The sequence below is a fragment of the Micromonospora sp. NPDC049204 genome (assembly GCF_040647935.1).
GTDB lineage: Bacteria > Actinomycetota > Actinomycetes > Mycobacteriales > Micromonosporaceae > Micromonospora.
On the sequence record NZ_JBEZDC010000001.1, the window covers coordinates 568695 to 626365 of the forward strand.

The following is a 57671-nucleotide window of genomic DNA, read 5'->3' on the forward strand; positions in this document are numbered from 1 at the left end:
ACCGGCCCGGGCTGCCCGTCGCGTTCGCGCTGGTAGTCGAGCAGGGAACGGACGAAGGTCGCCGGTACGTGCGCCGACAACTGCTGGGCGTACCTCTGCGGGTCGATCTCGCGTACCTCGATCGGCCTATTGGTGGCCGCCGCGATGGCCCGGACCTGTTCGCGTGCCGACAGCGACTGCGGGCCGGTGATCCGGTGCACTGCACCGGCCCGGCCGTCGTCGAACGCACGCACCGCGACCTCCGCCAGATCATCCGGGTGCACCGGCTCGCTGTAGGTGCCCGGGTACGGTAACGCCACCCGCCCCTCGGCCCGGATCTGCGCGGCCCACTGCAGCGCGTTGCTGGCGAAGGCCCCGGGACGCAGCACGGTCGCGCCGATCCCGGCGGCCTCGATGGCCCGCTCGACCAGCAGGTGCTGGAGCGCGATCGGCCCGGGCTGGTCGGCGTCGTGGTCGATGGCCAGCGACGACAGCAGCACGATGTGCCGCAGGCCGGCGTCGGCGGCCGCTTTCAGAAGCTGCTCAGCGCCCTCGGGTCGGGCGTAGAGGAAGATTTGCTCGACTCCGGCCACCGCCCGTGCCGCCGACGTGGGCGCAGCCAGATCAAGGTCGACCCACTCCACACCGCCGGGCAGGTCCGCCGGCTGCGTCCGGCCGGCCGCCCGGACCGGCCGGCCCTGTTCGTACAGCTGCCGCAGAACTGTGGCGCCGATGCGTCCGCCGGCTCCGGTCACCAGAATGGTCATGGCTGGTTCTCCTTGATTCGGGTCGGGCCGAGGCTGCGGAACAGGTGGTAGCGCTGGAAACCGATCGGCCGCACTCCGGGGGTCGCGGCGGTGGCCCGCAGTGTCGCCCGCCGGGTGGCGCCCGCGAGGAATGCCTCGTGGGCCGCGTCGTCGGTCCACCGCGCCAGGTTGAGCACCCGGGTGCCGTCCACGCTGAGGTGGAAACGGGCACTGAGCATGCCGCGGTGGTGCTCCGGGGGTGTCTGCTCCAGCGCCCGCACCACGGACGTGACGATCTGCTCCTGCCGGGGCGGGTCGTCGACGTCGAAATCGGCGACGACCGCGCATCCGGCGGTCGGAGCGCCGTCGAGCACGATGGCCCTGTGCGGCCGGTACTCGACGGCGGTGCGCCGGGCCACGCCGGGCAGAGTGCTGACGTGCCGGGCGTAGGCGTCCGGGTCGGCGGCGCGCACGTACAGCAGTGCGGTCTCGGCGGTGACCCCGGCATAGGCGTCCAGGGACAGCAGACCCGGCGGCCACGGGGCCGCGGTCCAGGCCGCGGTCACCTCCCGGAGCACCGCGGCGGTCGCCGCCGGGGTGTGCCAGCGGGTCACGAAGACCGCCGCGACGTCCGGCTCCGGGGAGTCCGGGTCAGCCATACGGGTGCTCCGCGCGGGCGGCACGCAGCGGGCGGGCCCACCAGACGAGCTGGTCGAACAGTGTCTTCGCCGCCGCCGCGGCACCCGCGTCGGTCACCGTCGCGCCGACGGGGAACTGTTGCCATGCGTGGTGGAAGCTGACCGTCTCCCGCACGGTGACGGTGTGCAGCTCGGCGAAGACCAGCCGTAGCTGCTCGACCGCGCGCAGCCCTCCCGCGTGGCCGCCGTAGGAGACGAAGCCGACCGGCTTGCCGGCCCACTCGCTGAGGAACCAGTCGAGGACGTTCTTCAGCGATGCCGGGAAGCTGTGGTTGTACTCCGGCGTGACGATGACGAAGGCGTCGGCCTCGGCCAGCTGTCTGCTCAGCCGGTCACGGATCGCGGCCACCTCGGGTTCCGGGGACCGCCCGGGTGCCGGCAGCACCAGCGGCAGCGGATGGTCGAGCAGGTCGATGAGATTGACGTCGAGCTCGGGCCGGGCGGCCGTCTGGGCCAGCACCCACTCGCTGACGGCCGGGCCGAGCCGAGTGTCCCGGACGCTGGCGATGATCACCGCGAGTCGTAGCGGCGAGATGTCGGTCAAGGAACTGCCTTCCTGTGCGGGGACGAGACGCCGACGGCGGCCAGCAGGCCAACCGCCGCCGCCAGGGAGAGGATCAGCCAGGCGGCACGCCGTTCGCCGGCAGCGGTGACGGTCGCGGCGACGGGCAGCAGCGCCACGGTTCCGGCCTGGACCGCCGCCTGGTAGAACGCGATCGCCGCAGGCCCTCGGCCGGGTGGCGCCGCCGTCGTCGCACGCATGTTGAGCGCGGCGAACGACAGCACCAACCCGAGACCAACCAGGGACAGCGCCGGCAGTACGCCGGTGACGTACCGGGCGGGGTGGGGGTGCCACAGCAGGCTCAGGTAGCCCAGCAGCGCGGCGGCAGCTCCCAGGGCGATCAGGCGGTCCCCGCCGAACCGGGCTACCAGGGCAGCGCCCCACGGTGCGGCGAGTGCGAGCGGCAGGCACGCCGGCAGCAGAGCGAAGGCGTTCTGCCAGCCGGTCCACCCGAACCGGCCTTGCAGGTCGAAGGTGAGCAGCAGCAGCAGGGTCTGGTAGCCCCCGTTGAGAGCCGATGCCGTCACCGCCGCCCCGAGCAGCGCGCCGGTGATCCGCAGTCCGGCTGAAGGGACGTCCGAGTGTGCCGACTCCGGCGAGTCCGGTGGCAGCAGACGACGGCTAAGCAGCATCAACGCGATGGCCACCGGTGCCGGGAAGACGAAGGTCCACCGCCATCCGGTTTCGGCCAGCGCACCGGACAGCAGCAGGCCGGTGGTGAACCCGGCCGCTCCGAACAGCGAGTACACGCCGACAGCGCGCCGCCGCATGGCCTCGTCGGGATAGGCGGTCGCGATGATGGCCAGCCCGGCGGGCGCGGTCAGGGCCGCGCACATGCCCTTGACCACGCGGATGCCGATCAGCACCGCACCGCTGTCGGCGAGGCCGCCGGCAAGGGACGCCACGGCGAAGCCGGCCATCGCCGTCAGATAGGTGCGGCGGCGGCCGAAACGGCGGGCCAGCCACGGTCCGAACGGCAGCAGTACGGCGAACCCGGCGGCGAACCCGCTGACCAGCCACTGCGCCGAGGCGAGGGGCAGGTCCAGGCCGGCCGCGACGTGCGGCACCGCGACCAGCACCACCGACACCTCGACCGCGTCGAGGACCATGGTGGCGGACAGGACGAGCAGCAGGGCTGACGAGCGGCGCGAGGTGAGCGCCGTCATGACGCCGCGGCCAGCAGCGCCGGAAGACGGCCGGTGACCAGGGCGATGTTGTCGGCGACCAGATCGTCGGGCATGCCGGCGATGTCCGCCCAGAAGATCAGGTGGCGGACCGGCAGCCCGGCGGTCAGCTCCTTGATCTCCACTGCCGCCTCCTCCGCGGTGAGGATCCGCAGCAGGCCGCGGGTGTCGCGGGCGTGCGGGTCGCGGAGGTCGTCGAGCGTCAGCGGCGGAGAGGTCTGGCCGGTGCCCTCCAGCGCGCCCTGCCGGTAGGAGTTGACCTGGTGCACCAGGTGCGGGCCGACCCGGGCCCACGCCCGCTCCGGGTCCCGGGCCAGCAGGATGGGCAGCAGATCCGCGACCCTTGCGACCGAGGGATCGTGGCCACCCTCGGCCAGGCCCCGCTGGTACTCCAGGAACGACTCGCGCGACAGGTGCAGCAGGCCGATGCCGAGCCGGCCCGCCAGGCGGGCACCACGCGGCCCGTAGAAGCCACCCCACAGCGGAGGAAGATCCTGCACCGGCGCCGGGGTGATGCCACGCTCGCGCCACAGCTCCCGCACCCGCTCGATGTGCTCGCCGGCGCGGGAGATGCGGCGGCCGAAGTCGACGTCGTACAGCTGGTACTCGGGACGGCGGTAGCCGGCACCGAGCCCGAGTTCCAGGCGCCCTCCACTGATCAGGTCCACCACGGCCGCCTGCTCGGCGATCTCGACAGGATGGTGCAGCGGGGCCACCACCACCGCGGTGCCGATGCGGGCCCGCCGGGTCCGGGCGGCGGCCGCCGCCGCGAAGGTCAGTGGCTGCGGAAGATAGCCGTCGGCGAACAGGTGATGCTCGGTGAACCAGAGGCCACCGACACCCCGCTGGTCAGCCTCGGCGCAAAAGTCGAGAATGCGGCCGTAGTGGCGGTCGCGGGGCCGCTGCCATTGCTGGGGGTTGCGCAGGTCGAAGAGCAGTCCGACATCCACGGTGCGTCCTTTCAGAACGGAGGGTTACCGTGCTTGCGGTGCGGGATGTCGCCGTGTTTGCTGGCGAGCATGGCCAGCGCGCGGCACAGCACCGGCCGGGTTTGCCGCGGGTCCACCACGTCGTCGATCAGCCCTCGCTCGGCCGCGTGATACGGGTGGACCAGTTCCGCGCGGTACTCGGCGATCTTCTCGGCGCGCGCCGCCTCCGGGTCGGGCGCCGCGGCGATCTCCCGGCGGAAGATCACATTGGCGGCGCCCTCCGGCCCCATCACGGCGATCTCGTTGGTCGGCCAGGCCAGTGCGAGGTCCGCGCCGATCGACCGGGAGTCCATCACGATGTACGCCCCGCCGTAGGCCTTGCGCAGGATCAGTGAGATCCGCGGGACGGTGGCGGCACAGTAGGCGTACAGCAGCTTCGCGCCGTGGCGGATGATGCCGTTGTGCTCCTGCACCACTCCGGGCAGGAAGCCGGGCACGTCGACAAGCGTGATCAGGGGAATGTTGAAGGCGTCGCAGAACTGCACGAAGCGGCTGCCCTTCTCGCTGGCCGGTATGTCCAGGACACCGGCCAGCACGGCGGGCTGGTTGGCCACGATGCCGACCACCTGCCCGTCGAGGCGGGCGAGGGCACAGACCAGATTCCGGGCGTACGTCTCGTGCACCTCCAGCAGTTCGCCGTCGTCGACGATCTCGGCGAGCACGGCGCGCATGTCGTACGCCCGGCTGCCGTCGGCCGGCACCAGGTCGAGCAGCGCGTCGCTGGGCCGCTGTGCGGGATCACCGCTGACGACGTTGGGTGGCAGTTCGCGGTTGTTGGCCGGCAGGAGCGAGAGTAGGTACCGCACGTCGGCCAGGCAGCTCTCCTCGTCGTCGTGGACGAAATGGGCCACCCCGGAGATGCCGGCGTGCACGTCGGCGCCGCCGAGGTCGTTCTGGCTGATCTGCTCGCCGGTGACCGCCCGCACCACGTCCGGCCCGGTGAGGAACATCTGCGCGGTGTCGCGGACCATGAACACGAAATCGGTCAGGGCCGGGCTGTACGCCGCGCCGCCCGCGCACGGACCCAGCATCACGCTGATTTGCGGGATGACGCCGGACGCACGGGTGTTGCGCTGGAAGATGCCGCCGTAACCGGCGAGAGCGGTCACCCCCTCCTGGATACGAGCGCCGGCGCCGTCGTTGAGCGACACCAGCGGAGCCCCGGCGGAGATCGCCAGATCCATCACCTTGTGGATCTTCTGGGCGTGGGCTTCCCCGAGCGCCCCGCCGAAGATCCGGAAGTCGTGGGCGTAGACGAACACGGTGCGGCCCTCGACCGTGCCCCAGCCGGTCACGACACCGTCGGTGTACGGGCGCCGGTGGTGCAGGCCGAACTCGGTGGCGCGGTGCCGGCGCAGAGCCTCCACCTCGGTGAAGCTGTCCTTGTCGAGTAGCAGGTCGATGCGTTCCCGGGCGGTCAGCTTGCCGCGAGCATGCTGGCGTTCGGTGGCCGCGGGGTCCGGGCCGAGCCGGACCGTCTCCTTGAGGTCGGCGAGTTGCGCCGTGCTCTGCCGGATGCTCATCCCAGCAACGTCCCGCCGGTGGCGTCGAGGAAGGCGCCGGTGATCCAGCGCGCCTCGTCGGTGGCCAGGAAGGTGATCACATCGGCGACGTCGCCGGTCTGACCGACCCGGTTGAAGGCGGACAGGCTCGCCATCTGCTCCACGGCCTCCGGGATGTCGAACACCGGCCCGCCGTTGTCGGTGATGCCGGGTGCGACCGTGTTGACGGTGATGCCGCGCGACGCGAGCAGCCGCGCCAGGTGCAGGGTGAGCTGCTCAATGGCCCCCTTGGTCATCGCGTATGGGATCTGGTCGGGGTTGGCGACCCGGGTGAGCCCCGAGGAGATGTTGATGATGCGGCCGCCGGCCGGCAGGTGCGCCATCGCCCGCTGGACGAGGAAGAACGGGGCCCGGGCGTTGACGGCGAAGAACCTGTCGAAGACCGCGCCGGTGACCTCCTCGAACGGGATGCCGGTTGCGGTGGTCTCCCCCGCGTTGTTCACCAGGATGTCGAGTGTCGTCTCCCCGGTGCGGTCCTTGAGCTGCTGCTCCAGGCCCAGGAACAGGGTGTGGACGTCGCCCGGGACGCCGAGTTCGGCCTGCACGGCGAAGGCCTGGCCACCGTCCTTCTCGATCAGCGCCACGGTCTCCTCTGCGGCACCGGTGTTGGCGGCGTAGTGGACGGCCACCAGTGCCCCCTCGCGGCCCAGCCGGATCGCGGTCGCCCGGCCGATGCCACGGCTGGATCCGGTGACGAGTGCGGTCTTGCCGGTGAGTCGGCTCATGCTGGAACACCTTTCTTCTCGGAGTCGTCGGAGAGCGCCGTGAGGTCGAGGCCGCCGACAGCACGGGCCAGATGGTCGCGGGCCGCGTCGAGCTGGATCAGTTCGGTGAACACCGAGCGCAGGCCCTCCACGCCCGGGTCGCCGAGCAGCAGGTCGGCCTGGACGCGGATGTGGGTGAGCGTGCGGGCGCCGGCTGCACGCCGGATTCGGTCGTAGCCGGCGAGCACGCTGTCGCCGGCATCACCCCTGGCTCGAGCGGCGAGCCGCGGGCCGAGCTCGGCGGCGTCGTGCAGGCCGAGATTCAGCGCCTGACCGCCGGCCGGGAGCTGCTGGTGGGCGGCGTCGCCGGCCAGCACCACCCGGCCGCGGACGTACTCGGCGGCCTGCCGGCCGACGTCGTCGAAGGCGTTCACCCAGCGGGGCGTGCCGTGCCCGATGTCCTCGCCGGTGACCTCAGCCCAGGTCTCGGCCAGTTCGGTGTACAGCACCGGCCCGGTGCGCCACCGGGATGCGGCACCGAAGCGGTGCACCATGATCCGGGTCGCGCCGTCCGGCCACCGCACGGCCGTGGCCATGCCGCGCGGCGTGCGTTCGAAGCGCCGGCCCGGCACGTCGATGCCGTCCACGTCGGCGCGGAGCAGCTCCCGTCCGGTTCCGGTGGTCGGCCCGGTCAGACTGAACCCGCCAAGCTGGCGTACGGTGCTGCGTTCGCCGTCGCAGCCGGCCAGGTGACCGGCGGCGATCCGGGCCGGACCGGTGCGCGTGTCGAAGTAGTCGATCTCGACGCCCTCGTCGTGTTCCCGCAGCCCGGTGACGACCGCGCCGCGCCGGATGTCGACGCCCGCCGCGACCGCCCAGGTGGCGAGGACCGACTCCAGGTGGGTCTGCGGGCACTTCCACTGCCCGGCGTACGGGTGCCCCGCCTCCCCCGCGGCGAGATCGAGCCGGATGCCACCGAAGTGACCAGGCCCGCCCTCGGGCAGGTCGCCGAGCAGGGGAAGCACCTCACGCCCGGCCAGCAGTTCCATGGTGTGCGCGTGCAGGGTGGAGGCGCGTGACTCGGTGTGCGGCGCGGTCCGCTGTTCGAGCACGGTGACCGTGACGCCGTGCCGGGCGAGGTCGCCGGCGAGGAACAGGCCGACCGGACCTGCTCCGGCGACCACCACGTCGCGGCGTCCCGGATCGCCGGTGGTGGTCATCGCCGGGATTCCGCGTACTCCTTGGCGTGGCGCAGGGTGGTCAGGCTGTTGCCACCGAGGGCCTCGCGCAGGAACCGCCGGGCCTCCGGCAGGCCGGCATCGGCGCCGAGGATGCCGGTGATGCGGTCCGGGTTGATCGCCACGGTGTGTTCCGCGGTCGCCGTGGTACGGCCGTTGGTGTCCTCGTCCAGCTGCCAGTAGCCGGTGTGCAGGGTGAGCAGGGCCGGCAGGGTGGTCTGCTTGTAGACGATGCGGTGGTGCGGGAAGGCCACCCGGACCGACTCGGTGACGTGCGAGGAACCGTCCTTGGTCAGCGTCGTCAACCGCAGGGTCTGCAGGCCGGGAATGGACTCGCTGAACTCCACGGCGGACACGTGCGGCAGCCGGTCGGCCCAGTGCTGGGCCTCGTTGAGGAAGTCGAAGACGTCCTTGGCGGAGCCTTCGATCTCGACGCTGTCGGTGAACGACAGGGTGAGCTCACCGGCCGCCGTCAGTTCCAGGCTGTCGCGCAGCCCGGGCAGTTCGGCGCGGCTGTTGTCGTCGACGGCCCGGTCGATCCAGGCGAGCTTCTCCGGGTCGTCGTCGATCGCGGAGTATTCGTGCAGCAGGCGGACCCTCGTGCGGCGTTCGGCGAGGGGCTCGATGATCCAGGTCCCGGTCATCTCGCGTACCGGTGGGGCGGGCACCTCCTGCCAGAACTGGATGCGCAAGCCGGCCTCGTCGAGCACGCGGCGTGACGTCCAGTTCTTCGCCTCGCCGTTGGCGGTGGCCCAGATGCGGATGCGTTCCTGGGTGCCGTCGCGTTCCAGGTAGTCGACGTGGATCGAGGGCGGGAACAGTTGGGGCCAGTTCTCCACCTCCGCGAGCAGGCGGTAGACGTCGTGGGCGGACGCCTCGACGACGATCTCGTGTTCGACCTGGCGGTCGGCCATGACAGGTCCTTTCGGGAGGGTCAGAAGTTGCCGAGGCCGCCGCAGACGTTCAGTGCCTGGGCGGTGATCGAGGCGGCGGGGTCGGAGGCGAGGTAGCCGACCAGACCGGCGACCTCTTCGGGGGTCGAGTACCGGCCGAGGGGGATCTTGGCCTGGAACCTTTCGAGAATCGCTTCCTCGCTGGTCTCGTACGCCGCCGCGTAGCCCTGCCGGACCCGCTGGGCCATGGGCGTCTCGACGTAGCCGGGGCAGACGGCGTTGACGGTGATGCCGGTGGGTGCCAGCTCGTTGCCGAGCGCCTTGGTGAAGCCGACGACACCATGTTTGGACGCCGAGTACGGGGCGCCGAGCACGACGCCCTGCTTGCCGGCGGTGGAAGCGATGTTGATGATGCGGCCACGCTCCTTGCCTCGCAGGCCGCCGGTGTTGAGCACCTCCCGGGTGACCCGGAAGACGCTTGTCAGGTTCGTCTCCAGCACGTCGGCCCAGAGTTCGTCGTCGAGGTCGGCGGTGACCCCGCCGCCACTGCGGCCAGCGTTGTTGACCAGGATGTCGATCGGGCCGTACCGGTTGACGGCGCTCTGCACGAAGGCGTGGACCTGCGCGCCGTCGCGCACGTCCACGGCGGCGCCGTCGACGTCGAGACCCTCGCCGGTCAACTGCTTCACGGTGTCGGTGACCGCGGCGGCGGTTCGCGCGCCGAGGAACACCCGGTGTCCCTGGGTGGCCAGCAGGCGGACCACGGCCAGGCCGATCCCGCTGGTGCCGCCGGTGACCAGCGCCGTCCGGCCGGCGCTCACGTCGGGCTCCCGGCGGCGAGCTGGGTGTTGACGGCGTCGATGACTTCGCGGGGGCGGGTGTCGCCGACGAGCAGTTCGTCGTCGAGGCCGACGGCGAACTCGCGCGCGATGCGGCTGCCGGTCTCCAGCAGGGCCAGCGAGTCGTAGCCCAGGTCGGCGAAGGCGGTGTCCAGGATGTCGCCGGCGAGGTTGACGTTCTCGCTGGTGCCGGCGCCGTCGCGCAGGATGCGACGGAGGTCGTCGAGGGTGAAGGGGGCGGATCCGGGCATGGTGTGGCCTTTCCGGTCAGGAGGGGCGGGAGGTGCTGACGAGCACGGGCTGTGGCGCGCGGACCACCAGGGCGGAGTTGAAGCCGCCGTGGCCGCGGGCGAGCACCAGGGCGGTACGCACCCGGGCGGGTCGTGGCGCTCCGGTGACCAGGTCGAGTTCGTACTCCGGGGCCGGGTCGCTGTTCACCGTCGGCGGGATGACACCGTCGCGGATGCTGAGCAGGGCAGCGGCCACGTCCAGCGGGGCAGCGCCCGAGTACAGCCGGCCGGTCATCGTCTTGGGGGCGGTCACCGGCACTCCGCGCGGGCCGAACACGGTGCTGATCGCGGCGGCTTCGACCTGGTCGAGCTCGGGAACCGCGGCCGCGTCGGCGAAGACCACGTCGATGTCGGTGGGGTCTGCGCCGGCCTCGGCCAGGGCGAGGGTGACGGCACGGACCAGGCCGGAGGGGCGGCCGGTGCCCGGGGCCGGGTCGGTGGTCGCGGCGTGCCCGGCGATCTCGCCGTAGACGTGCGGGGCCTGCCGTCGCCGTGCGTGGTCGGCGTCCTCGACGATCAACAGGGCACCGCCCTCACCGGGTACGTGCCCGGCCGCGCGCGGGTCGAACGGCAGGTAGGCGTGTTGCGGGTCGCGGCTGTTGCTGAGCCGCCCTCCGGCCAACTGGGCGACCCAGCCCCACGAACACAGGGACGCGTCGACGGCGCCGGCGACGACCACGGGTGTTCCCTTGCGGACCTGCCGGCGGGCGTGGGCCAGTGCGTCGAGCCCTCCGGCCTGGTCGCTGACGACGACGGCGCTGGGGCCGCGCAGCTCGTTGCGGATGGAGATCTGGCCGCTGTTGACGGCGTAGAACCAGGCGAACGACTGGTAGGCGGAGACGAACTGCCCGCCCTGGCTCCACAGCGCCCGCAGCTCCCTCTCACCGAATTCGAACCCACCGGAGTGACTCGCGGTGATCACGCCGACGTCGTAGGGCCCGAGGTCGGCGGGGGTCAGCGCCGCGTCGGCCAGGGCCCGGTCGGCGCTGACCAGGGCCAGTCGTGTCATCCGGTCGGTTTGCGGCAACAGCCGGTCGGGCAGCTCCTGCTCGGGGGCGAACCCGGTGATCTCGCCGGCCAGCGTGGCGGGGTACCCGGTCGCGTCGAACCTGGTGATCGGGACGATGGCGGTGCGCCCGCGCAGGGTGGCCTGCCAGTATGGGTCGACGCCGACGCCGGTGGGGCTGGCGATGCCGAGTCCGGTCACGACGGTGCGGGTGGTCATCGTGGGCTCCTGTCGGGCCGGGCCAGCACCACGGCGCTCTGGAAGCCGCCGAAGCCGCTGCCGACCGAGAGCACGGCGTCGGTACGGTGGTTGCGGGCCGTCAGTGGTACGTAGTCGAGGTCGCAGTCGGGGTCTGGGTGGTGCAGGTTGGCGGTGGGCGGCACGACGTGGTGCTCCATGGCCAGTGCGCAGGCGGCGACCTCGATGGAGCCGATCGCTCCCAGGGAGTGGCCGACCATCGATTTGATCGAGCTCATCGGGACGCGGTAGGCGTGGTCGCCGAGGCTGTCCTTGACGGCGGCGGTCTCGTGCCGGTCGTTCTGTTTGGTGCCGGAGCCGTGCGCGTTGACGTAGTCGACGTCGGAGGGGTTGAGCCGCGCCTCGGCGAGGGCCGTGCGGATCGCCTCGGCCATCTCCCGGCCGTCGGGGCGCAGCCCGGTCATGTGGAAGGCGTTGGACCGGGTGGCGTAACCAGCCACCTCGGCGTAGACGTGCGCCCCGCGGCGGCGGGCGGCGTCCAGTTCCTCGAGAACGAACACGGCGGCCCCCTCGCCGAGTACGAAGCCGTTGCGGGTCGCGTCGAAAGGACGGGAGGCGGTTTCCGGGTCGTCGTTGCGGTCGGTGGTCGCCTTGATGGCGTCGAAGCAGGCGACGGTGATCGGCGAGATCGGTGCGTCGGTGGCACCGGCGATCATGGTGTCGGCGAGCCCGTCCCGGATGACGTCGGAGGCGTAGCCGATCGCGTCGAGACCGGACGTGCAGCCGGTGGAGATCACGGTGCTGGGGCCTTCGGCGCCGGTGGCCCACGCCACCTCGGTGGCGAAGGAGCTGGGCACCAGATAGTCGTAGAGGTGCGGGACCGCGTACCGGTGGTCGACCGTGGTCAGCCGGCCGCCGTCGCTGACCGCGCGGTACTCCTGGTCCAGGCTCATCGTGGCACCGACCGCGCTGCCAATGGTGACGCCGAGGCGGGCCGGGTCGAGGGTGTGGAGTTCCAGACCGCTGTCCTGCACCGCTTCCCGGGCGGTGACCACGGCGAACTGCGCCGCCCGGTCCATCCGGCGGATCTCCTGCGGGCGCAGGCCCGCGCTCTCCGGGTTGAAGTCGACCTCGGCGGCGACGTGTGAGCGGAACGGCGCGGGGTCGAAGAACGAGATGCGCCGGGTCGCGGTACGGCCGTCGGAGATGAGCTGCCAGAAGTTCTTGGCACCCGGCGTGCCCGGCGCGGTGACCCCGATTCCGGTGATGACCACGCGGCGGGGGGCGGTCATCGGGCTTCCCAGTGGTAGAAGCGCTGTGCCAGGGCGTCGGCCGGGGAGCGCCAGGTGGCCGGGTCGTAGGCCTCGATGTAGGGCTTGAGATCGGCGCTGATCCGAACGAAACGCTCGTCGGTACGGGCTTCGTGGATGCGTTCGGCGCCGTCGGGCTGGTCGAAGTCCTGCAGGTGGAAGTAGAGGCCACGGTAGGCGAACAGCTCCCGGCGGCGGGTGCCCATCCGGTGCGGCACGTCGGTGTCGTCGAATTGGGAGAACAGCTCCGACACCGCGTCGGCGGAGCCCGGCTGCATGCGGGCGACGATCAGGGAACTGTGCGTCATCATTTCTCCTCGGAGCGGGCGCGGGCCGGTCCGAACCACCGGTTCAGCGCAGTGGGCAGGTCGTATCGGGTGCCCGGGGCGGCCCAGGCGACGTAGCCGTCGGGCCGCACCAGGACCGCGGTGGCGCCGGCGAGCGCCGCAAGGGACTGCGGGTCGCGCGGACTCGTCGTGACGATGTCGACGCGGTCGCGCCAGCCGGCGGCCCGCCGGCGCAGCCACGGGTTGTCGTTGAGGTCGAGCAGCACGCCGCGGCCGGGACGGAGCAGCGCGGCGGTGTCGGCCGGGCGGTCGCGGGCCAGCACGCTGAGCCGGGGCAGCCGGGCACCGAGCAGCGGATGGGTGCCGCCGCCGACGTCGTAGCGGATGTCGAGGCCGCTGACCTTGGCCGCCAGGTGCCGCCGCACCGGTTCGTGCGCCATCAGTTCGGTCAGGACGTCGCGAAACGGCTGCGCCTCGTCTCCGCCGAGGATGAGGCGGGCCTGCGCCTGGGTGTTGGCCAGCAACTGCCGACCGACCTCGTGGCGTTCGGTGTGGTACGTGTCCAGCAGGCTTTCGGGGGCGGTGCCGCGCAGGACCGCGGCCAGTTTCCAGCCCAGGTTGACGGCGTCCTGAATGGAGGTGTTCATGCCCTGCCCGCCGGCGGGCAGGTGCACGTGGGCGGCGTCTCCGGTGAGCAGCACCCGGCCGCGTCGGTACTGTTCGGCCAGGCGCGCCGTGTCGGTGAAGGCGCTGACCCAGATCGCCTCGGCGTGCGAGATGTCGGTGCCGGTGAGCCGTTTCCAGGCTTCGGCGACCTCGCTGAACAAGGGTGGAGCGGTGCGGCGGCGGGGTTCCGCACCCCGCTCGCAGATGATCACCCGATCGATGCCGTCGCCGAGGGGTGCTGCCATCACCATGCCGGTGGCGAGCACCTCTCCGGTCATCCGCGGTGTGATGTCGGCGCCACGGATGTCGGCGAGCAGCAGCTCGGTGGTGGGTTCGGTGCCGGGGAACGCGATGCCGGCGCGCTCACGCACCCGGCTGCGGCCGCCGTCGGCGCCGATCAGATAGCGGGCACGCAGGTGCTGCTCCCCGCCGGCCGTGCGGACCCGAACCTGTACCGCGTCCTCGTCCTGCTCGAGGTCGAGCATCTCGTGTCCGAAACGGATGTCGCCACCCAGGTCGCGTACCCACTCCTCGAGGACCTTCTCGGTCACCGACTGCGGTACGCCCTGCACGGCGCTGGCCTGCCCGCCGAGGACGGCCAGGTCGAGCGGGATGCCGCCGAAGTGACCACGGGTGGTGGTCGGCAGCTGAGGGAAGCGGGGCAGCAGTCCTCTCTGGTCGAAGGTCTCCAGCGTGCGGACGGTGAATCCGAGGCCCCGGGATTCGCCGGAGCGGGCGGTGAGCCGGTCCAGCACGACGACGTCCGCACCAGCCAGCCGAAGTTCTCCGGCCAGTGCGAGACCGGCCGGGCCGGCGCCGACGACGATCACCGAAGCATCCATGGTTTTCCTCCCGACTGATGGCCGCGGCGCACCATTCGAATTGATGGACGTCACCATCGGAGTGGACGCCGACAATCGTCAATCGTTCGCCGCCCTGAATTCAACCCATGCATTCACAGTTTCACCGCAGAGCTGGGTCAAGCGGTTGTCAAATCCCCCCTCAGCAACCCCAGCGGGACGTCGGCCGGACGGTCGCCGCAGCGCTGCCACTCGGCCGGGGAGCTCGTGAAGATACAGAAGAACTACAGAGAATTGTCAATTCATCGACGGCGCTCGGCCCCGACCTCGGCGTGATCGCCGGACGTGACGTCACTCACTTCCGTTGGGCAAACCCAAGACCCTAGCCTAAGCACCGGCGGCGACGAGGCGGCTCTGCATGGTGCAAAACCTATCAAACCTATAGGTTATGTATGCATGCATGACGACACGGGCAGATCCGCCGGAGATCACGGCGTAGCAACGAGGGAGCAGTGCGAATGAGGGCCCTGGTGGTCGATTCCGACAATTCCCGGCGCGCAGATCTCAGCGCACAGTTGAAAAGGCACGGCTTCGACGTCACAGAATGCGGCACCGGAGCTGAGGCAATCGGCACGCTCGACCGTTCCGACCTCATGCTGATAGACCTGTGCCTGCGTGACATGGACGGCGTGGAAGCATGCCGGCGGGTGCGCGCCACCAGCGACGTCCCGCTGATCGCGTTCACCGAGCAGCACATGGCCGTCGAACGGGTCCTGAGCCTGCAGGCCGGCTGCGACGACTGCGTGACCAAGCCGTACGGCGTCCGCGAACTCCTCGCCCGGATCGAGGCCATCATGCGCCGCGTCCGGGCCGGAGCGGGGCGCACCAGATCCGGAGCCGTGATCATCCGCGGCGACCTGCACATCGACCCGCGCGTCCGCGAGGTCCGCGTGCACGGGAACCCCGTCCAGCTCACCCGCAAGGAGTTCGACCTGCTGCACCACCTCGCCGGCGAACCGGACGTCGTCCACTCCCGGACCCGCCTCGCCACCGAGGTCTGGGGCTTCCCCGCCGACACCTACACACCGAGCCTGACCACCAGCCGGACCATCGACACGCACGTGAGCGCCCTGCGCACCAAACTCGGGGACCGCGACGTGATCGTCACGGTACGCGGCGTCGGCTTCCGGCTCGGCCGGTCGATGCCGTCCCGGCTGTCTCGGGCCGGCTGAGCTTCCCCGCCGCCCACCACCCCCCTCACCATCACGGAGTATCCCCATGCCAATACCACGCGGGCTCACCACGGTCGCCGCCATGCTCCCAGTCCTGCTCGTCGCCTGCGGCACCGCAGCCGAGAGCCGGTCCAGCGGCGGGACGCCACGATCCGGCGGTGAGCTGAAGTTCGCCCTGCCCGCCGACCCGACCTGCCTCGACCCGCACCAGGCGGCGACCAGCGAGGGCCTCTACGTCGCCCGCGGCCTGGTCGACTCGCTCACCGACCAAAACCCGGCCACCGGTGAGATCGTGCCCTGGCTGGCGACGTCCTGGAGCGTCACCAAGGACGCCTCCGAGTTCACCTTCCACCTGCGCGAGGACGCCACCTTCGCCGACGGCACCCCGGTCGACGCCGAAGCGGTCAAACGCAACCTGGACGACGTCGCCGCGCTGGGCGCCAAGTCCATCCTCGGCAGTGGGTTCGTCCAGGGCTACAAGGCCACAAGGGTGACCGGACCGCACACCGCCGTGGTCACCTTCGGCGGCCCCAACGCCCAGTTCCTCCAGGCCACCTCCACACCAACGCTGGGCCTGCTCGCGCCCACCAGCCTCGGCAAGGGCGCGGAGCAGCGCTGCACCGGCGGGCTGGTCGGCTCCGGACCGTTCCAGCTCGGAGGCTACGAGACCAACCGCAGCACCACCCTCACCCGCCGGACCGGCTACGCCTGGCCCTCTCCACTGAGCCTGCACCAGGGCGACGCCCGCCTGGAGAAAGTGACCTTCCTGGTGATGCCCGAATCCGGTGTACGGACCGGCAGCCTCACCTCCGGGCAGGTCGACGGCATCGCCGGTGTCGCACCCCAGGACGAGCCTGCCCTGCGTGGCGGACGCGTCAGTCTGCTCAGCCGGGCCAATCCGGGCGTCCCCGTCGCCTTCAGCGTCAATACGGCCCGGCCGATCGCCGCCAACCTGGCCGTACGTCAGGCGGTGCAGGCCGCCGTCAACCGCACCGAGGTCGTCGACACCGTCCTGAGCCCCAGCTACCGCCCGGCCACCAGCGCGCTGTCCAGCAGCACCGCGAATTTCACCGACAACAGCCCTCTGCTGCGGCACGACCCGCAGACCGCACGCCGGTTACTCGACGGCGCCGGCTGGCAGCCCGGACCGGACGGCATCCGGTCGCACGACGGCCAGCGGCTCACCCTCGAAGCCATCCTGGCCACCAACTTCGGACCCAACAAGGCCGCTGTCGAGCTCATCCAGCAACAACTGCGCGACGTCGGCATCGAACTCGACCTGCGGATCCTCTCCATCGCCGACTACCAGCAGGCGCGCGGCAGCGGCGACTACGACCTCGCCTGGGGCAGCGGGACACGCGCCGACCCGGACATCCTGCGTACCGCCTTCTCCGACAAGCTGCTCAACCTGTCCCGGATCAACGACCCCGACCTGCAGCGAGACCTGGACGCGCAGGCCGCCGCCGGCGACGCGAAGCGGCGTGCCGAGCTCGTCGCCACCGCACAGCGGCGGGTGCTCGATCAGGCGTACCAGATCCCGGTGTTCGAAATGACCACCGTCTTCGCCCTCACCGGCAAGGTGCACGACATCGCGTTCACCTCCTCCTCCGGCCTGCAGTACTACGACGCATGGCTGTCCTGACCGCCGGCCGCCGGATGCTGCACGCCGTGCTTGTGCTCTGGGCCGCCTACACCCTCTCCTTCGTGCTGCTCTACGTGCTGCCCGGCGACCCGGTGGCCGTGATGGCCGCCGGCGGTGGTGACGCCACCACAGTGGCCGCGGGGCAGCTCGACGCGCTCCGGGCCGAACACGGCCTGGACCGCCCGCTGCCCGAGCAGTACCTGGACCGACTCACGGGCACGGTACGCGGGGACCTGGGCACGTCGGTGCAGACCGGGGAACCGGTCGCGCGGATGCTGCTGGACGCGCTGCCACCGACCCTGCAACTGGCCGCCGGAGCACTCGGCCTCGGCGTGCCGCTGGGCGCCGCCGTCGCCCTGCTCGCCGCATACGTCCGCCGCCGTGGGCTACGGAGGCTGCTGCTCTCGCTGCCCGGCGCCGGCATCTCGGTGCCCACCTTCTGGGTCGGCCTGGTACTGCTGCAGGTCTTCTCGTTCCGGTGGGCGCTGCTGCCGGCGTTCGGCGACGGCTCTGCCGCGGCCGTACTGCCAGCGATCACGCTGGCTCTGCCGGTCGCCGCACTCGTCGGCCAGACCTTCGCCCGCGGCCTGGGCGACGCCCTGGCCCAGCCCTACCTGGACACCGCGGCCGCCAAGGGCGCCGGACGGGCCCGGCTGCTGCTGCGGCACGCCGCCCGCAACGCCGCGCTCACCCCGCTGGCCGTGACCGGCGTGCTGGCCGGCAACATCCTTGCCGGCGCGGTGGTGGTCGAGACGGTGTTCTCCCGCCACGGCATCGGGCGGCTGACCGCGACGGCAGTCGCCGCCCAGGACATCCCCGTGGTGCAGGGCGCGGTGATCCTCGGCGCGGCCTGCTTCGTGCTGGTCAGCCTGGCCACCGAGCTGCTGATGCCGGTGCTCGATCCGCGGCTACGCACCGCCACCGGGGCCCGGGAGGTGGTCCATGGTTGACACTCGACTGCCCCTTCCCGGCCGCCTGCTCGACCGGGTCGGCCGCCGGACCGCCCGACCGGCACTCGTCGCGTCCGGCGCCATGATCCTGGTCGTCGTGCTCGCGGCCACCGCACCGCGGCTCCTGACCAGCCGCGACCCGCTGGCCGCGGCGCCCGCCAGCCGGCTGCTCCCACCGTCGGCGACCCACCTGTTCGGCACCGATCTGCTGGGCCGCGACCTGTTCGCCCGGGTCGTGCACGGCAGCGCACTCACCCTGCAGGCCGCGCTGATCGCCGTGGCCGTGGGCCTGGTGGCCGGAACAGTGCTCGGACTGCTCGCCGGCTGTCTGGGCGGACGCGCCGAGGAACTGCTCATGCGCGGGGTCGACGTGCTGCTCGCCATACCTGGGCTGCTGCTGTCGCTGGCACTCATCACCGCGCTCGGCTTCGGCACCGTCAAGGTCGCCCTCGCCGTCGGACTGACCAGTATCGCGATGTTCGCGCGGGTCGTCCGCGCGGAGGCGGCCCGGATCGTGCGGATGCCGTACGTGGAGGCCGCCCGCGCCGGCGGCACCCGGTGGCCGCTCGTGATCCTCCAGCACGTGCTGCCCAACGTGGCAGGCACCGTCCTGCTCTACGCCGCCGTCGACTTCGGTGCCGTCGTCCTGCAGGTGTCCGCCCTGTCCTTCCTCGGCTACGGCGCCCCGCCCCCCGAACCCGAATGGGGATCTCTGATCGCCGAAGGCCGCGACTACCTGGGCACTGCCTGGTGGCTGACCACCCTGCCGGGGCTGGTCATCACCGCCACCGTCCTGGCCGCCAACCGCATCGCACAGGCCGCCGGCACGGCGCAGGAGAGTCGATGAGCATGCCCGACACATCACCGCTGCTGAAGGTCGAGAACCTCGCGGTCGACTACACGAGCGGGCGGCGGGTCGTACCTGCCGTACGGGATGCTTCCTTCCACGTCGCCGCCGGTGAGACCGTCGCCCTCGTCGGCGGCTCCGGATCCGGCAAGACCACCACAGCTCGGGCGGTGATCGGCTTGTTGCCGGCGTCGGCGCGCCTCACGGGTGGCCGGATCCTGTTCACCGGCCCGGGCGACCCAGCCGCCGCTGACCTCGCCCGAGCCCCGGAACCGGTGCTGCGCCAACGGCGTGGTCGGCACATCGGCCTGGTCCCGCAGGACCCGATGGTGTCGCTCAACCCGGTACGCACCATCGGCTGGCAGGTCGCCGAGGTGCTCGCCATCCACCGGCTCGCGCCCGACCGACGCACCGCCCGCGCCCGAGCCGCCGACCTGCTGGACCAGGCCGGGCTGCCGAACGCGCACACCCTGCTCGACCAATTCCCGCACGAACTCTCCGGCGGCATGTGCCAGCGCGTTCTCATCGCGATCGCCCTGGCCGCCGGACCCGCCCTGCTGATCGCCGACGAGCCGACCAGCGCCCTCGACGTCACCGTGCAGCGGCGAATCCTCGACCACATCGCCACCCTGACCCGCGACAGTGGGACGGCCCTACTGCTGGTGACCCACGACCTGGCCGTCGCCGCCGACCGAGCCGACCGGGTCGTCGTGATGGCCGACGGCATGGTCCGCGAGACGGGTAGCGTCGGCTCGGTGCTCGGCGCGCCCCGCGACCGGGCCACCCGGGACCTCGTTGACGCACTGGCCCGGCCAGCCCCTCGGACCAATCCACCACCCGCGACACCCGGCGTCACCCCGCTGATCAGCGGTGACGGCCTGGTAAAACGGTTTGGCAGTGGGACCGCCGTCGACCACGTCAGCATCCGGCTGGACCGCGGCGAGACCGTCGCCCTGGTCGGCGAATCCGGCTCCGGCAAGACCACCACGGCGCGGCTGCTGTTGCGCCTGACCGCCGTCTCCGCCGGAAAAGTTCGCTTCGACGGCGCCGATATCACCGCGGCGCGGGGACGCGACCTGCGCCAGCTGCGCCGCCGCATGCAGATGGTCTATCAGAGCCCCTATGCCTCTCTGGACCCCCGGCTCACGATCGCCGACGCCGTCACCGCACCGCTGCGGGCCTACCGGGTGGGCAACCGTGCCGACCGCGCCGCACGGGCCGCAGACCTGTTGGACCGAGTACGGCTACCGACGACCGTGCTCGACCGGCGACCGGGTGAGCTGTCCGGCGGGCAGTGCCAACGGGTCGCCATCGCCAGGGCCCTCGCCCTTGAGCCGGACCTGGTGGTGCTCGACGAACCGGTGTCCGCGCTGGACGCGTCGAACCGCAACCGGATCCTCGAACTGCTGCACCAGCTGCGCACCGAACTGGGCCTCAGCTACCTGATCATCTCCCATGACCTGGGCGTGGTCCGCGAGATCGCCGACCGGGTCGCGGTGATGCGGGCCGGGCGGGTGGTGGAGACCGGCCCGGTCGCCGATGTGCTCGGTGAGCCGGTCGACCCGTACACCCGGGAGTTGGTCGACGCGGCCCCCGGTGCCGCCGCCGGTGATCTGTTCACGCGGCTGGCATGACCTCACGCTCGACCATCGGCAGCGTCCGCCAGCTGTGCGCCACCACGACGTCGGGATACCGGTGGGGCCGTCCCCAGACCGCGGACCGCCGGTTGGGCCCTCGCTTGGCGTCCGGCGACGACGCGACCGCGGCGGCACGGGCCAGCAGCACGGCGACGACCGCGGCCAGCTCGACCGGGTCCAGGTCACCGGACTCGACAACGATTGTCATAAATCCTCCCCACGGTGGTCGCCAGCGCCGCGAACGGCTGCCGGCGCAGTCCGGCCAAGGCCAGTCAGCAGGACGGAGAAGCCGGCGACGCGGATCGGGCCACCAGCCATGTCAGTCGACGATCCCGCAGACCACGCCGCCCCCGGCGATGGCCGTTCCGACCTCGGCGGCAAGGCCGCTGACCCGGCCGGCGCGGTGGGCGTGCAACGGCTGCTCCATCTTCATGGCCTCGATCACCACGACCAGGTCACCGGCCGCGACCTGTTGGCCGTCGGTGACCGCGACCTTGACGACCGTGCCCTGCATCGGCGACACCAGATCCCAGCCGGCCGCCTTCACCGGGCCGTGGGTCCGCTTCCCCCGACGTGGTGCAGCGACCGCCGTGGGAGAAGGTGCGCTCAGCGACCACGGGACGCTCACCTCGACCCGCCGGCCGGCCACCTCCAGCACCACCGTCTCGCGCGATTGCTCCGGCCCACCCACGGCGATCGGATCGTGAGGTGCGATGTCGTTGACGAACTCGGTCTCGATCCACCGGGTGTGGACCCGGAACGGCTCCCCGGTGAACGCCGAATCGGCCACCACCCGGCGGTGGAACGGAATCACCGTCGGAAGGCCGCCCACCTCGAACTCGTACAACGCCCGCCGTGCCCGTCGCAGCGCCTGCCCGCGGTCCGCGCCGGTGACGATGAGCTTGGCGAGCAACGAGTCCCAGGCCGGGCCGACCACGGTGCCCGGCACCACACCGCTGTCGAGCCGCACACCCGGCCCGCCCGGTGGCGCGAAGGTGGTCACCGTCCCCGGTGCCGGCAGGAATCCCCGGCCCGGATCCTCAGCGTTGATCCGGAACTCGAAACTGTGGCCCCTCGGCTCCGGGTCGCCAAAGCCGAGCGCCTCACCGTCGGCGATCCGGAACATCTCGCGAACCAGGTCGATGCCGGTCACCTCCTCGCTGACCGGATGCTCCACCTGCAGCCGGGTGTTCACCTCGAGGAAGGACACCGTGCCGTCGGCGCCGACGAGGAACTCGACGGTGCCGGCCCCGACATACCCGGCCTCCCGCAGGATCGCCTTGGACGCGTCGTACAACTGGGCGTTCTGCTCATCGCTCAGAAAGGGCGCCGGCGCCTCCTCGACCAGCTTCTGGTGCCGGCGTTGCAGCGAGCAGTCACGCGTGGAGACGACCACCACCGTGCCGTACGCATCGGCCAGGCACTGTGTCTCCACGTGGCGGGGCCGGTCCAGGTAGCGCTCCACGAAGCACTCCCCCCGGCCGAAGGCCGCGGTGGCCTCGCGCACCGCCGAGGCGTACAACTCCGGTATTTCCTCGATCGTGCGCGCCACCTTCAGGCCGCGGCCCCCGCCGCCGTGCGCCGCCTTGATGGCGATCGGCAGGCCGTACTCCCGGGCGAAGCCCACCACCTCGTCCGGACCTCGCACCGGCTCGGCGGTGCCGGCCACCAGCGGCGCCCCGGCGCGACGTGCAATGTGCCGGGCCGCGACCTTGTCACCGAGATCGCGGATCGCGGCCGGTGGCGGACCGATCCACGTCAGACCGGCGTCGAGGACGGCCTGCGCGAACGCCGCGTTCTCGGAGAGGAACCCATAACCCGGATGGACGGCGTCGGCTCCGGCCCGCTGGGCGGCGGCGAGCAGAGCGCCCGCGTCCAGGTAGCTGTCGGCAGGGGTGTCGCCTCCGAGCGCGTACGCCTCGTCGGCGAGCCGAACATGCGGCGCGTCCCGATCCGGATTCGCGTAGACCGCCACACTGACCAGCCCGGCGTCCCGGCAGGCCCGCACGACCCGCACGGCGATCTCTCCCCGATTGGCGATGAGCACCTTACGCACGATCGTTCCCGCTCCTCTCCGGGCGGCGTGCCGCCCCCGTCCCACCAGCTTCGACCTGCGCCGGGACAGCGGACAAGGCGCCGCGATCGAGGAGACGGTCAGCTTTGCCAACGGCGGCACAGCGATCTCGGATCCGCGTCAGCGGGACGTCAAGATCTCCCGAGGCGCGATGCCCGCGCCGAAGGACTCGGACCCAAGACCAGAAAGCTGGGCATCGCCTTCGGCACGGTCGCCAAATCGCGGTCACGGTCCACGCCGCGAACGACACGTCCCGGCGGTGCTGTACCGGTGGCTACTAGTAGGCGTCCGAGGCCTCGTCGTCGGGCTCGTCATTGCTGATCAAGCCGGGTGAACGTGGTGCCGGTCGGTCGACGCGGGGAGCGCCGTGGCCGTGCTCGGGCCGGCCCGGCCAACCACTGTCACGCTGGTCGGGCACCCGACCGCTGGTCGGGCCCTCGGGATACCAGAGGGAGTCGGAGGTGTCGAGGTGGCCGCCGGGGACCTGGATGCTCGCGCCCCGCACCTGCAGCCAGTCGTCCAGATCGGCCAGCAGACGCTCGGCTTGCCGTCGGGCCGCCTTCCTTGTCCTGTCGTCCGGCACGTAACTGTGCTGCCCGCCGAGCACCGAGGGGGGCTGGGACTCCGGATCGGAGGGGGTGGGATCCGGCTCGTGGTGGTTCTGCTCGATCGCCTCTTTGACCTCGCGCAGGCGCTTCGCCATCATGTCCAGCGCCTCGCGAGCGCTATGAGCGCCCTCGGAGATGGCCCGGCAGGACTTCTCGATCTTGGAGATGCTCATCCGGTAGCGCTCGCTGTCCGAGCCCGTCCAGTCGACCGCGAGATCCTCCATCTCCTGGCCGAGATCAAGGGCGAGTTGCGCGGTGACCTCGGTCAGCGTCGTCCAGACGGCCGCCACCGCCTCGACCTCGAGCGGGTCTCCGCTGGCGACCGCCGCGCGGATCTGCTCCGAGTGATCCTCAGGGTGATCGGTCAACGGTCAGTCTCCGAGCATTCGACTGGCGGCTTCCAACCGGCCGTACGACGATTCGATGACCTCGCGGGTGGCCTGGTCGGTGGCGCCGTAGCGGCGCAGCAGCACCTCGGTCAGTTCGATGGCGTTCTGGTAAGCCTCCATGAGCTGCGTCAGCTCCTGCTGATACGCCTCGCACACCCGCTGGTGCCGCACCGCCTGATCCCTGGCGATCGCCGTGTCGCCCAACGGTAGTTGACGGTGCTGCAGTGCGGTCAGTGCCGTCAACTGGCCGCTGAGATCTCGCAGATGACTGTCCATTCGGTCCACGAAGCGCCGCAGGGCACCAAGATCGACGCGAGCGCTTCCGGGGCGATCAGTCATCCGACGGACTCCCTTCGCTCCTGCCGTACGGCCGCCGAGTCGCGCGGAGGGTAGCCGTCAGGATACCGGATCACCGATCGGGTTCGGACGGTCCGACCGGGACGCCGGCGGCCACGGCCGCCAGGACCTCAGCGTCTTGGCCCCTGGCCGGGCCTGCGGCGGCCCAGACTCGCTCGAGTGTCTTGACGCAGCCCTAGACGGGTGGATCGGGGTCGAGCACGTTCAGTGTCGGCCCGACGGGCAGCGCGTCGGCCAACCCCGCCGGTATGAGCTGGGGCGTGACGTCACCCAGGCCCAATGCGACCTGCGCGGCGCGGTCCGCGACCGGGAAGCGTTGTCCCTGGGTGTTCACCAGGAAGACCTTGTCGTCGCCCACACGCAGGAGCGCGCCCGCCCCGCCGGACAGCTGCACCCAGTCCACTGTGGTCGTGCCCTGCGGGGCCCGGCTGCCGCGCAACTCCGGCCTGGTCGGGGTGGCGTTCGACAGGTACGTGCTCCACGTCGGCTGCCCGCCCACCCCCTCGCCCAACCGGGCGCAGAGGACGGTGTTGCGCGGATCGGGCCGGGCCAAGGTAGGCGGTTGGTCGGGCATTCCGGGCGGCCGCAGGTTGGTGGAGGAGGCCCGCACCCTGCTCAACTCGGCGGCGGCAACCTCGGTCGGTCTGATGCGGACGTCGGGCTCGTACACACCGGGCAGACCTGTCGCTTGCAGGAGGCCCAACACCGTGCCTCCGATGGGCGCGAGCCCATCGCGGAGCAGCACGTAATATTGCCCCTCGTCCCGAACGCCCTTGACCTCGAAGAGTTGGCCCACCCGCGTCTGTCGACCGGCGATGGTGGGGCCGGTCTCACCGATGCCGGGGATCGCCGGCGCGACCAGGTCAGGTCCCTCGGGCAGGGCCTTGACGAACACTTCGGGTACGGGCAGCGCGGTAACCGAGGCCCAGCTGAGCGCGGCGCGGATGGCACTGCTTTCGCCCACCACCTTCAGCCGAGTCCCCTGCCAGATCAGATAGAGCTGCTCCCCGACGGCGACCAGCACCCCGTCGGTCATCGGCTCGTTGACCCAGGACGGATCGTTACCGAGAACCATCCAGCTCACCACCGCACCAGCTGGATCACTGGCTCGGCAGATCGTCCACGGGAGTCGGATCAGGGACTCGGGCTTCGGTACGTCGTCCGGCGCGTCCTTGATACCGAGCGGCGGGCCGTAGCGCTCGTTGGCCAGCGATTTGTGCCGTACCCACCGGACGTCCTCGCTCGCCTTGCCCAGCAGCAGCCGAGCCGAGGCGTAGTTGAGCACCGGGTGCAGCAGTCCCTCGTGGTAGATGTACCGGCTGCCGGTGTCCCGGTCGACGATCAGCGCGTCCGGGTCGCGCCAGTCCGGTCCGGCGAGACCGATCACGGTGATGACCGCCCACCCGGCCAGCATCAGCACGGAGACCATCACACCCGCGAAGACCGCCACCACCCTGCGGGACAGGGTCTGGTCCGCGTTCGGCTCGGCATAGAGCAGCGCACTTGTCACTCGGCGGACCGCGAACTGGTAGGCGCGCAACTGCGCACGGCGGGTGGGCACCGGTGGCCGCCTAACCCAGGCCGATGTCGACGACGGACTGGAACAGACCGCAGACCCCGGCAGCCAGGGGCACCAGCGCAACCAGCAGGAGGGAGTCGAGCAGGTCGAGTACGCGACTCGAGACCGGCGTGCCGACCCGCCGACCGGCGCCGGCCGTGCCCGCCTGTATCGCGCCGCCGGTGACCACGACGAGTAGCACGGCCAGCATCGCTACCCGGATGCCCGGACCCCCGGCGACGGCGGCGACCGCACCGGTACCGACGAGCGTGACGGTGCCGCCCACCAACAGCACCAGGCGTTGGACCAGCCGGTCGAAGGTGCGCGCCCGCAACAGCAGGCTCAGCCCGACGCAGCCACCAAGCGCCAGGGCAGCGATCGAACCGTCCCGGGCGAGGAACACCGCGCCGACGCTGACGCTCACCGCCGTGCCGCCAAGCAGGCCGGCGAGGATGCCGGCCGAGGCGACGACGCGGTCCGTAACCGCCGCGAAGTCCACCGCCGCCGGGTCGGTTCGGATGTCTTCCGAAATGAACACAACACCCGGTATGGGTAACCGGCCCAACCGCAGCGCGACCAGGGGAAGGGCCAGGGTGGCGATCGAGCCGACGCTGACCATGATGGCGGCGGCTTGCAGCGGGGCGAGCCCCACCAGCACCAGCAGCGCACCGGCGGTCAGGGCCAGCGCCGCGGCGATCGCGCCGACGAACAGTGGCCGGCAGGCTGTCGTGCCGGCCAGCCCGAGGATGGCGGTGAGAAGCAGCGTCGCAGCGCCGGTGAGTAACTGTGGGGTGCCGACGGCATCCGTAACCGGCGTGTCCGGCTCGGCCAGGATCAGTAGACCGCAGACGAAGGCGTACGGCAGCGCGGCGGCGGCCACGGCCGCACCGACCGCGCCGTCGCCGAACGCCCGCGCCGCCACGGTGCCGGCGGAGGCGAGCAGGATGGCCATCACCGCGGCTACGGTGTATGCGATGGTGCGCGGTTCGATGGCCACCACCAGGCCGACGCCGCCGAGTGCGGCGAGCACCACCGTCGTGAGCGCGAACCACCGGGTCGTGGCCGACCGCCACGGCGGCACGGTCCGGGCGCTCGCGACGGCGACGGCGTCAGTGAGGTCGTCGAACGCCGGCTCGGGTACGGCGTCCGAGGCGCGGCTGAGGAAGATGTGGTCGCCGTTGTGCAGGCCGAGGGCCCGCGGGGTGGCGCTGGTGTCCAACAGACCACCACCGAGGCGAGACAGCACCCACCCATCGTGGTCGAGCGCACCGTCGTCCTCGCCGGCGTAACGCAACAGCAGCGACGCGAACTCGGCGACAGGTAGGTCGGCCGGCACCGAGAGGTCCACCCGACGCAGGGGCGCGACCAGGGTCAGTCGGCACAGGCTGTCCACCGAACTGTCTGCCACCATTATGGCCCTCCGTCCGCGCCGTCACCCGGGCCGCGCCTCCGGTTACCTATGATTGCGCTTACCACGGCACCGCTAATCTAACGCCGGAACGCCCTCACGTGGCTGGCGGACACGAGCGGCGGTGCGTGGCAGGCGACCGGCGGCGTTTCGGGAGGAGCCCGGGTGAGTACGGTAGTCGTCGTCCGTCCACCCCGCTCCCCGGCGCCCGCGCTACCCCGGGGCGAGATCGTCCTCGAATCCCCACCGGAACTGCCGGCCGAGAGGGTTGCCCGCGCCAACCAGATTCTCCTGATTCTGCCCATGCTCGCTGGCGTGGTGGCGATGGGCTTGCTTTTCGCCAGCGGCAACACCGGGGCGCTCACCTACCTTGCCGGTGGGATCCTGGGCGTCGCCTGCCTCGGCTTGGTGTTCGGCATGCAGATGACCCCGCCAGGTCGGGACCCTGAGGCGGAGTTGGAGGTCGAGCGACGGGGCTACCTGCGCTACCTCGACCAGGTGCGCAGGAAGGCGCGGCGGGCCGCGGAGCAGCAGCGGGCGGCGATGCGTCGGCGGCATCCGGACCCCGAGGTGCTCTGGTCGTTCGTCGGCAGCCGTCGAATGTGGGAACGGCGGGCGACCGACGACGATTTCGGCGAGATCCGGCTCGCCACCGGACCACAGGCGCTCGCGGTCACCCTGGTGCCGCCGGAGACCAAGCCGATCGAGGATCTCGATCCGTTGTGCACGGTGGCACTCCGGCAGTTCATCCGGACCCACAGCACCATAGCGGACCTGCCGACGGCGCTGTCGCTGCGTGCGTTCGGCCGCGTGGTGCTCCGCGGCGACCGGCCCGGCACCCTGGCCCTGGCGCGTAGCCTGCTCTGCGCCGCGGCGGTCCTGCACGCCCCGAACGACCTGCGGGTCGCGGTGGTGACCGTGCCGGACCGGCTCGCGGAGTGGGACTGGGTCAAATGGTTACCGCACACGCACGACGAAACGCGGCGCGACGGTGCCGGCCCGGCTCGGCTGGTGTTCTCCGGTCTGGCCGAGTTGGAATCGGCGCTCGCCGACGAACTGTCCACCCGGCCCCGGTTCAACGTCGACAGCAAGCCACTCACCAGCGCACCCCACCTGCTCATCATCCAGGACGGGGGCGAGATCGACGGGGCCGAGGCGCTGACCGGAGCAGGTCTGCTCGGCACCACGGTGCTCGACCTCTCCGGTACGGTGCCGCGAGACGCGGGGCGGTGGCTGCTGTGCCTGCGGGTGGCGGGCGAGGAGATCAGGCTCGACCGAGGCAAGAACACCACCGTGCTGGGGCGGCCCGACCGGCTGAGCCTGCCGCAGGCGGAGGCGGTGGCCCGCCAGTTGTCGCGTTACCGCCTGCGTCGGCCTGGCGCGGCCGACCCGTTGACGGGCGAAACGAGTCTGCTCCAACTGCTCGGCCTCGATGATCCAGGTTCCCTCGACCCGGCGCGGAGCTGGGCCCCCCGGCCCGCCCGTCAACGGCTGCGGGTGCCGATCGGGGTCGGCCCCGACGGACTGCCGGTCGAGCTGGACATCAAGGAGTCGGCGCAGGACGGGATGGGACCGCACGGGCTGGTGATCGGGGCCACCGGCTCCGGAAAGAGCGAACTCCTGCGTACGCTGGTGATCGCGCTCGCCGCGACGCACTCGCCCGAGGAGCTCAACTTCGCGCTCATCGACTTCAAGGGCGGCGCGACCTTCAGCCTGTTGGATGCCCTGCCGCACACCAGCGCGGTGATCACCAACCTCGCCGACGAGCTGCCGTTGGTGGGGCGTACCCAGGATGCGCTCTCCGGCGAGTTGATGCGCCGGCAGGAACTGCTGCGCTCGGCCGGCAACTACGCCTCTCGGCACGAGTACGAACGGGCCCGGCGGTCCGGGGAGCCACTCGCCCCGCTGCCCAGCCTGCTTGTCGTCTGTGACGAGTTCAGCGAGTTGCTGAGCGCCCGGCCCGATTTCATCGATCTGTTCGTGATGATCGGCCGGGTGGGCCGGTCTCTCGGCGTGCACCTGCTGCTCGCCTCCCAGCGGCTGGAGGAGGGCCGGCTGCGCGGGCTGGACACGCACCTGTCGTACCGGATCGGGCTGCGCACCTTCTCCGCCGTGGAAAGCCGGATCGTGCTCGGGGTCCCGGACGCCTACGAGCTGCCCCGCGCCCCCGGCCACGGCTATCTACGGCAGGGCACCTCGACCATGCTCCGGTTCCGGGCCGCGTACGTGTCGGGGGCGTACCGCGCGGCCCGGCGGGTGACCGGCGCTCGGGCGGCCGAGTCGATGGTCGTACCGTTCTCGGCCGCACGGGTGCCGGTGCCGGTGCCGAGGCTTCCGCTGGCCGACGAGTCGCCGGACGTCGTCGAGGAAGGCCAACCCTCGGTGCTCGACCTGGTCGTCGACCGGCTACGTGGCCGGGGTGTGCCGGCGCACCAGGTGTGGCTGCCACCGCTGGCCGACCCGCCCACGCTGGCCGAGCTGCTGCCACCGCTGGAGGTGGACCACACCCTGGGCCTGCACCCGGCCGGCTGGTCCCAGCGGGGCATGCTGGTCGCGCCGGTTGGCATCGTGGACCGGCCGTTCGAGCAGCGCCGTGACGTGTTGTTCGTCGATCTCGCCGGTGCGGGCGGCCACCTCGCGATCGTCGGTGGTCCGCAGTCCGGCAAGACCACCCTGGCCCGTTCGCTGATCTGTGCGCTCGCCCTCACCCACACCCCGACCGAGGCGCAGTTCTACTGCCTGAACTTCGGCGGCGGCGGCCTGGGTTCGCTTGCGGGTCTCCCCCACATGTCCGGGGTCGCCGACCGACGGGACGTGGACAAGGTGCAGCGCGTCGTCGCCGAGGTGGGCACTTTCATGGAGGAACGCGAGCGGCGGTTCTCCAGCCTGGGCATCGACTCGATGGCCTCGTACCGGCGCCGTCGCGCGGATGGGGAGTTCACCGACGATCCGTTCGGCGACGTGTTCCTCGTCGTCGACGGCTGGAGCACGCTCCGAGCGGAGTTCGAGGAGCTGGAGCAGAAGATCACCCGGCTGGCGGGGCGAGGGCTCGGATTCGGCATCCACCTGGTCCTGACCGCTGCCCGCTGGCCTGACCTCCGGCCCGGCCTGCGAGACGCGCTCGGCACCAAGCTGGAGTTGCGGCTGGGGGATCCCACCGAATCGGAGATTGATCGCAGGGCCGCGGCGTCGGTGCCGGAGCGGTCGCCCGGTCGTGGCCTGACCCCGCAGAAGTTGCATTTCTTGGCCGCGGTGCCACAACTGGACGCCGGGCCCTTCGACGAGTCCGTGCGGGCGAGAGCCGACCTGGTGGACATGATCGCGAAGGCGTGGTCCGGCCCCCCGGCACCCCCGGTACGACTGCTGCCGCGCCTGCTTTCCGCGGACACGTTGGCCACGATGGCCGAGCCGTCGCGCGGGCTGGCCATCGGCGTCGACGGCGACCGCCTGGCGCCGGTCTATCTGGACTTCGACACCAACCCGCACTTCATGGTGTTCGGTGACGCGGAGTCCGGCAAGACCAACCTGTTGCGGCACGTCGCCCGGAGCATCGTGCAGCGGTACAGCCCGGACCAGGCCCGATTGATACTTGTGGACTACCGACGCGGCCTGCTCGGCGCCGTCGAGGGCGAGCACCTCCTTGGGTACGGGACCGGCGCCAAGACCATGACAGAAATGGTCGGCAGCCTGCGATCGGCGATGGCGAACCGCCTTCCCGGACCGAACGTCACCCCTGACGAACTACGTAACCGCAGTTGGTGGCGCGGCCCCGACCTGTACCTCCTGGTCGACGACTACGACCTGGTCGCCGGCAGCGGATCCAATCCGATCGGCGAGCTGCTGGACCTGCTGTCCCAGGCCAGGGATGTCGGACTGCACCTGATCGTGGCCCGTCGCGCCGGTGGCGCCGCGCGGGCGCTCTACGAACCGGTCCTGATGCGCCTGCGCGAACTCGACACGCCAGGCCTGCTGCTGTCCGGGCAACGGGAGGAGGGGGCGCTGCTGGGCACCGTACGGGCGAGTCCGCAACCGCCCGGTCGGGGACTGTTGGTGACCCGGGCCGCTGGGATACAGCTGATCCAGACGGCGTGGAACGAGCCGTGACTCCCGGTACGGTGCCGGACCCGGTAACGTTGGCTATCCGAGCCGGTAAGGGATGCCATGGCGACGCCGTACCACGCTGATCATGCGACGTTGCGGGTCGCCGCCGACCGCGTCCGGGCCACCCACGACGACCTCGGCAGCGAACTGAGGCGGGTCGGTGGCGCGGTCGACGAACTCGCCGAAACCTGGAGCGGCGCCGGTGCCAGCAAGTATCAGGACCTGGTGCGGCGCTGGCGGCACGACGTCGAGCGCCTGCTTGAGGAACTCCACGTGATGGCCGAGATGCTCGACCGGAGCGCCGCCGGCCAACAGGACAGCGACGAGGGTGAGCTGACCGCGCTGCGGCGCGTCGTGGACGCGTTGAATCCGCCGCCGGAGGCCGAGTCGTGACGAACCTGAGCTACGACCTGGGCGCGATGGAGAACACGCGTGCCCAGTTGGCGAGCGCCGCGGGTCGGATCGACGGCAAGTTGGCGGTGCTGCGTACGGAGCTGGACCGGATCGACTGGTCGGGCCCGGACCAGGTCGCGTTTCAGGAGCAGCGAGCCCGCTGGGAGCACGCGGCGGAAAGCCTGCGTGAGGTGCTGCGGGACCTGGCCGGGGCGCTCACCGACGCCGCCGAGCAGTACTCCGAGATGGAGGCGAAAAACACCGACCTGTGGAGCTGACGACGCCCCTCGTACGGCGATCGGGTCATCGGCCTAGCAGCGCTGCGGCGTCAGACTGAGGACACCGTCCAAGCGGACGACGACCCGCTGTTGCCGGCTTGTCCGATCGACGTCCAGTGTCACCGAGGTCCGGTCCAGGGCCAACAGTTCGCCGCAGACCTGGGTGTCCGTGGTGACCACCTTGAACCCCGGCTTGTTGGCCGGGCCGGCCAACCAGGTCGTGCCCACCGAGAAGGCGATCGCCGCCAGGCCGACCAGCAGCAGGGCGGCGGCGAGCCGAATGGCCCTACGGATGGCGCCGACCTCGTTGCGGGTCCAGGTCCTGAGCGCCTTGCCGGTCAGCCAGGTGTCGCCCACCGGCGATCCGTTCGCCGCCCGTACGGCGACCAGCGAGCCGGCGACCAGCGCGGCGAAGCCCAGCCCGAGGGAGCTGACGACGATGAGCCGGGCATCGGGTGTCAGGTCCACCACGTTGTCCGGCCCCTTGATGATGGTGGCCGCGGCGAGCAGCGCGGTCAGCCCGGTCAGGCCGGTGCGCCAGCCTTCCGCCTGCCGGCGGGCACCATCGAGTTGGCCGAACTTCTGCTGCTCGGCGAGCTGTTCCCAGCGCTTGTCCTCGATGTTCATCGCAGCGTCGCCGCCCAGAACGCGCCGCAGCCGGTGTCCGGTGACTCCGGCGGACGACCGGCGTGCGGGTAGCCGCAGGCACAGATGAAGACCTGCGGCCCGTCCGGCGGGGCCGGCGGCCGTCGGCGCAGCCAGCCCTTGCCGCCGTACACCGGCCCGTGCCAGATCTCCTTGGTCATCTCGCCCTGGCAGGCCGGGCAGACCAGGGTGACGACGAGCTCCTCCAAGTCGCCGGATGCCACCTGGGGCGTACCGGAGAACTCGAATTCAAGTTCCCGGAACTTGATCGACCTGTGGTCACCTGGCATCGTTCGACTCCTCCGGCGGGTCCGGCACCCGTAGTCCGAACAGGGCGGCGTATCGGCACAGGCGGGCGCGGGTGACGTCCACCGGTTCGCCCACGGCGGCCGCGGCGAGCGCCATCTGTTCGGCGGTGACATCGCCGTGCAGCGGTGGGGCCCAGCCGTCGAGTTCCTCGGTGAGGACGATCAGGTCCTGCCAACCCACGATCCCCTCCGGGCAGTCGTCGCGGCCGAAGTCGACGACGACGCCGAGGGACTGGAACCGGGTCAGCCGGTCGTACGCGACGCCCGGCTCCCACCCATAACGCGAGGCAAGTCGCAGTAGGTGCAGCGGGGTGACCGTGTTGTCGGCGAGCGGATGTCGGGGCGGTTTCTGGCTGGAGAAGCCCCGGCCCTCGTCGGGCGGCAGGTCGTCGGTGAGCATCAGCACGTCGTACCCGTCCGGCACGATCCGGTCGCCGTCCGGCACCCACGCCGGCAGGATCGCACCCAGTTCCTGGTACGGAGCCAGTTCGGACAGCACCTCGTCGATGGACTTTCCGCTGACGTGAGCGTGCCAGACGACGTGCAGCGGCGCCGGCGCCTGCCAGCGGGGCCGGGTCTCGGTGTCCGTCAACAGCATCCAGGCCCGCTCGAATCGAACAGTACGCCTTCGCAGCGCGCTCGGCAGTTCGGCCGCGATCGCGTCCAGGTCGAGATGGGGCGCGAAGTAGCGGAGCAGATGGTCGCGTACCTCGCCGAGGGTGATCCGCGCGGCCCCGGCGATCGCCACCAGCATCGGCGGTGTCACCTCGCCGCGCAGTTCCCAGAACGGCGCCAGCCGGGCGAGCGCGGCCTCGAGTCGTTCGGCCGCACCGTCGAGGGGCGCGACGGCCGCGACCGCGCTGACGATCCGGCCGAGCCGGTGGACCAGGGGAGCCCCGGTGTCCCACACCTCGCTCGCGGACAACAACGCCCAGTCGTCGGGGCCGGGTGTGATGTCCGCCAGCCCGGACAACTCGGGCATCAGGACGGACAGTTCGCTCTCGGCCGAGGCAGCGCTAACCCGGTCCGCCACCTGGCTCACCGACTCGCCGGACCGGCTGGCCAGGATCAACAGGTCCATGGCGTTGGGTGGTCGTTCCAGGGCGAGGAGCCAGGCCTGCACCGGGTCGTCCTCGTGCAGCCGTACGGTGCCGTTCCAGCCGGGACGGATCGCGCTCCAGATGCCGAGCGCCCGCAGCCGGCCGACCCGGGCGACGAGGTCGGGGGTGGCGATCCCGAGTACCTCACCGGCGGCGAGCAGGTGCCGTACGGACATCCCGCTGAGCCACCGGGTGTCGTAGTACTCGTCGCGGAAGTCCCGGTGCACCAGCCGCCGGTCGATGTTGTCCGGGACATAACCGTCGATGGGTTCGATCTCCGACTCGACGGGCGTGGACGGCATCGGCTCCGAGCCGGTAAACGTGATCAACGCACGCCACGCCTCCCCCACCGACCGGCCGGAGAGCCACGCCGCGCCGACGACGCGTAACCCGAACGGCACCGCGACGTTCTCGTCCGCCTTCAACTCCGGCGGGAGCATCGCCAGCAGCGCCGCGTGTTCCGGCGCGGTACGCAGCAGGCGCAGCGGACGCAGGTCGAGGCCGGCGATCACGTACGGTCGCAGCATCCGGAGAAACTCCTCGCTGGACAGCCCACGGGTGTCTCGCCGACGGCGGAAGGTGTAGGCGTCCATCACCGGCCGGGGCAGGATGTCCAGGTGGTTCGGGCGGATCACGGGGTAACCGTCCAACCGGTCCGGTGGCAGGTACGCCGGCTCGCCGGTGCCGTCGCTCGGCCCTTGCGCGTCCCGCCACAGCTTGGCCCGCCAGGCGTGGATCCACCGGGGAAGGCCAGCACCGGGCAGGTGCGGCCAGCGGTCCCGATCGGGCTGGAGGTCGGCGTCCTCGGGTAGGCAACCGACCAGGCCGAGGTTCACCCGGACGCTCGACCGTACCGGCCGTACCGGCAGCTCCAGGTCACCGAGCTCGTCGAACACCCAGTCGGCGAGCTCCCGGTCGGCGGCCGCCAAGCGCCACAACCACTGCATGCTCAGCCCGGACCAGGTCCGCAGTGTCGGTAGCGCCGACCGTAGCTGCGCGGACACCCATTCTGCGTCCCACTCCAACATCTCACGCCGGTCGACGCTGATCCGGGGACGGTGTCGGCCGGTCATGTTCAGGACGAAACCGAACGGATGGTCTGTGGTCGACCGGCCCGCCATCGTCGATCCCGATCGAGGGGGAAGCACCTGGATGCCGTCGGTGAGGTACCGCCCTTCGTCGGCTATCCACCAGACGTGCGCGGCGGCCCGAACGTAGGAGCCGATCGGCCCGCTCATCCGCAGCTCGCCGGGATGCCAGGTGTCGACCACCTCGCCGCTGACCTCGACGTCGACCCGGTACTCGGGCAGGTGGAGGTGCTCGCGCAGGGCCTCCGCACAGGACACCCCGTCGTCGACGGACAGGTGCAGCCGGACGATCGTGCCGCCGTTGCGGATGCCACTGGGCACGTCGGGTGTACGACGTACCCGGAACAGGTTGCCATTCCCGGCGATGGTGATCTGGAGCGCCTCACGTCCGGTCAATCCCGTCTCGTAGGTCGGGACGGTGGTGATCGAGATCTCCGACGCCAGCATGAAGTAGCTGAACACGCCGATGCCGAACTGGCTGTTCGCGTGCAACCGCAGCGCCGGGTCGAGCTGCTGCCAACGTGCCTGCTCCCGTCGGAACGGCTCGGTCTGCACGAAGCGGGTCCCGGCCTCGGCGAACACCCGCGTGATGACGTACTCGGTCATGCCGACGCCGTTGTCCTGGCACTCGAGATACGGCCGGCCGGTGGCCTCGACGCCCTGCCGGAAGACGACCCGCGGCGTCCAACCGTCAAGGTCCTGCTGTGCGTCGTGGTAGTGGGCCCGGAATCGCATCTCGCGGTACCGGCACGCATCGAGGGCGTTCTGGTAGAGCTCCCGGATCGCCACCGAGCGGTCGCCATAGAGCTGGGAGCCCATCAGCATGCCCTGCACCTTGTCTGCGGCGAGACTGAATCGCAGCAGCGGGAGCTGGTAGAGCGGCCCCTGGCCGGTGACTCTCAACGCGTGCACCGCGTCCGCCGTGAACGCCGGGGGCAGCCCGGCCAGCATCGGCTGCTCGTCGCGACTGGCGGTGCCGACGATCAGTCGCCTCATCTCCTCGGCCTGGGCGGCGAGATCGCCCAACACGACGTGGATCGCCGGGTGCGGGCACACGGCGGCCAGCTCCATCGAGGTCGCCACGCGGCGCCACCTGGCGGTGGCCAGCACCTCGCGCAGGTCGTTCAGGGCTACCGGATCACGGACCCCGATGTGGTCGGGCACCACCTGCGGCACCCGGCGCGGGTCGGCGGCCAGTACACCGGCGAGCCTGACCAGTCGGGCGAGCACCCGGGAGTTGCGCTGCTCCGGGGCGGTGTCGATCAGCTCGACCGCCTCGATGCCGCCCACCGCGTGCGCGACGCTGAGCAGCAGGTCGGCGTACTCGGCGACCTCGCCGCGGCTGGGTGTCTCGCCGAGGGCGCCGAGCAGCGCCCCCGCCGCGGTCGTGGTCCACTCCCGTACGGTGGCGGCGCACCACAGGTCCTCCCGGCCGAGCAGCCAGCGGTGGGCCATCCAGGTCACGATGGCGTCCTGCTCGACGCTGCCCTCCTCAAGCTGGATCACCCGACGGCAGAGCTGCTCATAGGCGCTGTAGACGACTTCGAGATCGAACCGCAGCCCGGCCTGAAACGTCGGTCTGACGTTGCGCGGTGTCAACCGGTGCAGGTCGAACATGCCGAGCGCGAGGACCGCTTCCCGCAGATACGGGGCGATGACGAGCACGGCCACCTCGGCCGGGGGCAGCGTCAGTTGGGTGTCGTCGTTCTGCGGTCGAAGCAGCGCGTGCAGGATGGACAGGACCCGCTGCGGGTAGGCCTCGTCGGTCCACGGGTCGCGCGGCCGGGCAGCGTGTGGCCGTTCGGTGCGCAGCTCGGTGATGGTGTTCGCATAACCCTCGACGAGGTCGCGCACCACGGCGGCGACCGGGTCCCGCTTGGCCGAGGCGGTCTCCTCCACGAGGCCCCACAGCTCGGTGTCCGTCGCGCCGACCTGCCACTCTTCGAAGATCCGCAGGCCGTCGCAGACTGGCTCGCTGAACGGCGTTCCGGTCAGCTCGCTGGTGGCCCGGGCCGAGGGGGTCTGCCCGCTGCCGGCGAGCGCACGCTTGGTCGTGGTGACAACCTCGGACACGGTACAGGCAGAATGACGGACCCCGAGAGCGTCAGCCAAGGCCCGGGTGAACAGACTGCCGCGAGCGTCATACCGGCAGATCTCTCCGCGGGCACAGCCGGCGACCAGCGCGAAGGCACCGTTCGGTAGCTGGGGTAGGCCCTGCATCTGGGAGATGTCGAAAGATTGGTCCGGATTGTCGCGGCAGGCATCGATGAAGGCGACGGCGATGCCGGCCTGGCAACGTCCGACCTGGTCAGACAGGTCAAGCGAGATCAGCGCAGCCTCGTCGGCCCGGCTGTTGCCGGTGGCGCGGTAGTCCTCCGGCACCAGATAGTCGCGATCACCGAAGCGAACGCCGTGGCCACTGAAGTACAGCAGCAGGGTTCCCCCGGCTGGTACCTGCTGACAGACGGTGTCGATCGCGGTGAGGCAGCGGGTACGCGTCACCTCGCCGGGTATCCGCTGCTCGTCCTCCCCCGAGGGGCCGTCCGGCGCTACGCCAAGCACCGTGACCTGATAGCCGGATTCCATCAGCGCGTCGCGCATTCGGGTGATGTCGGCCCGCACCACGTCTTCGGGGATGGGGGCGAACGTCTCAGCGTCGTCGCAGTGCGGTACGCCGATCAGCAACGCGAACCGGTCTGACACGAGTCACCTGCGGTGCGGTGGCGGGGGGAACCCCATAGTGCCACAGCGCCCGTGACAAGGGGCGACCCAACGGCCCCCTGTCCGGTTTCTTGCACCGCCGCCAACGACGCCACGACGTGTTCTCCCCGCAGCTGATCGGACGGGCGGTACGAGAGGGTGCCGCTGGCGGCGTCCAATGTCGACCATGCCGCGGGCAACTGCCCCGAAGCCATCGCCCCCCCGCGCCATCACCCGGCAGGTGTTCGCCGACGCCGTTCAAGCCGCCTTCCTCGTCACACGCCGACCGGCACCCGTTCCTCCTCGCGCTGCGCGGCCCGGGCCGCCAGCCGACGCTCCCGCTCCTGCGCACCGATCAGGTCGTCGGGCAGCGAATCCGCGACCTCAAGGTCGAAGCGGCGGAGCAGCCGGATCGCGAACCCGCCCAGGGTGATCAGGATCAGCGCCGCGCCGAAGCAGACGTACGCGAAGCCGATGCCCCGACCCGGACCGGTGCCGATCACCGCGCCCACCGACCCGGCCAGAGCCCCGTCCGGGGCGAGCAGCGGCTCGAACAGGCGGGTGGCCGCCGGGGCGATCAGCGCGAACCCGATGGGCAGCGTCGACCAGGAGATGGTCTGGTTGAGGCTGAACACCCGGCCGTGATAGCGCTGCGGCACCTTGACCTGGACGATCGTGGCGTAGATGGACTGTGCCGTGGTCATCGACATGGCCAGCCAGAACGCACCGACGCAGATCATCGCCACGGACGCGTCCAGGCCGACCAGGACGCAGCCGACCGCCGTGCCGAGGTTGCCGATCAGCACGCCGATCATGCGTCGGTTGCGGGGACCACCCCAGAGCGACATGAGTACGCCGCCGGCGACCGCGCCGAGAGCCTCGGCGAGGGCCACCTGGGCCACCTGCGTCGCGTTGCCGAAGGAGAGCACCAACGGGGTGGTGAGCACCAGCGCGGGCGCCAGGAAGATGTTGCCCAGCGCGAAGTAGCCCAGCATCAACCGGAAGCCACGGTGCCGCCACGAGTAGCGCAGACCGTTGGCGATCGCCACGAGCAGTCGCTCCCGGGGTCGCCATCCGAGCAGGTCGGGGAAGCGGACCACGGACAGGGTCACCACCGCGATCACATAGCTGGCCACGTCGAGCAGCAGGATGCCCTTGAGGTCGATCGCGGCCAGCAGACCGGCTGCGAAGACCGGCATCAGCAGCAGGGCGAACCCGTTGGAGAGCTGGGTGATGCCCATCGCGTGGCCCAGGTAGCGCTTGGGCACCAACTGCGGCACCGCCGACTGGAACGCGATCCGTTGGAACGAGCCGGCCACCTGACTGAGCGCCACCAGGCCGTAGATGTGCCAGAGCGCCAGGTTGTCGGTCCAGAGCAGCGCGGCCAGCACGAGCTGGACCGAACCGGCACTGCAACTGGCGATCATCATGATCTTGCGGCGGCTGATCCGGTCGGTGATCGCCCCGGCGACGGGCAGCACCAGCACGCCGCAGATCAGCGCCAACGCCCAGAGCAGACCCAGGTCGGTCACCGAGCCGGTGCGGGTGAACAGCCAGATCGGCAGGGCGAACGCGGTCAGCGCCGAACCGGTCGTGGAGACGAGCTGCCCGACGGTGACCGCCACGAAGCGGGCCATGCTGGGCCGGACCACCGGCTTGTCCGGGACGACGACGGCGTCGACGCCCCGGGTGTCGGCCACCGCCCAGCCGGCGTCCTCGCCCCGTGCCTGCGGGCTCAGCTCGCCGACGTCGCCGGCGATCAGCGCCGGGTGCACCTGGGTGACGATCTCGGCCAGTTCCTGCGCGCGGTACTTGAGGAAGAAGTGCCCGGCCTGGTCGAGCACCACCAGCCCGAGTCGGTCACTGAGGAACTGCCACTCGGCGTACCGCTCGATGTGGTAGTCGGTGACCGGGTCCTCCGAGCCGACCACCGAGATGATCGGGGCACGCAGCTTCACCGCGCCCTGGTCGAGCAGGGCGGTGAAGTATTCCTCGGAAGCCCGGGAGTCGGCCCGCATGTTGCTGATGATCCGGTCCGCCTGCTCGGGCTCCAGCTCGTCGGTGTCCACCCCCATCGACTTGAGCCAGCTCGCGTAGTGCTTGTTGCTGCGCAGCTTCTCCAGTTTGGTACGCACTGCCGCGAAGAGGCCCTTGGGCCGGGCGAACGGGAACATCGCACCGATGTGGAGCGCGGTCAGCTCCCGTCCGGCGGCCTCCACCTTGCGGGCCACCTCGGCGACGATCGCGCTGCCCACGCCGCAGTGCCCGTACAGGGCGAGCGGGCCCTCGATGCGCTCGATGATCTCCTCGGCGACCCGGGTGGTCAGCTCGTCGAAGGGCAGCGCGTCCTCGGTGAGCCCCACGTCGTGCCCGGGAATGGCCAGCGACCAGAGCGCGTGCCCGGCCGGCAGCGCGTCCGCGAGGGGCTGGTAGACGATCGCGCTGCCACCGCCGTACGGCACGCAGACGTACGTGATCACTCTTTGGGCCGGCGAGATCGGCTTGGTCAGCTCGTAGAGCAGCCGACGGGGCCCGTCGCCACCGCCACCGGACATGAACGTGGCCAGGTCGCGGATGGTCCGCTGCTGGAACAGGTCCATCACGCCGACCGGCCGCCCACCATGCTCGGCCTTGCGGATGCGGGCCACCACCTGGGTCGCGAGCATCGAGTGCCCACCCAGGTCGAAGAAGTCGTCGTCGATGCCGAGGGTGGCCACACCGAGCACCTCGGACCAGATCCCAGCGAGCAGCCGTTCGGTGTCGTCGCGCGGCTCCACGAGCGCCACCGAGGCGGCGCGGGTGACGACCGGCGCGGGCAGCGCCTTGCGGTCCAGCTTGCCGTTCGGGGTCAGCGGCAGGGCGTCCAGGGTGACGAACGCCGCCGGCACCATGTACTCCGGAAGGGTCTCCTTGAGCGCCACCTTGACCGCGTCGTGCTCGGCCGCGCCGACCAGGTACCCGGTGAGCCGCTTGTCGCCGGGGGTGTCCTCGCGGACCAGCACCACCGCCTCGGTCACCCCGGGGTGGGCGCGCAGCGCGCTCTCGATCTCGCCCAGCTCGATGCGCAGGCCGCGCAGCTTGACCTGGTGATCGATCCGGCCGAGGAACTCGAGCACACCGCCGGGCCGGTCACCGGGCGCGACCTGCCAGCGGGCCAGGTCGCCGGTACGGTACAGCCGGGCACCCGGCTCGCCGGAGAACGCGTCGGGCACGAACCGCTCCGCGGTCAGCGCCGCCCGACGGTGGTAGCCGCGGGCCAGCCCCACCCCCCCGATGTGCAGCTCACCCGCGACTCCCACCGGGCACGGGTTGCCCCGGGCGTCCAGCACGTGCAGCCGCACGTTGCTGATGGGCGCACCGATCGGCACGCTGGCCACCTCGGCCAGCAGCGCCGGGTCACACGCCCAGAAGCTGACGTCGATCGCCGCCTCCGTCGGGCCGTACAGGTTGTGCAGGCCACAGCCGGGCAGCCGGGTGGTGAAGTCCCGGGCGGCGGCGAGCGGCAACTCCTCACCGCTGCAGATCACCCGGCGCAGCGCCGTGGCCGCCTCGACGCCGTCCTCGGCGAGGAAGACGGTGAGCATGGACGGGACGAAGTGGGCGGTGGTGACCCGCTCGGACACCAGCAGGTCGCGCAGGTAGCCGGCGTCCTTGTGACCGCCCGGCTCGGCCAGCACCAGCCGCGCGCCCTCGCGTAGCGGCCAGAAGAACTCCCACACCGACACGTCGAAGCTGGCCGGGGTCTTCTGCAACACCGCGTCGTCGGCGCCGAGCCGGTAGGTGCGCTGCATCCAGTCCAGTCGGTTGACGATGCCCCGGTGGGTGTTCGGCACACCCTTCGGCCGGCCGGTCGAGCCGGAGGTGTAGATGACGTACGCGAGGTGCGCCGGGCCGGCCGTCGGCGTCGGGTCACTCGTCGGCTGGTCGGCCCAGACCGCCTCGTCGTCCAGGGCGAGGACGATGGCGTCGGTCGTCGGCAGCACGTCGCGCAGGTGTGCCTGCACCAGCACCACCGGCGCGGCGGCGTCGGTGACCATGAAGGCCAGCCGGTCCGCCGGATACTCCGGGTCCAACGGCAGGTAGGCGCCGCCGGCCTTGAGCACGCCGAGCAGGCCCGCGACCAGCTCCACCGAGCGTTCCGCGCAGACACCGACCAGGGTCTCCGGGCCTACCCCGCAGGCGCGCAGCCGGTGCGCCACCCGGTTCGCCGCCGCGTTCAGGTCGGCGTACGTCACCGAACGGCCGGCGAACCGCAGCGCCACCGCGTCCGGAGTACGAGCGGCCCGCTCCTCGATCGGGGCGTGCAGCGTCTGCTGCCGGGGGAAATCGTGGGCGGTGTCGTTCCACCCGGCCACCAGCTCCCGCTCGGCGGGTGCGAGCAGATCGAGCGCGGAGACCGGCAGATCCGGGGTGGCGACCACGGCGCGCAGCAGCGTGGTGAGCCGGTGCGCCATCCGCTCGATGGTCGCCCGGGTGAACAGGTCGGTGTTGAAGACCAACTTGCCCCAGAGCCCGTTGCCGGTCTCGACGGCGTGCAGCTCGAAGTCGAAGCGGGTGGCGCGCAGCTCCATCGGATGCCACTCGAAGCCGACGTCGGCGTCCTCGGCCACCCCTTCGAACCGGCCCATCTCGTAGTTCTGGAGCACGAACATCGCCTGGAACACCGGTGAGCGGCTGACGTCACGCGGCAGACCCAGCTCGTGCACGACCCGGGCGAACGGCACCTCGCCGTGCTCCAGCCCGTCCAGCACCGCGCGGCGGGTCCGATCCAGTAGCTCGGTGAAGGTCGGGTCGCCGGCCAACTCGGCACGCATCGGCAGCATGTTGATGAACATGCCGACCAGGTTCTCCAGCTCCGGAGCGGACCGGCCGGCCACCGACGCGCCCACCGCGAAGTCGTCCTGCCCGGCGTGCCGGGCCAGGAACACCTGGTACGCGGCGAGCAGCGTCATGAACATCGTGCCGCCGTAGGCACGGGTCAGCGCGGCCAGCCCCTCGGTGGCGGCGGCGTCCAGAGTGAACTCGACGAAGTCACCCCGGTACGTCTGGGTGGCCGGCCGCGGCAGGTCCAGCGGCAGCTCCAGCGGGGTGATCCCGGCGAGGCGCTCCTTCCACCAGTCCACGTGCCGCAGCGCGCCCGGCCCGGCCAGCTCCCGTGCCTCCCAGACCGCGAAGTCTCCGTACTGCACCGGCAGGGCGGGCAGCTCCCGGTCGCGGTAGCGGGCGATCAGGTCACGCAGCAGCACGTCCACGGACCAGCCGTCACCGACGATGTGATGCTGGCCGAGGAAGAGCACGTGCTCGTCGACGTTCACCCGGTCCGGAGTGCCGTCTTGCGGCGCGGAGGCCGGATTATCGTCGCAGGCGGCCAGCCGGATCAGCAGAGCCCGCAGCAGCGGCCCGTTGGCCAGGTCGAACGGCTCGACGGCCGCCTCGTCGACAAGTGCCTGGGCGGCGGTGTCGTCGGCGGCGTCCACCACGGTCAGCGGCACCTCGACGACCCCGTCGAGCACCACGGTGGGCCGGCCGTCCGAGTCGGCCGGGAACCGGGTGCGCAGCGACTCGTGCCGATGGGTCAGGTCAGCCAGCGCGCGGCGCAGCGCCGCGACGTCCAGCGGGCCACGGACTCGCACGGGCACCGCGATGTGGTACGCCGCCTCGCCGGGAGCGAGCTGGTCCATGAACCAGACCCGCTCCTGCGCGTACGACAGCGGCACCTCGGCGTCCGGCGGGCGGGGAGTGATCCGCGCGGCGGGCGGGCTGCCTGACCGGCGGCGCAACCGCTGGGCGATCAGCGCCTGCCGGGCGGCGTCGCGGGCCGAGTCCTTCACGTCGGTCATCAGGGGATGTCTTTCTCCGCCGCGAGCAGCGCGGCGACCTCGGTTTCGGAGAGTTCGTCGAGCTCGGCGGCGATCCGCTGCTCGATCTGGGCGGCCAGGTCGGCCACCACCGGGCTGCTGAACAGCGCCCGCATCGGCAGCTCCACGTCCACCTCGGCGCGGATCCGGGCCATCGCCCGCATGCCGCGCAGCGAGTTGCCGCCGAGGGCGAAGAAGTCGTCGAGCGCGCCGACCTTCTCCAGTTGCAGGATCTGGGCGTAGACCTCGGCGACCAGCACCTCGGCGTCGGTACGCGGGGCCAGGAAGCCGTCGGCGGTGGCGGCGGCCGGTGCCGGCAGCGCGGCGGTGTCCAGCTTGCCGTTCGGCGTCAGCGGCAGCGCGTCCAACCGGACGAACGCGCTCGGCACCAGGTGCGCGGGCAACTCCTGGGCCAGGTCTGCGGCGAGCGTCGCCTCGTCGACCCGGCCGACCAGGTAGCCGACCAGGGTCGGCTCGCCGTTGTCGGCGCGGACCACCACCGCGGCCTCGGCCACGTCCGCGCGGGCGCGCAGCACCGACTCGATCTCGCCCAGCTCGATCCGCATCCCCCGGATCTTGACCTGGTTGTCCCGGCGACCCAGGTATTCCAGTGCCCCGTCGGCCCGCCAGCGGGCGAGGTCCCCGGTGCGATACATCCGCTCCCCCGGCGGCCCGTACGGGCAGGGCAGGAAGCGCTCGGCCGTCAGCGCCGGCCGGCCCAGGTAGCCCCGGGCCAGTTGCGCCCCGGCGATGAACAGCTCACCGACCACACCCGGCGGCACCGGGTTCAGCGCGGCGTCGAGCAGGTGGACCCGGGTGTCCCAGGTGGACCGGCCGATCGGCACCGGCCCGGCGGAGACCGGCTGCTCGGGGGCGATCCGGGCCGCGACACAGCCGACGGTCGCCTCGGTCGGGCCGTACTCGTTGATCACCGCCACCCGGGGGTGGTTGGCCCGCCAGCCAGCCAGTTGTTCGCCGGTCAGCGCCTCCCCGCCGATCACCAGATCGGTGGTGGGCGACAGGGCGTCGTCGAGCAGCGGCAGGTGGCTGGGGGTTACCTTCAGGAAGGTCGGCGGACCACCGGCCCGCGCCGCCGGCGTGTCGATGCCGGCGAACCGGACCGTGCCCCCGGCGGTGAGAGGGCCGAGCAGCCCGGTCACGGTCAGGTCGAACGAGACCGGTGAGTGCAGCAGCGCGACACCGGCCAGCCCCGGGTAGGTGTCCCGGGCCCAGGCCAGGTACGCGGTGACCGCGCGGTGCTCGACCAGCACGCCCTTGGGCCGCCCGGTGGAGCCGGAGGTGTAGAGCAGGTACGCCGGGTGCTCCGCGCGCAACGGCGTACGGCGGTCGTCGTCGGTGAGGTCGGCGGAGTCCAGGTCGGCGGCGGTCGTGTCGGTCAGCACCAGTGCGTCGGCGGGGGCCAGCGCGGCCGTCTCCGCGGTGGCCAGCACGAGCGTCGGCTCGGCGTCGGTCAGCAGGTAGCTGATCCGTTTCGCCGGATAGCCGGTGTCCACCGGCAGGTACGCGGCACCGGCCTTCAGCACCGCGAGGATGGCCACCAGCAACTCCACCGAGCGGGGCAGCAGCAGCGCGACCCGGGTCTCCGGGCCGGCACCGCGCTCGACCAGCAGCCGGGCCAGTTGGTTGGCCCGAGCGCTCAGCTCGGCGTAGCTCAGCTCCTCCCCGTCGCAGACCAGCGCGATCGCGGCGGGGGTGGCGACGACCTGCCGCTCCACCTCGGCCACCAGGGTGATCGGGGCGACCGCGTGCCCGGTGTCGGTCCAGGCGCGCAGCAGGTCACGTTCGGCGTCGTCGAGCAGCGGCAGCGCCGACAGCCGCGTCCCCGGGTCGGCCACGGCGGCGGTGAGCAGCCGCAGGTAGCGGGCGACGACCGCCTCCGCGGTGGCCCGGTCGAACAGGTCGGTGCGGTAGACCAGCCGGCTGGTGCCGCCGGTGATGTCGAAGGCCAGGTCGTCCTTGGTGGTGCCCAGCGGCACCGGATCCAGGCCGGAGTCCGGGATCAGGTTCAGCGCGGTCTGGAACACCGGCTGCACCGACGGGTCGCGCTGCGGGGCGACCGCCTCGACGATCCGCTGGAACGGGGTCTGCCCGTGCTCCATCGCGTCCACCAGGTCGGTCCGGACGCGGCCGAGCACCTCGGTGACGCTCGGGTCGCCGGTGAGGTCGCACCGCAGCGCCACCGGGTTGACGAACATACCGATCAGCGGCGTCAGCTCGGCGGTGTCGCGGCCGGCGGTGGAGACGCCCACCACCACCTCGGGGTCACCGGAGATCCGGGAGAGCAGCGCCGCGAAGGCGGCCAGCAGCACCATGTACGGGGTGGTCGACGTGCCGGCGGCGAGCCTCCCGACCTGGTCCAGCAGCCCGTCGGGGAGGTCGAAGCGCACCTCGTCACCGACGAAGCCGAGCTGGGCTGGGCGCGGCCGGTCAAGCGGCAGGCCGGTCACCGCCGGCGCACCGGCCAGGTGACCGCGCCAGAAGGCGAGCTGCCGCTCCAACTCGGTGTCGGTGAGCTGGTCGCGCTGCCAGACGGCGAAGTCGGCGTACTGGATGGGCAGCTCGGGCACGTCGGCGGGTGCGCCGGTCAGCGCGGCCCGGGTGAACGCGGTCAGCTCGGCGTAGAAGAGCACCGCCGAGTGGCTGTCGAAGACCGCGTGGTGCACCACGAACTGCAACCCGACCCGGTCGGCGGCGAACCGGACCAGCCGGGCCCGCCACGGCGGCGGGGTGTCCAGCGGGATCGGGCTACGCGCCAGCTCGGCGAGGGTCTCGTCGTGGCGGGTCTCCCGCTCGTCGGCGGGCAGACCGGTCAGGTCCAACTCCGGCAGTTCCAACGGCTCGACGGCCCGGACCACCTGCACCAGCGCGCCGTCGACGATCCGCAGGTGCGTACGGAGTGACTCGTGCCGGGCGACGACCTGGCCGAACACCTCGGTGGCCTGTGCGGCGGTGACGCCGACCGGGAACCGCCACGGCGCGGAGACGTTGTAGACCGGCGACCCGGGGTCGAGCTGGTTGGCCGTCCACACCCGCTCCTGGGCGAAGGACGCCGGGAAGGTCCACTCCTTGCTCATCGTTGCCGCCTTTCGTTCGCGACTGCGGGGCTCCGCTCCGCTGCACTCCTCGCGCTCACTGGGCCCCCTCGCGTACCGAGCGGGGACGCATGTCGGTCCAGACGGTGTCGATGTGCGCCAGGCACTCCTCGCGGGTGCCGGCGAAGCCGGTGTCGTGCCATCCCGCCGGGAGGTCCCGCTCGGCCGACCAGATCGAGTACTGCTCCTCGTCGTTGCGCACGACCAGGAATCGGGGCTCGGCCATCACTGCTCTCCGTTGGTGTCAGGGGTGTGCGGTTCGGCCATCGCGACGGCGATCCTGCGGGGGCCGGTGAACGGTTCCCGGCCGTGCGCGGCGGTCATGTTGTCGACCACCAGCACGTCGTCGCGGTGGTAGTCGAAGCGGACGCTCGCGGCCCGGTAGGCGGCCCGCAGGTGGTCCAGGACGTCGGCGGGGATCTCGCCACCGTCGCCGTAGTAGGTGTTCGACGGCAGCCCGTCGGCGCCGAACATGTCCAGCAGGCCCTCCTGGAGGTCCTTCGCCAGGCTGCTCACGTGGAAGAAGGTGGCGTGGTTGAACCAGCGGGGAACGTCCGAGCCGGGGCGGAGGTGCACGGCGTCACGCACCGCACGGGTACGCAGCCCGTCCCGGCCCACCCACTCCAGCGTGATCCGGTTGGCCGCCGCGTACGCCTGCACCTCGCCACGATCGTCGGTGCCGAACACGTGCTGCCAGGTGGTGCCGAAATCTTCGTGGAAGTTCCGGATCAGCATCCAGCGCCGGCGTACGAACTCCTCGCGTACCGCCGGGTCGATCTCCCGGTAGACCTGACGGATGTCGGCCAACGGGGTGGCGCCCAGCGTCTGCGGCGCGGTGATGCAGTAGAAGAACAGGGTCAACGGCCACCGCGCCTGGTACGAGTTCTCGTTGTGCAGAAAGATCTCCTCGTCCGGTGGGTAGTCGGTCGAGGTGTACACCCGGCCCTTGATGGCGTGCCGGGGCGAGGACCGCTCGGTGTAGGTCAGTGGTTCCCCGGACAACGCCCGGACCACCTGGTCGAAGCCGTCCACCCCGCCCACGTCGAAGCCGCGGAACAGCAGCCCACCCTGGTCGGCCAGGGTGGTCCGCAGCTCGGCGCGGCGATCGGTGATCAGCTCGGTCAGCGCCCGGCCGTCGGCTTCGACGACCACGGGCAGCGTGGCGATCGTGTCGCTCATTGCTGTCTACTCCTGATTCTCGTTACGCGCGGGGCAGTCGCGGGATGGCGGAGGTCGGCGCCGGGGCGGCCGGATCGTCGGTGTCGGCGGCACGCAGCTCCTCGATCCGGGCGGCGAGCCCGGCCACCGTGGGGGTCTCGAAGAGGCTGCGCATCGGCAGCCGCACGCCGGTCGCCTTGCGCATCGCCGCGATGAGCTGCACCGCGACCAGGGAGTTACCGCCCAGGGCGAAGAAGTCGTCGTCGACGCCGACCTCGGCCACCCCGAGCCCGTCCTCCCACACCCGGGCGATGATCTTTTCCAGCTCGGTGCCCGGCGCGGCGCCGCCGTCCCCGAGGCCGGACCGGGTCGAGCCGGTGACCGTGTCGTCGCCAGCGAGGTCGTCGGCGGTGACCCGACCGGCCCGATGCCGGATGTCGGCCACCGTCCGGGTGGCGATGACGACCTGGGCGCCGAGACCGGCGGTGAGGCTGCGGCGGAACGCCTCCGCACCGTCCACCGGCCGGATGTCCTCGGTCGAGGCCAACGACGGGGCATCGACCGTGGACGTCTCGATCAGGCCACCGGTGACCGCACCCTGGTCGACCCGGCGCAGCACGAAGTCGCTGATCGCGACCAGTTCCCGGCCGTCCGGGTCGCGCAGTGACAGGTCGGCGGCGACCACCTCGTCGGTGTTACCGGGCCGGTGTCGCAGCTCGCTGGTGAACCGGGCCGGCAGCGGCCCGCGCACCACGATCCGGCCGTAGGACAGCGGCAGGTAGGCGCCGCTGCCCTGGCCCCGGCCGAACGCGGTCGCCACGTCCAGCAGCGCGGGGTGCAGGCCCCAGGCGGGCAGGTCACCGAGCGCAGCGGCAGGGGCCTCGATCACCGCCAGCTCGGTGTCGTCGGCCAGATGGTGCTCGTTCAAGGCTGCCCAGCGCGGCCCGAAGGTGAGCATGCTGGTGCGACCCCGGCCGAAGGACGCGTCGTCGTCCACCCGCCGACCGGTCGGTTCGACGCGGCGGGCCGGCGGGGTGGGCTCGTCGGTCCAGCCGGCTGCACCCCGTACGTGGGTGCGCAGGAGGCCGCTGGCCAGGCTCCGGACGGCGAAGTCGGTGCCGCCGTCGTCGGCCGGCGTCAGCTCCACCCGGTACTGGGCGATGGTGCCGTCGGGCACCGCGAACGGCTCCAGGAAGACCACGTCGCGCAGCTCCACTGCCGCGTCCCCGTCGGGCGCGGGCATCGCGGCGGCCACCGCGGCCCGCACCGACTCCAGGTGGGCGGTGCCCGGTACGACCGGCACGCCGGCGATCCGGTGCTCGTCGAGCAGCCAGTGGGTGCTGGCGGAGACCAGGCCGTGCAGCACGATCTCCGTCGGCCCGCTGACCTTCGTGGTGAGCACCGGGTGGTCGACGGTGCTGGTCACCGTGTCGCGGCCGGCAGCCCGGAACCCGGCCGGCGCGGCGGTCTCCACCGCCATGCCCACCTCGGCCCAGCCGCCCCAGTTCTGCGACAGCACCGGAGCCCGCCAGCCGGCACCCGAGCGGGCGTGCGCGTCCAGGAACGCGTTCGCGGCGCAGTAGTCGACCTGCCCGAAGCCGCCGACCACCGCGGTGATGGACGAGCAGAGCACCACGAAGTCCAGCGGCAGGTCGCCAAAGACCTGGGCCAGGGCGAGCGTGCCGGCGAGCTTGGGAGCGAGCACCCGCTCGGCCTCGGCCCGCTCCTTGACCTCGACCATTCCGCCGCCAGGCAGACCGGCCGCGTGCACGATGCCGTCGATGCCGCCGTACGCGGCCTGCGCGGCGTCGCGGACCCGGCGCAGGTCGGCGGGGTCGGTGACGTCGGCGGCGAGCACCAGCACCTCGGCGCCGGCGGCTTCCATCCGGCGGATCGCCGCGATGGCCCGACCGGCCCGGTCGTCGCCGTGCACGGCGAGGTGGTCGTCCCACCGCTCACGCTCCGGAAGCCCGGAGCGGGCCAGCAGCACCAGCTTGGCGCGGGCGCGGGTGGCGAAGTCCTCGGCCAGGGTGATGCCGATGCCGCCGAGCCCACCGGTGATCAGGTACCGGCCGCCGTCGCGCAGCGCGCCCGGCTCCCCCTCGGCGTCGAGCGTCACCTGCTCGACGTCGGCCACCCAACGCCGACCCCCACGGAGGGCGACCTCAGGCTCCCGAGGACGGCGCAGCTCGGCGACCAGCGCGGTGACGTCGTCGTCGGCCGGGTCCGCGTCGACCAGCCGGACGGCCACCCCGGGTAGTTCGGCCGGGAGCACCCGGGCCAGCCCGGCGAGGGTGGCGTGCTCCGGGCGGCGCAGGTCGTCGCCGCGCACATCGCCGGTGCCGGCGGTGACCAGATCCAGGACGACGTCGCCGTCCTCGCCGGTTCGGCCGGCGCCGGCCAGCGCCTGCACCAGGTGCAGGGCGCTGAAGAAGCCCAGCTCCTGGGCCGCCCAGGTGGCCTCGATGTCGGTGCCGGTCGGCGCACCGTCCAGCGTGAAGGCGTGCACCAGCCGGGTCGGCAGTCCACCGTCGGCGGTGAGCGCGGCGACCAGCGCCTCATGATCCGCGCGCACCCCGGGGCGCAGCCGGTAGCCGCCGTCGGCGGTGAAGGCGTCACCGGGGCGTACCGGGATCGGGTCGGCACCGGCGGCCCGCAGGCCGGCGACCAGGGCGTCGCCGCGCGCGCCCGCGGTCAGCACCAGGCAGCGGCCCAGCGAACCGGTCGGCGGCAGCGGCGCGGCCTGCCGCCAGACCGGCACCGCGAACCACTCGGGCAGCGGACGCGGCCCGGTCTCCACCGGAGCGGCGGCGACCTGCTGCTCCGGGTCCGGGTCGATCCAGTAGCGGCGGCGCTCGAACGGGTAGCTGGGCAGCGGCACCCGCCGCGCCGCCGGGTCCACGTCGAACCGTACGGGCAGCCCGGCGCACCAGAGCGCGCCGGCGGTGCCGAGCAGAGCGGCCAGGTCGCCGGTGGTCTCCCCGGCGGCGGGCAGGCTGCCCAGCGGGATGAGCGGTCGCTGCTCCGGCGCTGCCTTGGCGACCTGCATCCGGGCCAGGCTGGCCAGTTGCCGGCCGGGACCGCACTCGACCAACTGCCAGGTGCCCGCCGCCAGCAGGGTGGCCACACAGTCGCCGAAGCGGACCGGCTGGCGCAGGTGCGCCGCCCAGTACGCCGGGTCGGTGGCCTGCTCGGCGGTGATCCAGGTGCCGGTCACGTTGGAGAGGAACGGCACGGTCGGCGGGCGCAGCGACACCGTGCCCATCAGCGCGGTGAACTCGGCGAGGATCGGCTCCATCATCGGCGAGTGGAACGCGTGCGAGGTGCGCAGCATCTTGGACTTTGCCGTCAGCGTCGCCGCGAACGCCTCGACGGCGGCGGTCTCGCCGGCCACCACGCAGGTCCCCGGCCCGTTGACCGTGGCCACCGAGAACCCCTCGGGCAGCACGTCGGCGACCGCCGACTCGTCCAGCGAGACGGCGAGCATCGACCCGGTGGGCAGCGACTGCATCAGCCGGCCCCGGGCGGCGACCACCCGCAGCGCGTCCGGCAGGCTCAGCACCCCGGCAACGGTGGCCGCGACGTACTCACCGATCGAGTGGCCGATCATCGCGGCCGGGCGTACGCCGGTGGCCTGCCAGAGCGCGGCCAGGGCGTACTCGACGGTGAACAGCGCCGGCTGGGTGTAGCGGGTCTCGGTAAGCCTCTCCCCCGCCATCGGATCCCGACCGAGGATCAGGTCACGCAGGTCGATGCCCAGGTCGGGCAGGAGAAGTTCGGCGCACTCGTCGACGACGGCGGCGAAGCGGGGCTGCTCGGCGTGGAGCTGCGCGCCCATCCCGGCGTACTGGGAACCCTGACCGGAGAACAGGAGAGCGACTTTCGGGGCTGGGCCCCCGGTCGATGGTTGCGCTCCGCGTTTCGGGGCGCGCAGGGCCGTGACGGCGCCGGGGAGATCCGACGCGACCACCGCGCGGCGGTGCGGGTGCGGGCGGCGGCCGGCACGCAGGGTGTGCGCGACGTCGGCGAGGTACGCGGGCCCGGCGTCCGCGGCACCGTCCAGGTGGGCGGCGAGGCGCTGCACCGCGGCGTCCAGGGCGCCCGGGGTGGCCGCGCTGACCTGGAGCAGATGCGCCGGGCGCACCCGGCGGTCGGTGCGGTACGCCGCCGGCGCCTCCTCGAGCACGACGTGCGCGTTGGTGCCGCCGATGCCGAACGAGCTGACCCCGGCCCGGCGCGGCCCGCCGTCGGTGTCCCACTTGGCGAGGGTGTTCGCCACGTAGAACGGGGTGTCGGCGAACTCGACCGCCGGGTTCGGCGTCTCGTAGTTGATCGTCGGTGGGATCAGCCCGTGCTCCATGGCGAGCACCGTCTTGATCACGCTGACGATGCCCGAGGGTTGGCTGAGGTGGCCGATGTTGGACTTCACCGACCCGATGCCGCACCATCCCCGCTCGTCGGTGTCCCGGCCGTAGACGGCGGCGAGCGCGGCGACCTCGATCGGGTCGCCCATCGCGGTGCCGGTGCCGTGCGCCTCGACGTAGCTGATGGTGCGCGGGTCGATGTCGGCCATATCGACGGCCTGGGCGATCGCGGCCACCTGCCCGTCGACGCTGGGCGCCGTGAAGCCCACCTTGCCGGCACCGTCGTTGTTGATGGCGTTGCCCCGAACCACGGCACGGATGTGGTCACCGTCGGCGATCGCGTCGGAGAGCCGCTTGAGCAGCGTCACCCCGACGCCACTGCCCCACACGGTGCCGTTGGCGGCGGCGTCGAACGGGCGGCACCGGCCATCGGGCGAGGTGAAGCCCTCCATGCCGAGGTAGCCGACGTGCGGCAGCTCGATGTTGACACCGCCGGCCAGCGCCATGTCGCACTCACCGTTGCGCAGTGACTCGCAGGCCAGGTGGAACGCGACAAGCGAGGTGGAGCAGGCGGTGTGTACGGTCAGGCTCGGCCCGCGCAGGTCCAGCCGGTACGACACGTTGGTGGCCACGTAGTTCGGCGAGTTGCCGGTGGCGATGGAGACCGTGCCGTGTGGGTTGCCGCCGACCCGCTGGTTACGCAACACGTAGCGGTGCAGGTAGGTGTTGCCGCCGGTGCCCGCGTACACGCCGATCGCGCCGTCGTAGCGGGCCGGGTCGTAGCCGGCGTCCTCCAGCGCGGTGTGGCAGGACTCCAGGAACAGGCGGTGCTGCGGGTCGGTCAGCTCCGCCTCCCGGGCGGTCATCCCGAACAGCGTGGCGTCGAACTCGTCGTAGCCGTCGACCAGCGGGGCGCGGTTGACCCAGCCCGGGTCGTCGACCTCCGTGGGTGTCGCGCCCCGGGCGAGCTGCTCCTCCCGGGTCAGCTCGGTGCTGGACTCCACGCCGTCGACCAGGTTGCGCCAGAACTCGTGGACGTCGGCGGCGCCGGGCAGGCGCGCGGCCAGGCCGACGATCGCGATCGGTTCGATGCCGTGCTCAGGTGACTCGGTGACGTCGTCGGACTGGTCAGCTGCGGTCGGGTTGCTCATCAGGCTGTCCTTCGTCACGCGGAGCCGCCGGGGCGGCGAGGTGGGTTACGACGGGTACGGCCGCGGCGTGCGGCGGCCCGCAGGGCGGCCCGGGCCAGCTCCGGCCGGTCGGCGGCACCGTCGAGGCTGGCGGCGAGCGCTCGGACGGTGGGGTGGCGGAACAGGTCGAGCATGCGGATGGACCGGCCGGTCGCGGCGGTCAGCCGGGCGTGCACGGCGGCGAGCGCCAGCGAGTGCCCGCCGATGTCGAAGAAGTTGTCGGTCACCCCGACCCGGTCGTGCTCCAGCACCTCCCGCCAGATCCCGGCGATCAGCTCCTCGGTCTCGGTGAGCCCGTCCGGGCCGACAGGCATCAGCGCGGGTGGGGGGCCGACCGGGTCACCGCCGGCGACCGTCATCGCGCCGAGCTGCGGCACCCGCACGGTGGGTCGGGGCAGCGCGGTGGCGACCTCGCGGGCCGGCGTGTCCGCCGCCGCGGCCAGCGCGCCCACCAGCTCGGCCAGGTCGGCGAGCAGGTCGTCGACGCGCCCGGCGTCGAACAGGTCCGGGTTGTAGACCACCTCGACGCCCGTACGACCGCCGTGCTGCACCACGTAGACGGTGATGTCGAACGGCGAGCCCGGCTTGGGCACCGGCACCGGCTCGGCGGCCAACCCGGTCAACGTCAGCGCGGGCGGCGCGAAGTTGAGCACGTTGAACAGCACCTGCACCAGCGGTGCGCGGGCGGTGTCCCGGCCGACGCCGAGCGCCTCGACGATGCGTTCCAGTGGTGCCCCCGGGTGGGCGGTGACCTCGTGCAACTCCCCGGCACAGCGGTCGACCAGCTCGGCGAAGCTCACCCCGCCGGTGCGGACCCGCACCGGCACCGTGTCGATGAAGAAGCCGATGACGTCGTCGAAGGCGGCCAACCGCCGGTCGGCGACGATCGCCCCGAGCACGTGGTCGTCGCCACCGGTGAGCCGCGCGATCAGCTCACCGAAGGCCGCCAGCAGCACCGCGGCGACCGTGGTGCCGCGACGCTCGGCCAGCTCGCGGACCGCGCGGTCGGTGTCGGCGGGCAGCCGGACCGCCGCCTCCGCCCCGGCGTACGTCTGCACCGCCGGCCGCGGCCGGTCCCGGGGCAGTTCCAGCACGGTCGGCACGCCGTCCAGGTGCCCCGTCCACCAGGCCAGGTCGGGCCCGCCCCGCAGCCGGTCGCGCTCGGCACGCCACACCGCGTAGTCGGCGTACCGGGCCGGCAGCGCCGGCAGTGTGGGCGCCGTGCCGGCCACCGCCTGGGCGTACCCGGCGGCGAGGTCGTCGTAGCAGATCCGCTCCGACCAGCCGTCGAAGACGGCGTGGTGCCAGGTGACGGCCAGCACGTGCTCGGCCGGGCCGAGCCGGTAGACGGTCACCTGCCAGGGTGGCCCGGTGGCCAGGTCGAACGGATGCGCGGCACCGGCCGCGAGCATCTGGGCCAGCTCCGTCTTCGGCTCGGCGCTGCCGGTCAGGTCGACCACCGGCACCGCCACATCGGTCGGCTCGGCGCAGACCGCGTAGGGCACCCCGGCGGTCTGCGGGATGCGCCAGCGCAGCACGTCGTGCCGCTCGGCGACGGTCCGCAGTGCCGCGCCGAGGGCCGCGATGTCCAGCGGGCCGAGCAGCCGGTGCGCCACCGCGATGTTGTACGGCGCGCTGGACGGCGCGAGCTGGTCGACGAACCAGAGCCGGCGTTGCGGTGGGGAGAGAGTGGGCGGGTTGCCGGTGCTCAGCCGGTCGTCGCCGACGGGTGCGGCGGCCACCCGCTCGGCGAGCCGGCCGAAGGTGCGCTCGGTGAACACCGCACGGGTGTCGAGCTGCCGGCCCAGCTCGGCGCGCAGCGCGGCGACCAGGCGCATCGCCGCGATGGAGTTGCCACCGGCGGCGAGGAAGTCGGTCGCCGGCCCGGGTGCCGCGCCGAGCAGCCGGGTCCAGATGCCGGCCACGGCCGCCGCGAGGGGGCCACCGGGCACCTCCGGAGCGACGGTGTCGGCGGATGAGGCGGTGCGGGCCGCGGCCAGGGCGCGCAGCGCGAGGCGGTCCAGCTTGCCGCTGATCGGGCTGATCGGCAGGGCCGCGCTGCGCAGCACCCGGGCCGGCAGCATCGCCGTGGTCAACCGACTGCCGGCGTACGCGCGCAGCCGCGCGTCGTCGGGGGCATCCGCCGGAGTGAGGAACGCGACCAGCTCGGTGCCGGCCGGACCGGGCACCGCCTCGACGGCCACCCCGGTCACCCCCGGCAGGTCGGCGAGCACCGCCTCGACCTCGCCCAGCTCGATGCGCTGCCCACGGATCTTCACCTGCCGGTCGGCCCGGCCCAGATAGACGATCCGCCCGTCCGGGTCCTGCCGCACCAGGTCGCCGGTGCGGTACAACCGCTCGCCGGGCAGCCCGGAGAACGGGTCCGGAACGAACCGCTCGGCGGTCAGCGCCGGCCGGCCCAGGTAGCCGTCGGCCAGCCCGGGCCCGCCGATCAGCAGCTCACCGGTCTCGCCCGGCGGCACCGGGTTTAGCGCCGCGTCCACCACGTACGCCCGGTGGTTGGGCATCGGCCGGCCGATCGGTACCGGGTCGACCTCGGTGGCGCTCAACGGGCCGCTGACCGCCATCACCGTCGTCTCGGTGGGGCCGTACGCGTTGAGAAGGCGGCGGCCGGGCGCCCAGCGGGCGGCCAGCGCGGCCGGTACCGCCTCGCCGCCGCAGAGCACCGTACGCCAGCCGGTCAGCTCGGCCGGGTCCAACATGGCCAGCACGGTGGGCGTGATGAAACCCCAGTTGACCTCGTGCTCGATGACGAACCGGGTCAGCCGGACCGGGTCGGCGCGATCCGATGCGCCGAGGAGCTGCACCGTCCCGCCGAGCAGCAGCGGCACGAACAGGTCGATGGTGGCCGCGTCGAAGCCGAGCGACGCCAGGCCGAGGCTGCGTACGCCGGCGTCGGCACCGCTCAACGCGGCCACGCCCGTCACGAACTCCACCACGTTGCGGTGACTGGTGAGCACACCCTTGGGCCGACCCGTGGAGCCCGAGGTGAACAGCACGTACGCCGGGTCGCCGGGCCGGGCCGGGCAGGGCGCGAGGGGGGCCGGGCCGGGCAACCCGACCGCCTCGACGCCGGGGGCGTCACCGAACTCGGTCTTGGCGGCGTCGCCGACCACCAGGGAGATGCCCGCGTCGGCGGCGATCCCGCGAAGCCGCCGACGCGGGCCGCCCGGCTCCAGCGGCACGTAGCAACCGCCGGCCAGCAACACCCCCAGCACGGTCGCCACCAGCTCGGGCCGGCGGCTGCCGCACACTCCCACCCGACTCTGCCGGCCGACGCCGCGGGCGCGCAGCGCGGCAGCCACCCCGGCGGCCTGGGACAGCAGCTCGGCATAGCTGAGCCGGCTGTCCCACTGGCGCACCGCCGTCGCGCCCGGCGTACGGGCGGCCTGCGCGACCACCAGCTCGGCGATCGTCGCGTCCGGCCAGGGCAGGGTCTCGCCCCGTACGGCGTTGCTGAACAGTAGGTCGGTCACCCGTTCCCCCCGGGATAGCTGTTCGGATCGGTCATCTGCGGGCGCAGCTCACTGACGTGGGCGCGGCCCTGCGCGTCGGTCACCCAGCTGTCGCAGCACCACGTCCCGCCACACCGACCAGCCCGTCCCGCCCGGTGGCAGCACGTGACTCATCGGACCGGTTCCGGCTCGTCGGCGTCCACGATGTGCAGTCGCAGCTCACTGAAGTAGCGCCGGCCGGCCCCGTCGGGCACCCAGGCGTCCTGTTCGGTGGGCAGCATCTCGCTGACCACCACCGTCGTGTCGTCGCCGCCGTCACGCCGGGCCGCCCGGACCATCACGCAGAACATGTCAACGAAGGCGGGGCTGCTCAGGTCGACGAAGCAGGGCTTGGTCTCGGTGCCGAGCTTGACGTACACCTGCTCGGGCAGGCCCAACCGGCGTCGCCAGTCCCGTACGGCCAGGAAGCGGGCCCGCTCACCCTTCGCCGCGCCGAAGTCGCACGCGCCGACGGTGGTCCGCCAGGTCTGCCGGGCCACCACGAGCCGGTCCAGCGTGATCCTCGGGGTGTACGGGGCGGCCGCGACCAGCTTGAACCCGTCCACGGCGTGCAGGCTGAGCAGCCCGGCGAAGACCTCGGTCAGGAGCCAGCGCTGCCCGTCGGGGGCCACGACCGTCAGTCGGCCGTCCTCGTCCCGCACGGTCAGCGCCACCGTGGGCAGCACCCGGTCCGGGTCGGCGTTGGGCGCGGACGCGAAGGCCACCTGCCGGTCGGTGGGGCCGATCAGCGACTCGGCGACCCGGCTGGTGCGGCGCGGCCAGTCGGTGGGATAGAGCAGCCGGATCCGGTTCGGGCCGAGGTCGGCCGCCAGCGCGTCGCGCAGCCGCTCCACGTCCGGATGTGCGGCCGTGAGCACCGCACAGTCGAACGACGGCCAAGCGGCGTGCAGCTCGCCGAGCACCACGGTGTAGTCGCCGCGGGCCAGCGCGTCGGCGTCGGCCGCGCAGATCTGCAGGTCGGGGCTGTGCAGCCGGGAGTTCGACCAGTTTGGCCGGAGAACGGGGAAGACCTCGTCGACCCGGGCGGCCAGGTCCGCCACGTCCAGCCGGACGTCGGTGCTGCCCGGCGGCAGGTCGGCCAGCCCGAACAGCCCCGCCCAGCGGGCCGCGAAGTCGCCCGCCACCGCGTCGACCGGGCGCGGCCCGCTGCCCCAGAACATGCCCTGGACCAGGAACCACAGGTCGG

Annotated in this window: 39 protein-coding genes (2 of these 39 cut by a window edge); 8 read left to right on the forward strand and 31 right to left on the reverse strand. The window is 72.0% G+C overall.

Annotation, left to right across the window (positions count from 1 at the left end):
- The 15 genes in view from AB0A90_RS02615 to AB0A90_RS02685 are tightly spaced (at most 20 nt apart) and all read right to left on the reverse strand, a layout consistent with a single transcriptional unit that may run on beyond the window.
- On the reverse strand, positions 1–746 hold the 5' portion of the coding sequence (locus tag AB0A90_RS02615) for an NAD(P)H-binding protein (RefSeq protein WP_357240452.1). 82 nt of this gene lie to the left of the window's left edge; the window shows 746 of its 828 coding nt (coding positions 1–746); the start codon lies at positions 744–746; the stop codon falls past the left edge of the window.
- On the reverse strand, positions 743–1384 hold the full coding sequence (locus tag AB0A90_RS02620) for a hypothetical protein (protein WP_357240455.1): 642 nt from the start codon (positions 1382–1384) through the stop codon (positions 743–745). Before AB0A90_RS02620 ends, AB0A90_RS02615 begins: the two co-directional genes overlap by 4 nt.
- A complete protein-coding gene (locus AB0A90_RS02625) occupies positions 1377–1967 on the reverse strand; it encodes an NAD(P)H-dependent oxidoreductase (RefSeq protein WP_357064840.1) in 591 nt (196 codons plus the stop codon). Before AB0A90_RS02625 ends, AB0A90_RS02620 begins: the two co-directional genes overlap by 8 nt.
- The gene (locus AB0A90_RS02630) at positions 1964–3151 is read right to left on the reverse strand and encodes an MFS transporter (RefSeq protein ID WP_357240457.1); all 1188 of its coding nucleotides are present in this window, start codon (positions 3149–3151) and stop codon (positions 1964–1966) included. Before AB0A90_RS02630 ends, AB0A90_RS02625 begins: the two co-directional genes overlap by 4 nt.
- Entirely contained in the window at positions 3148–4119 is a 972-nt protein-coding gene (locus tag AB0A90_RS02635; RefSeq protein WP_357240459.1) for an LLM class flavin-dependent oxidoreductase, read from the reverse strand. The genes AB0A90_RS02630 and AB0A90_RS02635 overlap by 4 nt, the downstream gene beginning before the upstream one ends.
- Positions 4120–4130: 11 nt before the next feature.
- Positions 4131–5681, reverse strand: a complete 1551-nt coding sequence (locus tag AB0A90_RS02640) for an acyl-CoA carboxylase subunit beta (protein ID WP_357240461.1) — start codon at positions 5679–5681, stop codon at positions 4131–4133.
- On the reverse strand, positions 5678–6445 hold the full coding sequence (locus tag AB0A90_RS02645; protein WP_357240464.1) for an SDR family oxidoreductase: 768 nt from the start codon (positions 6443–6445) through the stop codon (positions 5678–5680). The genes AB0A90_RS02640 and AB0A90_RS02645 overlap by 4 nt, the downstream gene beginning before the upstream one ends.
- The gene (locus tag AB0A90_RS02650; RefSeq protein ID WP_357240467.1) at positions 6442–7644 is read right to left on the reverse strand and encodes an FAD-dependent oxidoreductase; all 1203 of its coding nucleotides are present in this window, start codon (positions 7642–7644) and stop codon (positions 6442–6444) included. The genes AB0A90_RS02645 and AB0A90_RS02650 overlap by 4 nt, the downstream gene beginning before the upstream one ends.
- Positions 7641–8576 (reverse strand): aromatase/cyclase, encoded by a 936-nt coding sequence (locus AB0A90_RS02655; protein WP_357240470.1) that lies wholly within the window; start codon positions 8574–8576, stop codon positions 7641–7643. The genes AB0A90_RS02650 and AB0A90_RS02655 overlap by 4 nt, the downstream gene beginning before the upstream one ends.
- 20 nt (positions 8577–8596) lie before the next feature.
- Positions 8597–9376, reverse strand: coding sequence for a 3-oxoacyl-ACP reductase FabG (gene fabG, locus AB0A90_RS02660; RefSeq protein ID WP_357240473.1), 780 nt, complete (start codon positions 9374–9376; stop codon positions 8597–8599).
- Entirely contained in the window at positions 9373–9645 is a 273-nt protein-coding gene (locus AB0A90_RS02665; RefSeq protein WP_357064825.1) for an acyl carrier protein, read from the reverse strand. Before AB0A90_RS02665 ends, fabG begins: the two co-directional genes overlap by 4 nt.
- Positions 9646–9661: 16 nt before the next feature.
- Positions 9662–10909, reverse strand: coding sequence for a ketosynthase chain-length factor (locus tag AB0A90_RS02670; protein WP_357240476.1), 1248 nt, complete (start codon positions 10907–10909; stop codon positions 9662–9664).
- A complete protein-coding gene (locus tag AB0A90_RS02675) occupies positions 10906–12180 on the reverse strand; it encodes a beta-ketoacyl-[acyl-carrier-protein] synthase family protein (RefSeq protein WP_357240479.1) in 1275 nt (424 codons plus the stop codon). Before AB0A90_RS02675 ends, AB0A90_RS02670 begins: the two co-directional genes overlap by 4 nt.
- A complete protein-coding gene (locus AB0A90_RS02680; protein ID WP_357240482.1) occupies positions 12177–12506 on the reverse strand; it encodes a TcmI family type II polyketide cyclase in 330 nt (109 codons plus the stop codon). The genes AB0A90_RS02675 and AB0A90_RS02680 overlap by 4 nt, the downstream gene beginning before the upstream one ends.
- On the reverse strand, positions 12506–13993 hold the full coding sequence (locus AB0A90_RS02685) for an FAD-dependent monooxygenase (RefSeq protein ID WP_357240485.1): 1488 nt from the start codon (positions 13991–13993) through the stop codon (positions 12506–12508). The genes AB0A90_RS02680 and AB0A90_RS02685 overlap by 1 nt, the downstream gene beginning before the upstream one ends.
- Positions 13994–14469: 476 nt before the next feature.
- Here AB0A90_RS02685 and AB0A90_RS02690 point away from each other — a divergent pair, with 476 nt between their 5' ends.
- From AB0A90_RS02690 to AB0A90_RS02710, 5 genes are read left to right on the forward strand one after another with little or no spacing between them, the layout of a single operon-like run.
- Positions 14470–15183, forward strand: coding sequence for a response regulator transcription factor (locus AB0A90_RS02690; RefSeq protein WP_357240488.1), 714 nt, complete (start codon positions 14470–14472; stop codon positions 15181–15183).
- 46 nt (positions 15184–15229) lie between these two features.
- Positions 15230–16825, forward strand: a complete 1596-nt coding sequence (locus AB0A90_RS02695; RefSeq protein WP_357240491.1) for an ABC transporter substrate-binding protein — start codon at positions 15230–15232, stop codon at positions 16823–16825.
- On the forward strand, positions 16813–17775 hold the full coding sequence (locus AB0A90_RS02700; protein WP_357240494.1) for an ABC transporter permease: 963 nt from the start codon (positions 16813–16815) through the stop codon (positions 17773–17775). Before AB0A90_RS02695 ends, AB0A90_RS02700 begins: the two co-directional genes overlap by 13 nt.
- Positions 17768–18622 (forward strand): ABC transporter permease, encoded by an 855-nt coding sequence (locus AB0A90_RS02705; RefSeq protein ID WP_357240497.1) that lies wholly within the window; start codon positions 17768–17770, stop codon positions 18620–18622. The genes AB0A90_RS02700 and AB0A90_RS02705 overlap by 8 nt, the downstream gene beginning before the upstream one ends.
- A complete protein-coding gene (locus AB0A90_RS02710; RefSeq protein WP_357240500.1) occupies positions 18619–20256 on the forward strand; it encodes an ABC transporter ATP-binding protein in 1638 nt (545 codons plus the stop codon). Before AB0A90_RS02705 ends, AB0A90_RS02710 begins: the two co-directional genes overlap by 4 nt.
- On the opposite strand, the gene AB0A90_RS02715 is transcribed toward AB0A90_RS02710, so the two are convergent.
- The 6 genes from AB0A90_RS02715 to eccD form a co-directional block, all read right to left on the reverse strand.
- On the reverse strand, positions 20240–20467 hold the full coding sequence (locus AB0A90_RS02715) for an acyl-CoA carboxylase epsilon subunit (RefSeq protein WP_357240503.1): 228 nt from the start codon (positions 20465–20467) through the stop codon (positions 20240–20242). The two genes, AB0A90_RS02710 and AB0A90_RS02715, sit on opposite strands and share 17 nt — an antisense overlap.
- 111 nt (positions 20468–20578) lie before the next feature.
- Positions 20579–22315, reverse strand: coding sequence for a biotin carboxylase N-terminal domain-containing protein (locus AB0A90_RS02720; protein ID WP_357240506.1), 1737 nt, complete (start codon positions 22313–22315; stop codon positions 20579–20581).
- A gap of 295 nt (positions 22316–22610) precedes the next feature.
- On the reverse strand, positions 22611–23309 hold the full coding sequence (locus tag AB0A90_RS02725; RefSeq protein ID WP_357240509.1) for a hypothetical protein: 699 nt from the start codon (positions 23307–23309) through the stop codon (positions 22611–22613).
- A 3-nt stretch (positions 23310–23312) separates the two neighbouring features.
- The gene (locus AB0A90_RS02730) at positions 23313–23669 is read right to left on the reverse strand and encodes a hypothetical protein (protein WP_357240512.1); all 357 of its coding nucleotides are present in this window, start codon (positions 23667–23669) and stop codon (positions 23313–23315) included.
- Positions 23670–23862: 193 nt separating this feature from the next.
- The gene (gene eccB, locus AB0A90_RS02735; protein ID WP_357240515.1) at positions 23863–25248 is read right to left on the reverse strand and encodes a type VII secretion protein EccB; all 1386 of its coding nucleotides are present in this window, start codon (positions 25246–25248) and stop codon (positions 23863–23865) included.
- A gap of 10 nt (positions 25249–25258) precedes the next feature.
- Positions 25259–26656 (reverse strand): type VII secretion integral membrane protein EccD, encoded by a 1398-nt coding sequence (gene eccD / locus AB0A90_RS02740; protein WP_357240518.1) that lies wholly within the window; start codon positions 26654–26656, stop codon positions 25259–25261.
- A 162-nt stretch (positions 26657–26818) separates the two neighbouring features.
- Here eccD and eccCa point away from each other — a divergent pair, with 162 nt between their 5' ends.
- Genes eccCa through AB0A90_RS02755 form a run of 3 tightly spaced genes read left to right on the forward strand, consistent with a single transcriptional unit; the run spans position 26819 to position 31425 of the window.
- A complete protein-coding gene (gene eccCa / locus AB0A90_RS02745; RefSeq protein ID WP_357240521.1) occupies positions 26819–30757 on the forward strand; it encodes a type VII secretion protein EccCa in 3939 nt (1312 codons plus the stop codon).
- A gap of 57 nt (positions 30758–30814) precedes the next feature.
- On the forward strand, positions 30815–31147 hold the full coding sequence (locus tag AB0A90_RS02750) for a WXG100 family type VII secretion target (RefSeq protein WP_357240524.1): 333 nt from the start codon (positions 30815–30817) through the stop codon (positions 31145–31147).
- Positions 31144–31425: a WXG100 family type VII secretion target gene (locus AB0A90_RS02755; RefSeq protein WP_357240527.1), complete on the forward strand. Its 282-nt coding sequence runs from the start codon at positions 31144–31146 to the stop codon at positions 31423–31425. Before AB0A90_RS02750 ends, AB0A90_RS02755 begins: the two co-directional genes overlap by 4 nt.
- A 33-nt stretch (positions 31426–31458) precedes the next feature.
- Here the strand turns inward: AB0A90_RS02755 and AB0A90_RS02760 are convergent, their stop codons facing one another.
- The 10 genes from AB0A90_RS02760 to AB0A90_RS02805 form a co-directional block, all read right to left on the reverse strand.
- Positions 31459–32052, reverse strand: a complete 594-nt coding sequence (locus AB0A90_RS02760; RefSeq protein WP_357240530.1) for a hypothetical protein — start codon at positions 32050–32052, stop codon at positions 31459–31461.
- Positions 32049–32360 (reverse strand): hypothetical protein, encoded by a 312-nt coding sequence (locus AB0A90_RS02765; protein ID WP_357240533.1) that lies wholly within the window; start codon positions 32358–32360, stop codon positions 32049–32051. The genes AB0A90_RS02760 and AB0A90_RS02765 overlap by 4 nt, the downstream gene beginning before the upstream one ends.
- Positions 32350–37269, reverse strand: coding sequence for a caspase family protein (locus tag AB0A90_RS02770; protein ID WP_357240536.1), 4920 nt, complete (start codon positions 37267–37269; stop codon positions 32350–32352). The genes AB0A90_RS02765 and AB0A90_RS02770 overlap by 11 nt, the downstream gene beginning before the upstream one ends.
- Positions 37270–37541: 272 nt before the next feature.
- Complete coding sequence (locus AB0A90_RS02775) at positions 37542–43106, reverse strand: amino acid adenylation domain-containing protein (RefSeq protein ID WP_357240539.1); 5565 nt, start codon at positions 43104–43106, stop codon at positions 37542–37544.
- Positions 43106–46219 carry an amino acid adenylation domain-containing protein gene (locus AB0A90_RS02780; RefSeq protein WP_357240542.1) on the reverse strand — a complete coding sequence of 1038 codons (3114 nt, stop codon included), beginning with the start codon at positions 46217–46219 and terminating at the stop codon, positions 43106–43108. Before AB0A90_RS02780 ends, AB0A90_RS02775 begins: the two co-directional genes overlap by 1 nt.
- 55 nt (positions 46220–46274) lie before the next feature.
- The gene (locus AB0A90_RS02785; protein WP_357240545.1) at positions 46275–46463 is read right to left on the reverse strand and encodes an MbtH family NRPS accessory protein; all 189 of its coding nucleotides are present in this window, start codon (positions 46461–46463) and stop codon (positions 46275–46277) included.
- On the reverse strand, positions 46463–47416 hold the full coding sequence (locus tag AB0A90_RS02790; protein WP_357240548.1) for a TauD/TfdA family dioxygenase: 954 nt from the start codon (positions 47414–47416) through the stop codon (positions 46463–46465). Before AB0A90_RS02790 ends, AB0A90_RS02785 begins: the two co-directional genes overlap by 1 nt.
- Positions 47417–47438: 22 nt before the next feature.
- The gene (locus AB0A90_RS02795) at positions 47439–52910 is read right to left on the reverse strand and encodes an SDR family NAD(P)-dependent oxidoreductase (protein ID WP_357240551.1); all 5472 of its coding nucleotides are present in this window, start codon (positions 52908–52910) and stop codon (positions 47439–47441) included.
- Between the two features lie 14 nt (positions 52911–52924).
- Entirely contained in the window at positions 52925–56446 is a 3522-nt protein-coding gene (locus AB0A90_RS02800) for an amino acid adenylation domain-containing protein (RefSeq protein ID WP_357240554.1), read from the reverse strand.
- Positions 56447–56595: 149 nt separating this feature from the next.
- Positions 56596–57671 carry the 3' portion of a thioesterase domain-containing protein gene (locus AB0A90_RS02805; protein WP_357240557.1) on the reverse strand. The gene runs 2008 nt beyond the window's last position, so 1076 of the gene's 3084 nt are visible here — the last part of the coding sequence; its start codon lies beyond the right edge, outside the window — the gene reads right to left on this strand; its stop codon occupies positions 56596–56598.

What these genes read in the sequence shown, in the direction of transcription:
- AB0A90_RS02620 (WP_357240455.1), bottom strand. Translation starts at nt 1,384, where the DNA reads ATGGCTGACCCGGACTCCCCGGAGCCGGACGTCGCGGCGGTCTTCGTG.
- AB0A90_RS02630 (WP_357240457.1), bottom strand. Translation starts at nt 3,151, where the DNA reads ATGACGGCGCTCACCTCGCGCCGCTCGTCAGCCCTGCTGCTCGTCCTG.
- AB0A90_RS02640 (WP_357240461.1), bottom strand. Translation starts at nt 5,681, where the DNA reads ATGAGCATCCGGCAGAGCACGGCGCAACTCGCCGACCTCAAGGAGACG.
- AB0A90_RS02645 (WP_357240464.1), bottom strand. Translation starts at nt 6,445, where the DNA reads ATGAGCCGACTCACCGGCAAGACCGCACTCGTCACCGGATCCAGCCGT.
- AB0A90_RS02650 (WP_357240467.1), bottom strand. Translation starts at nt 7,644, where the DNA reads ATGACCACCACCGGCGATCCGGGACGCCGCGACGTGGTGGTCGCCGGA.
- AB0A90_RS02655 (WP_357240470.1), bottom strand. Translation starts at nt 8,576, where the DNA reads ATGGCCGACCGCCAGGTCGAACACGAGATCGTCGTCGAGGCGTCCGCC.
- AB0A90_RS02665 (WP_357064825.1), bottom strand. Translation starts at nt 9,645, where the DNA reads ATGCCCGGATCCGCCCCCTTCACCCTCGACGACCTCCGTCGCATCCTG.
- AB0A90_RS02670 (WP_357240476.1), bottom strand. Translation starts at nt 10,909, where the DNA reads ATGACCACCCGCACCGTCGTGACCGGACTCGGCATCGCCAGCCCCACC.
- AB0A90_RS02675 (WP_357240479.1), bottom strand. Translation starts at nt 12,180, where the DNA reads ATGACCGCCCCCCGCCGCGTGGTCATCACCGGAATCGGGGTCACCGCG.
- AB0A90_RS02680 (WP_357240482.1), bottom strand. Translation starts at nt 12,506, where the DNA reads ATGACGCACAGTTCCCTGATCGTCGCCCGCATGCAGCCGGGCTCCGCC.
- AB0A90_RS02685 (WP_357240485.1), bottom strand. Translation starts at nt 13,993, where the DNA reads ATGGATGCTTCGGTGATCGTCGTCGGCGCCGGCCCGGCCGGTCTCGCA.
- AB0A90_RS02690 (WP_357240488.1), top strand. Translation starts at nt 14,470, where the DNA reads ATGAGGGCCCTGGTGGTCGATTCCGACAATTCCCGGCGCGCAGATCTC.
- AB0A90_RS02695 (WP_357240491.1), top strand. Translation starts at nt 15,230, where the DNA reads ATGCCAATACCACGCGGGCTCACCACGGTCGCCGCCATGCTCCCAGTC.
- AB0A90_RS02700 (WP_357240494.1), top strand. Translation starts at nt 16,813, where the DNA reads ATGGCTGTCCTGACCGCCGGCCGCCGGATGCTGCACGCCGTGCTTGTG.
- AB0A90_RS02705 (WP_357240497.1), top strand. Translation starts at nt 17,768, where the DNA reads ATGGTTGACACTCGACTGCCCCTTCCCGGCCGCCTGCTCGACCGGGTC.
- AB0A90_RS02710 (WP_357240500.1), top strand. Translation starts at nt 18,619, where the DNA reads ATGAGCATGCCCGACACATCACCGCTGCTGAAGGTCGAGAACCTCGCG.
- AB0A90_RS02715 (WP_357240503.1), bottom strand. Translation starts at nt 20,467, where the DNA reads ATGACAATCGTTGTCGAGTCCGGTGACCTGGACCCGGTCGAGCTGGCC.
- AB0A90_RS02730 (WP_357240512.1), bottom strand. Translation starts at nt 23,669, where the DNA reads ATGACTGATCGCCCCGGAAGCGCTCGCGTCGATCTTGGTGCCCTGCGG.
- eccD (WP_357240518.1), bottom strand. Translation starts at nt 26,656, where the DNA reads ATGGTGGCAGACAGTTCGGTGGACAGCCTGTGCCGACTGACCCTGGTC.
- AB0A90_RS02750 (WP_357240524.1), top strand. Translation starts at nt 30,815, where the DNA reads ATGGCGACGCCGTACCACGCTGATCATGCGACGTTGCGGGTCGCCGCC.
- AB0A90_RS02760 (WP_357240530.1), bottom strand. Translation starts at nt 32,052, where the DNA reads ATGAACATCGAGGACAAGCGCTGGGAACAGCTCGCCGAGCAGCAGAAG.
- AB0A90_RS02765 (WP_357240533.1), bottom strand. Translation starts at nt 32,360, where the DNA reads ATGCCAGGTGACCACAGGTCGATCAAGTTCCGGGAACTTGAATTCGAG.
- AB0A90_RS02775 (WP_357240539.1), bottom strand. Translation starts at nt 43,106, where the DNA reads ATGACCGACGTGAAGGACTCGGCCCGCGACGCCGCCCGGCAGGCGCTG.
- AB0A90_RS02780 (WP_357240542.1), bottom strand. Translation starts at nt 46,219, where the DNA reads ATGAGCAAGGAGTGGACCTTCCCGGCGTCCTTCGCCCAGGAGCGGGTG.
- AB0A90_RS02785 (WP_357240545.1), bottom strand. Translation starts at nt 46,463, where the DNA reads ATGGCCGAGCCCCGATTCCTGGTCGTGCGCAACGACGAGGAGCAGTAC.
- AB0A90_RS02790 (WP_357240548.1), bottom strand. Translation starts at nt 47,416, where the DNA reads ATGAGCGACACGATCGCCACGCTGCCCGTGGTCGTCGAAGCCGACGGC.
- AB0A90_RS02795 (WP_357240551.1), bottom strand. Translation starts at nt 52,910, where the DNA reads ATGAGCAACCCGACCGCAGCTGACCAGTCCGACGACGTCACCGAGTCA.